This window comes from Pseudomonas sp. 22072, from assembly GCF_052046095.1.
GTDB lineage: Bacteria > Pseudomonadota > Gammaproteobacteria > Pseudomonadales > Pseudomonadaceae > Aquipseudomonas > Aquipseudomonas paracarnis.
Window position 1 is genome coordinate 57,672 of record NZ_JBQEQE010000015.1, and the last position, 56,415, is coordinate 114,086.

Sequence of the window (56,415 nt, forward strand, 5' to 3'; positions counted from 1 at the left end):
TGGAAGTGGTTGCGCACCAGGGCGGTATCGCCGTTGAGGGTGATGGTCTGGTTTTGCATCTCCAGGGTTTTGAATGCGCTGGTATGGGTTTCCAGGTCGGCAATGAATTGCGCCTTGTTTTGCACCTTGCCGCTGGAGTGGCCGTAGGTCAGCTTGTCGGACGTCAGTGCATGAAGCTGCTTGAGGTCCAGATGCAGCATGGCTTGGGTCAATTGATCGACTGCCTGGGCTACATCCTTCTCGGCGGCGCCGGGCGCGGCGGCGACGTAGCCGGAGAAGAGGCACAGAAATCCGATCAGCACTTTGAAGTTGGACATGGGTGTTTCCTTATTGTTGTTAAGAAATACGACGAAGTACGTCGTCGTACAACCATGCAATATTCTCAAGGCGGAAGGAAAGTGAAATTTTGCAGGAGCTTGAGGTGAGTAGGCGCTAGAGTGTTCATCACCATCCGCGCAGCCGAGGTACATCATGGATTTTGACTGGCACAGCGACTTCATCACCCGCGCTACACCCGTCACCCCTAGCTATAAAAACACCCAGAACGTGCGCCGCTTTATGCTTGAGCAGTGTGGCCCGGCGTTCAAGTTCAACCGTCCATTCATGGCGTGGATTCGTAACGGCGCACCCAAGACTTTGGGGGATGTGGTGGAGGAGTGGCAGCGTCGCAACGAGGTGCTTCGGTCCTCGCACCACGGTGTTTAAACTGAAATATGAACAAAAAGTGTGGGAGCGGGCTTGCTGTGGCGAGGGAGCTTGCTCTCGCTCGACAGCGCAGCTGGAGCCGGCTTTTTGGGGGCGCTACGCACCCCAGCGCAAGCAAGCTTGCTCGCCACAGCAAGCCCGCATTTGAGTGAGGAGCCCAGCTAGATAGCCGCCAGCGGTGGCGTACGCGGCGGGATCATCCGTTTGCTGCCGGTGGCTTCGAACGCCGAGGCAAAGCGCAACAGCGCCGAATCGTCATAGGCACGCCCGGCGAAGGTCAGCCCCACCGGCATGCCAATATCCGCCATCACGCCCATCGGCACGGTGACGGTGGGCACGCCCAGGTGGCGGATGGCGAGGTTGCCGTTGGCCACCCACACGCCGTTGCTCCAGGCAATGTCGGCAGACGCTTCGTTCACATCGGCATCCGCCGGGCCTACGTCGGCCACGGTGGGGAACAGCACGGCGTCGAGCCCGAGGGTGTCCATCCAGTCTTCCAGGTCCAGGCGCCGGGTTTGCTCCAGGCCGCACAGGCCATCGGGCACGGTGCTGATCTGGTCCCATGGCGTGATGCCGCGTTGGGCCATGCGCACGTATTCGTCCATGCCGGCGGCCAGGTCGTCTTCACGGTTGGGCAGGGTGCCGGGGTCGTGGGGGAAGATGCTCGGCCCGTCCACATCGGCCAGGCGGTTCAGGTGCGGGTCGCCGTTGGCGCGCAGGAAGTCATCGAAGGCCCATGCAGACAGTTCCCACAGTTCGTCGTGGAGGAACTCTTTAGAGACCAGGCCACGGGTAAACACCGTCGGCGCGCCGGGGCGGTCGCCTTCGCAGTTGGACACCAGCGGGAAATCCACTTCGATCACTTCGGCACCCGCCGCTTCCAATGCCTGGCGCGCGGCTTGCCACAGTTCGATCACCGTGGCGCGGGTGTGGATCTTTTGTCCGGTCGGGCCGCCGATACCCGGTTTTTCGCTGGTGCCAGCATCCGGGTCGGCGTTGATGTACATGCGCGGCACGCCAAAGCGCTTGCCGGCCAGGTTTTCGCTGTCGACTGCCAGCGCCGCGTAGGACACCGGGCGCACCGAGGTGACGCTGGGGATCGGCACCCAGGGTTGCAGGCGCCACAGGTCACCACGTGTGTCCGGGTCTTCGGCCACCACGACGTCGAGCACTTCCAGCAGGTCGGCCATGGTGCGTGCATAAGGCACCACCACGTCCATGGTCGGGGTCAGTGGCCAGTTGCCGCGCACCGAAATCACGCCACGGGACGGCGTGTAGGCACACAAGCCATTATTGGAGGCCGGGCCGCGACCGCTGGACCAGGTTTCTTCAGCTAGCCCGAACGCGGCAAAGCTGGCGGCGGTGGCGGTACCAGCGCCGTTGGAGGAACCCGACGCAAACGGCGCGGTGAGGTAGTCGGCATTGTAGGGGCTTTCGGCGCGACCGTACACGCCACGCTGCATACCGCCATTGGCCATCGGCGGCATGTTGGTCTTGCCCAGGCAGATAGCGCCACCGGCACGCAGACGCTCAATGGTGAAGGCATCGCGCTGGGCCACCAGCTTGGCAAACGCCGGGCTGCCGGATGCAGCCGTCAACCCCTTGACCAGGTAACTGTCCTTGGCGGTGTAAGGAATGCCATCCAGCGGCCCCAGGGTTTGCCCCTTGGCACGGCGCGCATCGGACGCCTGGGCTTCTTTGAGCGCATCGGGGTTGCGTACCACCACGGCGTTCAGTGCAGTGGCCGTCTGCGGGCCATCGTAGGCATCGATCCGCGCCAGGTACGCCTGCACCAGTTCAACTGCCGTGGTCTGGCCGGCTTCAAGCGCAGCGCGCAATTGGGCAATAGAGACTTCAGTAACTTGCATCACGTTTTTTTCGCCGCCTTCAAGTGGGGGTATGGCGGCAGTCTACGTACAGATATTTCACAAAACCAGCGCGGCATACTTCGTGTAGGCGGCGCGCAGGACATCTCGGGAAAGACGTCTGCAGGATTGCGAGCGGCAGCCTCTTGTCGCTAAGGTGGCCGCGCTGATTAACGTTGCACTTCAAGGAAGAGACCATGCACAGACCTCCCTGGCTGCCTTGCTCGGGTTTACCCTCAATACGGTGGCGACCATGCTCACGGCAGAGCGATCATTGCTGGCATTTGGATGGGAACTGATGTCCCGGCCCGATACGGCGCAGGTGGTGATTGACCTGTATCTGATGGCGGTGCTGGCGTGTGTGTGGATGTACCGGGATGCGCGTAGGCGAGGGCGGTCGATGGTCTCAGTGCTGCCGTATTTTTTACTGACGGCAGTGTTTGTGTCGGTAGGGCCTTTGCTCTATATCGTGGTTAATGGATTTTCTCGCCGGGCCATGAAGTGAGGCTTGTTGCTCCCGTGACGACCTGCCAGCGACGCTGATCTGACTGACACACGACGATCCAAAGTGGGAGCTGGCTTGCTCGCGAAGGCGGCCTGGCAGTCAACACAGTTGGATTGTGGACATATCCGTAGCAGATCAAGAGCGGCTCGCTTCGCATCGTGGTTACCGTTGAGCGCTAAGGAGTTGTGTCGATACCTATGGTTATCGCAGGCAAGCCACCCACCTCTGGATCGTGGGGGTGTCAGGTAGATAGGCTTCGGCTAGCAGGCCGTCACGGGAGCAAGCTCCCTCGCCACAGGTCCCGCGTCGCCCCAAAGTTGTAGATAACTACGGTTATGGGGCGACGTGATCGATCAAACGCCTTTGGTCGACGGCAACAGTACCGTGAGGATACCCACCAGCGGCAGGAACGAGCACAGCTTGTACACGTATTCGATGCCGTGATGGTCAGCGAGCATCCCGAGCAGCGCCGCGCCGATCCCGCTGAAGCCGAACATCAGGCCGAAGAATATCCCGGCGATCATGCCCACATTGCCCGGCACCAATTCCTGGGCAAACACCACGATGGCCGAGAACGCCGAGGCGATGATAAAGCCGATGACCACGCTGAGTACGGCGGTCCAGAACAGGTCGACGTAGGGCAGGGCCAGGGTGAACGGTGCGGCGCCGAGGATCGAGAACCAGATGACTTTCTTGCGGCCGATCTTGTCGCCGATCGGGCCGCCGGCGAAGGTGCCCACGGCCACTGCGCCGAGGAACAGGAACAGGTACATCTGCGAGCTGGCTACCGACAGCTGGAATTTCTCGATCAGGTAGAACGTGAAGTAACTGGTCAGGCTGGTCATGTACCAGTATTTGGAGAACACCAGCACAGCCAATACCACCAGGGCGAAGGTCACGCGGCCTTTGGACAAACCGTGGGTCGCCTGGCTGCCTTGCTTGAGCTTGAACAGGTTGAGGTGGTGGCGGTACCAGCGGCTCAAACCGTACAGCACCAGGATGGCGAACACCGCAAACAGGCCGAACCAGGCAATGTGGCTTTGGCCGTAGGGAATGATGATCGCCGCCGCCAGCAACGGGCCGAAAGCGCTGCCGGTGTTGCCGCCGACCTGGAAGGTCGATTGCGCCAAGCCGTAGCGCCCACCGGAAGCCAGGCGTGCGACGCGGGAGGTTTCCGGGTGGAAGGTCGATGAGCCCACACCCACCAGCGCCGCCGCGAGCAATATCGCCGGGAAGTTGCCGACAAAGGCCAGCATCAGGATGCCGATCAAGGTGCACACCATGCCCGCTGGTAATAACCAGGGTTTGGGGTGGCGGTCGGTGTGGTAGCCGATCCACGGTTGCAGCAGCGAGGCGGTCAACTGGAAGGTCAGGGTGATCAGGCCGACCTGGGTGAAGCTCAGGCCGTAGTTGGCCTTGAGCATCGGGTAGATCGATGGCAGCACAGCCTGGATCAAGTCATTGATCAGGTGCGCCAGGGCACAGGCGCCCAGGACGCGCATGACTAAGGGGCTTACTTGCGGGCTGGTCGAAGGTGCGGCGGGTGACGCTGTGACTGTGGACATGCGGGCATTCCGTACAAGGCAGCTGACAGGCGTGGAGGCGGGCGGCGGTGATGTGAACCGCCACTCCATCTGGACTCGGCGTTTATGCTAGATTCGGCGCCAATGCCTGTCTCGCGCAATTCGGGCAGAAACCATCGCAAAAAGGGCGAAATGATCAAATCACTGGATAAATTTCTGCGAGAGATCGATGAGGGCGACTGGGCCGTCATCAGTTCGGCCACCGATTACCCCGAAAACTGGGTGATCCCCGAACACAGCCACAACAAGCACCAACTGCTGTACGCCATTGGCGGTGTGATGGTGGTGTACTCGGCCCTGAGGCAATGGACGGTGCCGCCCAATCGTGGCTTCTGGATGCCTTGCGGTCAAGTTCACTCACTGCGTTGCGTGGGTACGCTGAAGATGCGCAGCGTGTTCGTGCGCCCGGACAGCTTCCCCAACCTGCCGGCCGAGCCCAAGACGGTGACCGTTTCGCCGCTGCTGAGTGAACTGATCAAGGCCTCGGTGAGCTTGAAGCCGCCGTATGCCGAGGATTCACGCGACGCGCGGATCATGCACCTGATTCTTGACGAACTGGCCATTCTCCCGGCCTTGCCGCTGTCGCTGCCCCAGCCTGCCGACCCGCGCCTGAGCCCGATCTGCCTGGCGTTGCAGGATGAACCGAGTGATGCCTCCACCGTGGCCGACTGGAGTGCGCGGTTGGGATTGGACCAGACCACCATCCAGCGCCTGTTCCGCAAGGAAACCGGCATGACCTTCGGCCAATGGCGCCAGCAGGCGCGGTTGCTGCTGGCGCTGGAGCGCATTGCGGTGGGGGAGAAGATCATCGATGTGGCGTTTGAATTGGGCTACGAAAGCCCCAGCGCTTTTACCAGCATGTTCAAGAAACAGTTTGGTAAAACGCCGAGTCATTTTTTCAAGTAGTGCCGCTTGCCATGGATGCGTGAGCAGGGCGCCGGGATGCCAGGTAAGCCAGCAGCGTGGCGACTACCAGCAAGGCGGCGCTCAACTCGAAGGTGGCCCGGTAGCCGCTCAAGTCGAATGCCACGCCACCGACGGTGGCACCGGCGGCAATCGCCAACTGGATGATGGCGACCATCAACCCCCCGCCGGCCTCAGCGTCGTCGGGCAAGGTGCGTGCCAGCCATGTCCACCAGCCAACCGGAGCAGCTGTCGCTACCAGGCCCCAGCAGCCCAACAGCAGGGTGGTGACAATCGCTGAACCGCCGAACCCCACCAGCGCAAGAGCAATGCCGGCCATGATCAACGGAATGGCAATCAGCGTCGGGTACAGGTGACGCTTGAGCAAATGCTCAATCAACACCGTACCCGCCAGGCCGGCCAGGCCGAGCACCAGCAGCATCAGCGACAGGGTGGACACCTCGACCCGGGTCACGCCGTCCAGGAATGGCCGCAAGTAAGTGAACAGCATGAACTGGCCCATGAAGAACAGGCTGACGGCGCACATGCCCAAGGCCACCTTGGAGTTTTTCAGCAGGCGCAGCGCATTGCCGGTGGCCGCCGTGCCGCTGTGCTTGAGCGCCGGCAAGCTCAGCCACAGCCAGGCCAGCGCAATCACGGCCACTGGCACCACGCAAAAGAATGCGCCGCGCCAGCCAATCAGGCCGCCAAGAAAGCTGCCCAGCGGCGCCGCGATCACCGTCGCCAGGGCGTTGCCACCGTTGACGATGGCCAAGGCCCGTGGCACTTGGGCGGGCTCGACCAGGCGCATTGCCGTGGCCGCCGACAGCGACCAGAAGCCGCCAATCGCCACCCCAATCAACGCACGCCCGAGCATGAACACCGCGTAATTCGGTGCGAACGCCACCACGCTGCCAGAGACGATCATCAGCAGGGTCAGGGCCATCAGCAGGCGCTTGCGATCCATCCTTGCGGCAACCGCCGCGATTACCAGGCTGGTGAGCAGGGCAAACACCCCGGACACGGAAATGCCTTGGCCGGCCTGGCCTTCAGTGATGTGCAAGTCAGCGGCCAGCGGTGTCAGCAGGCTGACCGGCATGAACTCGGAGGCGACCAAGGCAAACGCCGCGAGCGACATCGCCAGCACCGCGCCCCAGCGTTGCGATTGAGGGGTAACGGACCTCACTGCAAGTGGCTCTGGAAGAAGGTGGTGAGCGTGTCAAACGGGATCAGTTCGACGCGGTCGTACAGGTCTACATGGCCGGCGTTGGGAATGACCAGCAATTGCTTGGGCTCGGCGGCGCGTTGATAGGCGTCTTCACTGAATTCACGGGAGTGCGCGTTGGCCCCGGTAATCAGCAGCAGTGGGCGCGGCGAGATCGTCTCGATATCGTTGAAGGGGTAGAAGTTCATGAACTTGACGTTACTGGTCAGCGTCGGCCGGGTGGTGGTCTGCGATGAGGCGCCTGCCGGGGTGACTTCGCCGCGGGGGGTGCGGTAGAAGTCGTAGAACTCGTCGCCGACCGGATCGCCCGTGAGGCTCTGCGGCGTGCCACCGGTGTAGAGGGTCTCGCCGCCCTGGAACTCTACATAGCGCTGGTTGGCGGCCTGGCGCAGGATCTGCTGGCGCTGTTGCAAGGTCATGCCGTGCTTGAGGCCATTGCGGTTGGCCGCGCCCATGTCGTACATGCTGACGGTGGCGATTGCCTTGAGACGCGGATCGATCTTCGCAGCACTGATCACAAAACTGCCGCTGCCACAAATGCCGATGGCACCGATGCGTTCCCGGTCGACCTGTGGGCGAGTGCCGAGAAAGTCCACGGCGGCGCTGAAGTCTTCCACGTAGAGGTCGGGCAACACCGCGTTGCGTGGTGTGCCAGCGCTTTGGCCCCAGAACGACAGGTCCAGGGACAGGGTCACGAAGCCCTGTTCAGCCATTTTGGTGGCGTAGAGGTTGGCGCTTTGCTCTTTGACGGCGCCCATCGGGTGGCCGACGACCAGGGCTGCGTGCTTTGAGCCTGGGGCAAGGTGCCTGGGCACGAACAGCGTGCCTGCGACCTGCATGCCGTATTGATTGTTGAAGGTGACAGGTTCGGCCGTCACTGTGTCGCTGCTGTAGAAGTTATCCGCACCGTTAGACATATCGGCTCCAAATGAAGAAAGAGAAGTCACCAACAAACCCAGGGCGAGCAAGAGGCGTTTCATAGGGGTGTTCCTCGTGAAGTGTCAGCACATTTTCCGGGTGACGGCAGGGCTTCTGTAGTGCATTTGAGTGGATTACTTGCCTGATCCTCTGAGTTTCAGTGCCAGGTGACGACGCCCGTGACTTGCGCGGGTAAAGTGCAATGAAGCATTGAAAGGGTCTGTCATGACATCCACTCCCACCCCATTGAACGCGCTGATCCAGTCGATTGGTTCGCGCACGCCGTCGCCCGGCGACTACGCCATGCCGATCCCCGGCCTGGGCTTTTATCGGCGTGAGCAACCCGCTGCGCCGGTGGTGTGCATGGTTGAGCCGTGCATCGTGCTGGTGGCCCAGGGCGAGAAGCAGTTGTGGGTCGGTGGCGAGGGCTACCCCTACAACACTTCCCGGTTCCTGGTGACGTCGCTGGACATCCCGGCCAATTCCGAGGTGCTGGCGGCCAGCCCCGAGCAGCCGTGCCTGGGGCTGACGTTCAAGCTGGACCTGCGCATGCTCGCCGAGCTGATCGCCCAGGGTGGCTTGCCGCCGGTGCGTGAGCGTGCGGTCATGAAGGGCGTGGGGATCGGCACGGTCACCGACGGCATGCTGGCCGCATTCGCGCGCCTGGTGGCGTTGCTGGATGAACCCGAGGCTATCCCGGTACTTGCGCCATTGATCCAACGCGAGATTCATTACCGGCTATTGAAAAGCGACCAGGCCGGCCGACTGCGCCAGATCTGCTCGGTGGACGGGCAGGGCTATCGGATTGCCAAGGCCATCGACTGGCTGAAGTTGAATTTCGACGCAGCCCTGCGTGTGGAAGAGCTGGCAGCGCGGGTGCAAATGAGCGCGGCGACCTTTCACCATCACTTCCGGCAACTGACCGCGATGAGCCCGCTGCAATACCAGAAATGGCTGCGTCTGAATGAAGCACGACGATTGATGTTGAACGAGCACCAGGATGTCTCCAGTGCCGCGTTCAAAGTCGGGTATGAGAGCCCGTCGCAATTCAGCCGTGAGTACAGCCGGCTGTTCGGGGTGCCGCCCAAGCGTGATATGGCAACACTGCGGGGCCGGGCGGGTGTCAGTGATCCGCCGGGGTCAGATTAGCGTAGAAGATGCAGCCAATCAGCCGTGCGAACAGGCTCAGGGTTTCCGGCAGGTTCGGGTCGTCGAACAGCATGGCCCGTGAGTCCAGCGCACACAGCGCCCCGAACAGGCGGCCATCGGGCAGGAAGATCGGCGCGCCGGCGTAGCTTTCGATGGCGTATTGCTTGACCACCGGGCGTGACGCGAAACGGCCGTTCTGGCTGATCTGGGGGATGAACAGGGTGTGTGGGTTGATGCAGAACTCACTGCACAGGGTGGTTTCAAGGTCGAGTACGTCGTCGACGTTGATGCCCATTTGCAGCGGGTCGTAGGCCGAGCACACCACCCATTCCTGGTCGGTGAACTTGGCGATGCCGGCGAATCTCATCCCGGTCAGACGAGTGACCAGCTTGAGGATGTTGGTGGTTGCTTCAATTTCGGCAATGGCAGCGCGCTCGTCTGCGCTGAGTAACCTGTGTGCGGCGGTGACGCTTGAAACCATGCTGAACGCTCCAATGGCGTGGTCGCAGGCCGCGACCACGCACAGTCAGGTTATTAGTTGATGCGCGGGTGTTGCTGTACCAGGTTTTCCCGCTTGGTTTGCAGCGCGGCAATCTCGGCATCGATGTCTTCGATTTTCTGCTCGATATTGTCGTGATGCTCCTGCAGCAGCTCCTTGGCTTCTTCCATGTCGGAAGCCGCCGGGGCCGCGCCACGCAGGGGCTTGTTGGCGGTTTCCTTCATGGTCAGGCCCGTGATCAGGCCCACCACTGCAAACACCATCAGGTAATAGGCGGGCATGTACAGGTCGTTGGTGCTCTCCACCAGCCAGGCCACGGCGGTCGGCGTAACACCGGCGATCAGTACCGAGACGTTGAAGGCGCTGGCCAGGGCGCTGTAGCGCAGGTGGGTGGGGAACATTGCTGGCAAGGTCGACGCCATCACGCCGATAAAGAAGTTCAGCACCACCGCCAGAATCAACAGGCCGCCGAAAATCAGGCCGGTCTTGCCACTGGTAATCAGCATGAAGGCCGGGATCGACAGGAACAGCAAGCCAATGCTGCCGGCGATGATGAAAGGCTTGCGGCCGATCTTGTCGCTGACAAAACCAATGAACGGCTGCACGAACAACATACCGACCATGATCGCGATGATGATCAGCACGCCGCTGTTTTCGGCATAGTGCAGGTTGTGGGACAGGTAGCTCGGCATGTAGGTGAGCAGCATGTAGTAGGTCACGTTGGTGGCCGCGACGATACCGATGCAGGTCAGCAGGCTGCGCCAGTGCTTGGTGGCGATTTCCTTGAACGAGACTTTAGGGCCGTGGCTCAGGCCTTCGCGGTCACCCTGTTCGAGTTTGTCGACATGCTGTTGAAACGCCGGGGTTTCTTCCAGCGCGTGGCGCAGGTACAGGCCGATGATGCCCAGGGGCAGGGCGAGGAAGAACGGCAAGCGCCAGCCCCAGGCCTCGAATTCGGCTTCACCGAGCACGGTGGAGATCAACACCACCACACCCGCGCCGAGCACAAAACCGGCGATGGAGCCGAAGTCCAGCCAACTGCCAAGGAAGCCGCGCTTGCGGTCCGGGGCGTACTCAGCCACGAAAATCGACGCGCCGGTGTACTCGCCGCCCACCGAGAAACCTTGGGCCATTTTGCACAGCAGCAACAGGATCGGGGCCCAGATGCCAATGGAGGCATAGCCGGGGATCAAGCCGATGGCAAAGGTGCTCAAGGACATGATCACGATGGTGGCGGCCAGAACTTTTTGCCGCCCGTACTTATCGCCCAGTGCGCCGAAGAACAAGCCGCCCAGCGGGCGAATCAGGAAAGGTACGGAGAAGGTGGCCAGTGCTGCGATCATCTGCACGCTGGGGGAAGCGTCGGGGAAGAACACCTTGCCCAGCACATAGGCGACAAAGCCATAGACGCCAAAGTCGAACCATTCCATGGCATTGCCAAGTGCGGCGGCGGTGATCGCCTTGCGCATCTTGTTGTCGTCGACAATGGTGATGTCTTTCAATCCGATGGGTTTGACGCGTTTTTTACGTAGTTTCATGCGGGCCACTCAAAAGCTGAACAGGGGAGGTGCCATCGCTACGATGGCACCGCTCTGTCAGTTCAGATACAAGTGGACACGAAATAATTCACCGCTTTGTGTATTTTTTATCGCATGGGATGAAACGTCGGTTTTCGAGGCTTATGCATAACTAGCGGCAAAACAGATCAAATGTGGGAGCTGGCTTGCCTGCGAAAGCGGTGGTTCAGTCAAAAATTCAGTGCCTGGCACTCCGGCGAGGTGACGAGGGCGGCTGTACTGTTGGCATTTGTGTTGTCTGACCTATCGCCATCGCGGCCTCGCTACAGCTCGAGCACTCCCACAGGGGGGTTGTCATTGGCAATCAGGCAAAACAGGGAAGTCATTTTAAATGCCAAGCAGTCATTCACGCCTTACCTACCGCCAACCACGACCCGCAGACGTTCAGCGATTGTTCGCGATCTTCGGCGATCCACAGACCAACCTGTTCAATCCTGCCGGCCCGCTGCCCAACCTGGGGGCGGCACAACGGCTCTTGGATCACTGGCTGGAGCAATGGGCTTCCCAGGGCTACGGCTGGTGGGCGATTGCCCGCAAAGAGACCCCCGACCACATCATCGGGTTTGGCGGCATCGCGCCCCTTAATTACCTGACGCAGCGGCGCATCAACCTTGGCTATCGTCTGGCCGTGGAGGCCTGGGGGCAGGGGTATGCCACTGAGCTGGGTCGTGACGCCCTGGCGCTCGCGTTCGACACGCTATCGCTACCGGAAGTCTTCGGGTTAGTGCGGCCCGATCATGCTGCGTCGATCCGCGTATTGGAGAAGCTCGGCATGCAACGCTTTGGCCTGCTGGATGATGTCCCCGGTCAAGCGCCCAGCCTAGTGCTCAGGGTTTGTCGTCCTACAACTTCACAGCACTGACATTTTTCGAATTCACGTAAATACTGGATAAGCGGCAATCTTTGCGATTGACACTGCGCGGGCGTCTCGCTATAAAACTTGCAGTTGTACGACGACATATGACGTTACATATGTCCTACCTAACAAAAATAAAAAGTGATGCCATGAATCTGAACGAGCCCATCAGTGCCCTTCGTGTCGGCCAGGCGGTCGGCAGCTATCGCTGGACGATCTGCGCGATGTTGTTTTTCGCGACCACGGTCAATTACCTCGACCGCCAGGTGCTCAGCCTCTTGGCACCGCAACTGTCAACGCAGTTTGGCTGGAGCAACACCGATTACGCCAACATCGCGGCGGTGTTCCAGTTTGTCTACGCCATTTCCATGCTGTTTGCCGGGCGCTTCGTCGACAGGATCGGCACCAAGGCCGCCTATATGGTAGCCATTGGCATCTGGTCCACTGGCGCGATCATGCATGCGTTTTCGGTGCCGATGGGCGAGGGCATCGCGGCGGTCAGTGGTGCCATTGGCCTGGCCGTAATCCCGGTGTCCATTGCCGGTTTCATGCTCTCAAGGGCTGTGTTGGCGATTGGCGAAGCGGGTAACTTCCCGATCGCGATCAAGGCCACTGCCGAATATTTCCCCAAGAAAGAACGCTCCCTGGCCACCGGCATCTTCAATTCCGGGGCCAACGTCGGTGCGATCCTGGCGCCAATCTGTGTGCCACTGATTGCTGGTATGTGGGGCTGGGAGGCAGCGTTTATGGTCATTGGCATGCTGGGTTTTGTCTGGGTAGCCGTGTGGGCCGCTGTGTATGAAAAACCGGAACAGCAAAAACGCCTGTCACCTGAGGAACTGGCCTACATCCGTAGCGACCAGACCGTACAACCATTTACCCCGGCACCAACGGGCACCGCAGGGAAGAAAGTCTCCTGGTTCAAACTATTGACCTACCGCCAGACCTGGGCGTTTGCCTTCGGCAAGTTCATGACAGACGGCGTGTGGTGGTTTTTCCTGTTCTGGTTGCCCACCTACCTGTCTGCCCAATACGGCATGAAAGGCGCCGATATCGTGATGCCGCTGGCGGTGCTGTACAGCATGACCATGGTCGGCAGTATTGGCGGCGGCTGGTTCCCCAGCTACTTCATGGCGCGCGGCGATGCCCCCTATGACGGGCGCATGAAAGCCATGCTGGTGATTGCGCTGTTCCCGCTGGTGGTGTTGCTGGCGCAGCCGTTGGGTTACCTCAGCTTCTGGGTGCCGGTGCTGCTGATCGGTGTGGGCGCTTCGGCACACCAGGCGTGGTCATGCAACATTTTCACCACCGTATCCGATATGTTCCCGCAGAAAACCGTGGCCTCGGTGGTCGGCATTGGCGGCATGGCCGGTGGCCTGGGTGGCGTGCTCATGACCAAGATCGGTGGCTGGGTGTTCGACTATTACAAGTCCATCAACGACATCCATACCGGCTACATGATCATGTTTGCCATCTGCGCCCTGGCTTACCTGGTGGCCTGGAGCGTGATGAAGACGCTGGTGCCGCGCCACAAGGAAATCACTGACCTGTAACGCCACCTAGAAAGGTCATCAAGGCAGCGGTGATGACCTCAGGCGCGTCCTCTTGCACCAGATGCCCCGCACGCGGGACGCGCAGGTAGCGTGCACCTAATCTACCTGCGAGCGCGTCGCCCTGTGCCACGTTGATCCATTGGTCCTCCTCTCCCCAGAGCAATTGCACCGGGCAACGCAGCCCGGTGAGCCGGTCTTCAATCTGGTCGGTATAGCGCTGGTCCATTTGCGCAATCTGGCGATAGAAGGCGGGCTGGCCAATCTCGCCTGTCCAGGGCGTGACGTAGGCGAGCAGCACCTCGGCAGGTAGCGGCGTGAAGGCGGCGCCCTGTAGATAGGCACGCACAATCGCCTCATGGATATAGGCCGGCGCGTCGCTGAAGGCCTGTTCATGGCGGCGCACATGCTGCACCAGCGGCGAACCCCAGGGCGCCATGGCGACGGGGTCGATCAAGGTCAGGCTGGCATAGTCGCAGCCATCGAGCAGATGCGAGCGCAGTGCCGTGGCGCCGCCAAAATCATGGGCCAGCACATGGGGGCGTTTCAGGCCCCAATGGTGTAGCAGTGCGGCGAGCAACAGGTTTTGCACGCCCAGGGACACGTCCTGGCCCGGCGCCTGTTCAGACTGGCCATAGCCAAGCAGGTCGTAATAGAACACGCGGTACTGCTGGGCAAACAAGGGCGCGATACGCCGCCACACATGGGAGGAGAACGGCGTGCCATGCACCATCACCAGCGCCGGCCCCTGGGTACCCAGTTGGCCCCAGCGCACGGCTTGAGTGCGGAAGTCAAAGGTGTGGGGCAGTGCCAGTGCGTCGTTTGAATGGGTCATGGTTGAGTCTCCCCTAAGGTCTAATGAGTTGTGGCGGGTTTTGCCTGCGCCAGGAGGATACGAACCGCCATGACCACGCCGACGAGCACGGCAGCCAGGCCCACGGCTTCCATTGGCGTCGGCCAGCGCTGGTGAAAGCCTAGACCGAGCAGGCTGGCGAAGAGTGATTCCATGGCAATCAACTGACCGCTCAGTACCATGGGCAGGCGCCGCGTTGCCGCATTCCAGGCCCAGGCGCCGACCACCGTGGACATCACCGCGATGCCCAGGCTCCAGGCATACAGCGGCCATGCCTGGCTCCAAGCCGCGCCAAGGGTCGGCAACCGGAACAAGCCCAGCGCGTATAGCCATGGCAGCAGGCACAGCGCCGCGCCGCCTGCGCCTACCAGCATCAGGGCAGTCCACAGACCGGTTGCGCTGGCTGGCAGGCGCGCCAGTTGCTGTTGATTGATGACGCTGAACCCCAGCCACAAGGCCACTGCGCCCAGGGAGAAGCACAAAGCCGCCAGCCAGGAACCGGTGCCGGAGGCGGGCAGTTGGAGGCTGCTGACCGTGGCCAGCAACAGCCCCATGGTGAGGCAGGACAACGGCATCACCAACTGGCGCCATTGCAGGGTCTTGTGACTGGCGTTGCCTATCAACGCCAGTAGCACCGGGACCATGCCGACAAACGCTGGCGTCAGCACCGGGCCGCCGAACTTCACGCCGGCAGCAATGCACGCGCCATAACCGAGGCAACCCAGTGCGCCCAGTGCTGCCGCCAGTACGCACTGGCCGGTGCTGAGTACACTCAATTGCGCCCTGCACACCATGATCCAGACGAGACCCAGCCCACCGGCCATCAGAAACCGTACGGCCATCAAGTCGTAGAGGCTGTAGACGCCGGTGACGTAGGGCGCAATGAAGTTCAGCGCCCAGCCAAGGGTGGCGACAACGGCAAATATCACACCGGTAAAGAGTGAGGTGCGGGCGCTGGTCATCAGGCTGATCCATGAAGTGAGAGATTCATGGTGCCCAGCGCGGCGGGTGTGCTACAAACGAGTTTTCAGCCTTGGATGCATAACCACAGATTATGAATGCACTTGGCAAAACCTTACCGCCTCTGGCCAGCCTCCTGCCGTTTGAAGCGGCGGCGCGCCTGGAGAGTTTCTCCAAGGCGGCCGATGAATTGCACATCACCCAGGCAGCGGTCAGTCGGCAGATCCGCGGGCTGGAGGACAACCTGGGGGTCAAGCTGTTTTGTCGGCGCAACCGTGGGGTGTTCCTGACGCAAGAAGGGCGTGAGCTGGGGCGGGTGGTCAGCCTGGCCTTGCACAGCATCAGTGAGGGCGCGGTCAGCCTGAGAACATCGCCCCAGCGAAATCGCGTGGTACTGCTATGCCAGCTATGCGAGGCGTTCTATTGGTTGATGCCGCGTCTCGCGACCTTCCACCAGCAATACCCGCAGATCGAGATCCAGGTGGTGACCTGCACGCGGCCGATCACCCAGTTCGACGGGCATTTCGATGTGGCCCTGCAAAGTACCCGGCGCGCCAGTGGCAGCCATACGCTGATGTTCACCGCCTCCGACGAGGTGTTCCCGGTGTGCAGCCCCAGCTACCTCTGCCCGGAACAACCGTTATCACTGGCTGAATTAAAGCCCTGCACCTTTCTGCACCACAGCTCCGAGCCTCCGCATTTGATGGAGTGGAATGAGTGGCTGCAGATGTTCGGCCACACGCTGGCCAGGGATGCACGCAGTGCCACCTTCGACAGTTACCCGCTGATGTTGCAAGCCGCCGTGGAAGGGCACGGTATCGCCATGGGTTGGCGTCGTACCGCAAGCCGGCTGATAGAGAGTGGGGCGCTGGTGCGGCCCTGCGCAGAAAGCGTGTTTTTGCCCGAGGCTATTTCGGTCTACAGGCAGCAAGGGACGGGCAGTCGGGAGGAGATTACGGCGTTGTTGGCCTGGCTTGACGCACAATTGCAGAGTGACGGCTGACAGGGGCGTTGCAGCCCCTGTCATCTGCGGTTATTGGTTACGCGTGACGCGCCAGATCGTATTGGCCAAGTCGTCGGCAATGATCAGCGCGCCTTTGGGGTCCACCGTCACCCCCACTGGACGCCCACGGGTCTTGCCGTCGTCGCCGCGGAAGCCGGTGGCAAAGTCGATGGGCTCGCCCGCCGGTTTGCCGTTGCTGAACGGTACGAAGATCACCTTGTAGCCCACTGGGTTGTCACGGTTCCAACTGCCGTGCTCGCCGACAAACGCGCCGTCAGCGAATTTTTCACCCATGGCAGGGATGGAGAAATCCACGCCCAGCGCGGCCACATGGGAGCCCAGGCTGTAATCGGGTTTGATCGCCGCAGCCACCTTGGCCGGGTTTTGCGGTTGTGCGCGAGGGTCGACGTTCTGGCCCCAGTAGCTGTAGGGCCAGCCGTAGAAGGCACCTTCACGCACCGACGTCAGGTAGTCTGGCACCAAGTCGGGGCCGAGTTCATCGCGCTCGTTGACCACGGTCCACAGTTGCCCTGAGCCCGGTTGGATGGTCAGCGCCGTCGGATTGCGCAGGCCCGTAGCGTAGGGCTTATGCGCGCCGGTGGCGGCATCGATCTGCCAGACCATTGCGCGGTCGATCTCCACTTCCATGCCGCGTTCGGTGATGTTGCTGTTGGAACCGATGCCCACGTACAGCTGACGCCCGTCGTCACTGACGGCCAATGACTTGGTCCAGTGATGGTTGATCTGCGCCGGCAGGTCGGTGACTTTGACGGGCGGGGCGCTGGCCTTGGTTTGGCCGTCGGCGTAGTCAAAGCGCACCAGTGCGTCCTGGTTGGCCACGTACAGTTTGCCGTCGGCGAATGCCAGCCCGTAGGGAGCGTTGAGGTTGTCGGCGAATACCGTCTTGAGTTCATAGGTGCCGTCACCGTCGGCGTCACGCAGCAGCGTAATGCGGTTGCCGCCCTTGACCTTGGTGTTGCCCTGGGCCTTGATCACACTGGCGATCACGTCCTTGGGCTTGAGTTTGGCCGCACTGCCGCCACGGCCTTCGGCCACCAGGATATCGCCGTTGGGCAGCACCAGGGTCTGGCGCGGGATCGCAAGGTCGGTGGCGATGGCGGTGACGCTGTAGCCTTCGGGTACCTTGGGCTTTTGATCGCCCCACGGCGTGGGCTCGGCAATCTTCATGCTCGGCAACAGGCTGCTTTGTTGTTCGGGCAGCTTGGGGTCAGGGCCGCGCGCCTGGGTCTTGTCACCTTCGCCGCCACAGGCACTCAGCAACAGGGCGGCGCTGAGCAGGGTCAGTGTGTTGAGTGGTTTCATCGGGCAGCTCCTGAGCGCAGGTTGGTCAAGCCGATCCAGGTGGCGACAATCGCCAGCACGGTGACGATCGCCGACAGCACCAGGCCAGCAGGCATCATGGCGTAGGCATCCTTGGCATGTTGAAAGGCGTTCACCAGCCCCAGCACCCAAGTGCCCAGCAACAGCAGGAAGTACGCCACCGGGCGCCCGCCCTTGTGTTCGGCGCGCACCAGGTTGACCAGTGCAAACAGCAGGGCAAAACCACAGAACACCAGCGCCCCGGCGATCAGCCAGGACGCAAAATTGGCCCATTGGATCTGGTAGGTCTGGCCGTAGGCGATATCACTGAGCAAGGCCCCGAGAAACAACGGCACGGTGCCGGCAAGCAAAGTGCCATGCAACGGCCCAGGCCTGACGACGGGGTAAGTGGAGAGGGTAGTCATGTTGGTGGCGGCTCCTTATCGTTCTGCACCCTGGGCTCAGGGCGCGCTGACTTCGCATAGGAAAGGAGCATGGCACTTGTAAGAAAGTTCACTGGGATGGCGTGTCGAGGTGTTTCTCGAACCATGCCCAATAGGGCGTATTTTTGACCTGGCGGCGGTTGTAATCCGGGCTGCCATCGCCCCACCACACAGGGCCACGCTCGCCCAATGCCACCTTGGCACGCTGCACCCGTTGCCGGGCGGCGTTCAAGGCTTCGGGGTCGGCGCTGCCCTTGGCTGACTTGACCGCCCGGCGTGCATCCATCAATTCATTGACCCAGTATTGGCGCGTCGCTTCATCCAGCGCCGGATTGGTAGAGCGCCACAGCTGCCCCTTGACCACAAAGTAGCGACCGTCCCGGGTGCTAAGCATGGTGCCAGCGCAGCACTCGCAGCACACCCCATAGCATCGAAATCACAATCGCCATCCAACCGGCAAACAGACTGAAGAGTGTCATTGCAAGGTTCATCACCACCTCCAATTGCGTTGTCGTCTCCTGATAAGTGACCTCGCTCGGGAACGAGGATTCAACTGGATGTGTTTACGATAATACCTGCATGACTCATCCTGTTGGGCTCCTCCAAGGAATCGTTTTATGCCAACCCTGCACCTGTTATGCGGCAAGATCGCCTCCGGCAAGTCCACACTCGCCAAGACCCTCGCCACCGAGCACGCAGCCATTGTGCTCAGCGAAGACCAGTGGCTGGCCAGTCTCTACCCTGGTCAGATCCAGAGCATTGCCGACTACCTGCGCTGTGCCCAGCAGGTTCGTGGAGTACTTGAGCCGCTGGTGATCGATCTGTTGGCGTGCGGCGTCAATGTGGTGCTGGATTTTCCGGCCAATACCCTCGCCAATCGTCAATGGTTACTCGGCCTGGCCCAGGCAGCCAAGGTGCCGCACTGCCTGCATTACCTGGAGCTGGACGATGCCACCTGTCGTGCGCGCCTGCATGCGCGCAATGCCCGAGGTGACCATGATTTTGCCGCCACTGATGCCGAGTTTGACCTGATCACTCGCCATTTCAGTGTGCCGAGGGAAGAGGAAGGGTTGGTGATTGAGGTACATCGCCCGTGACTACCCAAAAACCTGCAGGCATCGATGCCGACGGCTATATCCTTACCGTCGCTGATGGGCCTATACAACCCGAGTTCCAGCCCCTGCTGACGGACATCTGCGCTACCTTGTCCCGGCCTGAGCTGGGGCTGCACGGGATCTACCTGTATGGCAGCATCGCACGGGGCGAAGGTGAGATCGGCATTTCTGATCTTGACCTTTCCCTGATACTGGTCGAACCACCGAATGCGCCGGTGCTTGAACAATTGGAGTCGGCCCGACTCGCTTTGGAGCAACGGCATCCGAGCGTCACCAAGATCGACTTCGACATCGGCCACCGCGCCCAAGTGTTGACGCCTGAAAACCTAAACAGTTGGGGCTTCTGGCTCAAACATCATTGCCGCTGTCTCTGGGGCGAAGACCTGTCACTGCACGTCGAACCGTTTCGCCCGTCCCGTGCCATCGCCCTGGCGGTCAACGGCGATTTTGAACAGGCGCTCACGGCGTACCTGTTGCGCATCGAACAGGCCAGTACTGAACGCACACGGCTTGACCTGCAGCGGGAAGCATCGCGGGCCTTGATCCGCGCTACCCACACCCTGCGAGCCGAGGATGCGCAAACCTGGCCGCAAACCCTGGAAGACTACGTCGGGCTGTTCGTTCAGCATTACCCGACCATGCGCGTGCAAATCGCCTACTTCCTGTTTGAGGCACGCAACCCGAGCGCCGAGGGCGAGGCATTTACGACACGCCTACGGGCATTTTTGAGTTGGATGGTTTCGGCTCTTATAGAAAGGAATCAATCAGATGCGTGAACGCAAAGCCGCACGATTACTGGTCATCAACCCTGCACAGCAAGTGTTGCTGTTTCGCTTCGTGCATAACGTCGGCGCCCTGGCCGGCCAGGATTACTGGGCCACGCCCGGCGGTGGCGTGGAGGCGGGGGAGAGCTTTCACAGCGCCGCGATTCGTGAGTTGCGCGAAGAGACGGGTATCACGGTCAGCAGCGTTGGGGAATCCGTGGCAGAGCGTAGTTTCCCGTTGATGTTACCCAGCGGTGAAACCGTGTTGGCAGTAGAGCGGTACTTCGTTGTGCATGCATCCAGCGACGCGCTTTCCAGGGCCGAATGGACAGTAGAGGAGACCCAGGTGATGGCGGATCATCATTGGTGGTCGGCAGAGGCGCTGCTCGCGACGAGCGATACGGTATGGCCGCAGGCGTTGCCGCAAATGCTGGAGGATGCCGGGGTGTTTTAGCCGTTTTCCATGAACGATGGGGGCAGGCGAATCGGGGCCACATTTAGGCACGCGGCGGCTTTAAGGCCGTCACGGGAGCAAGCTCCCTCGCCACAGGTGCAGCATTGCATCAAAAAGCGCATCGCGGGTTACATGGATCTAATATTTCCCCGGTATTGAACACCCTTGCATAGTCCATCGCCAGGTTACTGAGCGACAACGCATGCACATCCTCTGCGGCCCACAGCCGTCCCGACAAGTCGGTTTGATCGAAGGTAAAACAGGCATCCGCCGCCACGATCACGTCGAACCCCAGGTTGCCGCCCGAGCGTGCGGTGGATTCCACTGAATTGTTGGTGATGACCCCGACGATTACCAACTGCTGGATCGAGCGCAGGTGCAGCCAGCGCTCCAGGCCCGTGGCGCTGAATGCATCCGGTACGTTTTTTTCCACCACATGCTCATGGGCCAGAGGGTGCAGCGCATCCTGGAACTCACAGCCGGGCTGGCCTGGCCGGAACACCGAAGCGCCAGAGCGGGAGATATGCCGCACATGAATGATCGGGCGTTGCGCCTGGCGCCAGGCATTGAGCAATTGCTGTATGTGCTGCTCAGCGTCTGGGTTGTTGCGGCGGCCAAGGGTGGGATCGGCCATGCCTTTTTGCATATCGATGATCAACAGTGCGGCGTTCGGCGCTATCGGTTCCATGGCCTGTCCTGGCAGTGGTGAGCATTATCTAACTGGAGCAACGCGCTCCCACAGGGCGGACATTAGCACCGATCAGCAGCCCATACGCAAAACCCTGAGACTTCCCGGCGAAACGCTTCATAATGGCGGCCAATTTGTTTAGCTCGTTATTCTGGTGTGCCCGCATGGAAATTAAGGTCAACTTTCTCGACAACCTTCGGCTTGAAGCCAAGTTCGATGACTTCACGGTCATTGCCGACCAGCCCATCCGCTACAAGGGCGATGGTTCGGCACCGGGGCCATTCGACTACTTCCTGGCTTCGTCGGCGTTGTGTGCGGCGTACTTTGTGAAGTTGTACTGCCAGACGCGCAATATTCCCACCGAGAATATTCGCCTGTCGCAGAACAACATCGTCGACCCGGAAAACCGCTACAACCAGATTTTCAAGATCCAGGTCGAATTGCCCGCAGATATCTCCGACAAGGACCGCCAAGGCATCCTGCGTTCCATCGACCGCTGCACCGTGAAGAAAGTGGTGCAGGCCGGGCCGGAATTCGTGATTGAGGAAGTCGAGAACCTCGACGCCGATGCCCAGGCGCTGTTGATGCCCAACTCCACGTCCGCAGCAGGCACCTACATTGCCGGCAAGGACCTGCCGCTGGAGCAGACCATCGCCAACATGTCGGCGATTCTCGCGGGCCTGGGCATGAAGATCGAGATTGCCTCGTGGCGCAATATCGTGCCCAACGTGTGGTCGCTGCATATCCGCGACGCCCATTCGCCGATGTGCTTTACCAACGGCAAAGGCGCGACCAAAGAGGGCGCGCTGGCGTCGGCCCTGGGTGAGTTCATCGAGCGTCTGAACTGCAACTTCTTCTACAACGACCAGTTCTGGGGCGAGGACCTGGCCAACGCGCCGTTCGTGCATTACCCGGACGAGCGTTGGTTCCAGCCGGGACCCAACGATGAGCTGCCGAGTGAAATCCTCGATGCCTACTGCCTGAAAGTCTACAACCGCGAGGGCGAGCTGCGTGGTTCACACCTGTTCGACACCAACTCCGGCAACGAAGCCCGTGGCATTGTCTCCCTGCCGTTCGTGCGTCAGTCCGATGGCGAGGTGGTGTATTTTCCGTCCAACCTGATCGAAAACCTCTACCTGAGCAACGGCATGAGCGCCGGCAATACCTTGGCCGAAGCCCAGGTACAGTGCCTGTCGGAGATTTTCGAGCGGGCGGTGAAGCGCGAAATCATCGAAGGCGAATTTGCGCTGCCGGACGTCCCCGCCGAAGTGCTGGCCAAGTACCCGGGCATCCTGGCGGGTATCGAAGGCCTGGAAGCCCAGGGCTTTCCGGTGCTGGTCAAGGACGCGTCCCTGGGCGGTGAATTCCCGGTGATGTGCGTGACCTTGATGAACCCGCGTACCGGCGGCGTGTTCGCTTCGTTCGGCGCGCACCCCAGCCTGGAAGTGGCGCTGGAACGCAGCCTCACCGAGCTGCTGCAAGGCCGTAGCTTCGAAGGCTTGAACGACCTGCCGCAGCCGACCTTCGAAGGCCAGGCGGTCACCGAGCCGAACAACTTCGTCGAGCACTTTATCGATTCCAGCGGCGTAGTGTCGTGGCGCTTCTTCAGTGCCCAGTCGGATTATGAATTTGTCGAGTGGGACTTCTCCGGCCAGGGCGAAGACTCCAACGCCCAGGAAGCCGCCACGCTGTTCGGCATCCTCGAAGGCATGGGCAAAGAGTCGTACATGGCGGTGTATGAGCACCTGGGCGCTACTGCCTGCCGCATCCTGGTGCCGGACTACTCGGAAATCTACCCGGTGGATGACCTGATCTGGGACAACACCAACAAGGCGCTGTTTTTTCGCGAAGACATCCTCAACCTGCACCGCCTCAGCGAGGAGGAGCTGCAGGCGTTGGTCGAGCGTCTGATAGAAAGCGAACTGGACGACTACACCGATATCACTACGCTGATTGGCATTGAGTTCGATGACAACACCGCGTGGGGCCAGTTGACCATCCTGGAGCTGAAACTGCTGATATTCCTGGCGCTGAAGCAGTATGAAGAGGCCAAGGAATGCGTAGAGATGTTCCTGCAGTACAACGACAACACCGTTGAGCGCGGCCTGTTTTACCAGGCGATGAACGCGGTGCTGGAGATGGAACTGGATGAAGACCTGGAACTGGCTGACTACGAGGCCAACTTCCGGCGCATGTTCGGTAATGAGCGCATGGACGCGGTGATCGGCTCGGTCGACGGCAGTGTGCGCTTTTATGGGCTGACGCCGACCAGCATGAAGCTGGAAGGCCTGGACCGGCATTTGCGCTTGATCGATAGCTACAAGAAGCTGCATGCGGCACGGGCCAACATCACCCAGGGCTGATACACAATGATCGTTCCGACGCTCCGCGTGGGAATGCAGTCAGGGACGCTCTGCGTCCCCAAGCGTGACGCAGAGCGTCACCGGATGCGTTCCCACGCGGAGCGTGGGAACGATCAAATTGAGTTAGATGTGGGCCAAGGCTTGCGCCAGATCGGCGCGCAAATCCTCCACATCTTCAACCCCCACCGACAAGCGCACCAGCCCATCGCCAATCCCCAATTGCGCTCGCGTCGCCGCCGGGATGCTGGCATGGGTCATGATCGCCGGGTGCTCGATCAGGCTTTCCACGCCCCCCAGGCTCTCGGCCAGGGCGAAGATCTTCACGTTTTCCAGAAAGCGCGTCGCGCCGGCCAGGTCGCTGTTCAAGTCCACTGAAATCATCCCGCCAAAGCCGCGCATCTGCTGTTTCGCCAGGTCGTGCTGTGGGTGGGATTTGAGGCCCGGGTAGTGAACCCGTGACACTTGCGGCTGTTGCTCCAGCCAGGTGGCCAGGTCCAGGGCATTGCTGCAATGGCGCTCCATGCGCAGCGCCAGGGTTTTTACCCCGCGCAGGGTCAGGAAGGCATCGAACGGCCCGGCGATGGCGCCGATGGAGTTTTGCAGGAAGCCCAGGCGTTCGGCCAATTCAGTGTTATCACCGACAACAGCGATACCACCGATCACATCAGAATGCCCATTGAGGTATTTGGTGGTGGAGTGCACCACGATGTCGAAGCCCAACTCCAGCGGGCGCTGGATCCAGGGGCTGGCAAAGGTGTTGTCGGCCACGCAGATAATCCCGCGGGCACGGCAGATGCGGGCGACGGCGTGCAGGTCGGTCAGGCTCAGCAGCGGGTTGCTTGGGGTTTCGACCCAGACCATGCGCGTGTCGTCCTGCAATGACGCTTCAAACGCCGACAAGTCGCTGAGGTCGACATAGCTGAAGCGGTGCCCGGCACTGCGCTGGCGCACTTTGTCGAACAGCCGGAAAGTGCCGCCGTACAGGTCATTGCCCGAGACGATATGCGCGCCAGCATCCAGCAGTTCCAGCACGGTGGAGATCGCCGCCAGCCCCGAGGCAAACGCAAATGCCTGGCTGCCGCCTTCAAGGTCGGCCACGCAGCGTTCCAGGGCGAAACGCGTGGGGTTATGGGAGCGGCCATAGTCAAAACCCTTGTGTACGCCGGGGCTGTCTTGCAGGTAGGTGGAGTTGGCGTAGATCGGCGGCATCAGCGCGCCCGTGGTCGGGTCGGGTGACTGCCCGGCGTGGATCACACGGGTGGCAAACGCGCTTTTATCGGGCTGGCTCATGCAAGGGATCTCCGTAGGTGGTTAAGCAGATCGACGCGGGTGATCAGGCCGTGAAAGCCGGAGGCGTCGGCAATGATGGCGACCAGGCCGCGATCCAGTTCAGCCTGCAGTTCGGCCAGGCTGGCGTTGGGGGCCAGGGTGTGCAGGGTGTTGGTCATGGCGCTGGCGACGCTCATGGAAAAATCCGCGGCGTCGTGGTGCAGGCCCAGCAGGATGTCGGACTCGTCGATGACGCCCACCAGGGTCTGGCCATCGACCAGCACCGGCAGTTGCGACACATCCGCCAGGCGCATGCGCTGGAAGGCGGTGAGCAGGGTGTCGTCGGGGCTCACGCTGATCACGCGGCCGTCTTCGAAGCGGCGCGCGATCAGGTCGCGCAGGTCGCCGTAGTGCTTGTACTGCAACAGGCCCGCGTCATTCATCCACTGGTCGTTGTAAACCTTCGACAGGTAGCGCGTACCGGTATCGCAAACAAAGGTCACCACGCGCTTGGGCTCGGTTTGCTCGCGGCAGTAGCGCAAGGCCGCGGCGAGCAGTGTGCCGGTGGATGAGCCGCCGAGGATGCCTTCGGCCTTGAGCAATTGGCGGGCGTGGTCGAAGCTGTCTGCATCACTGATGGAGTAGGCGTGGCGCACGCTGGACAGGTCGGCAATCGAAGGGATGAAGTCTTCGCCGATGCCTTCAACGGCCCAGGAGCCGGGGGTTTCCAGCGTGCCGCTGCGGCTGTATTCGGCCATCACCGAACCGACCGGGTCGGCCAGCACCATGGCCAGTTCGGGTTGCACGCGCTTGAAGAACCGCGTCAAACCGGTGAGCGTGCCGGCCGAGCCGACGCCCACCACAATGGCGTCTACGTCGTGCTGGGTCTGCGCCCAGATCTCCGGCGCGGTGCTGGTCTCGTGGGCCAAGGGGTTGGCCGGGTTATTGAACTGGTCGGCGAAGAACGAGCCTGGAATATCTTTGGCCAAGCGTGCCGCCACGTCCTGGTAATACTCGGGATGGCCCTTGCCCACATCGGAGCGGGTGATATGCACCTCGGCGCCCATGGCCTTGAGGTGCAGCACCTTTTCCGTGGACATCTTGTCGGGCACCACCAACACCACCCGGTAACCCTTGGCCCGGCCCACCAGCGCCAGGCCCAGGCCGGTATTGCCGGCGGTGGCTTCAATGATGGTACCGCCAGGGCGCAAACGACCGTCGCGTTCAGCGGCGTCGATCATCGCCAGGCCGATGCGGTCCTTGATGGAACCGCCGGGATTTTGCGATTCAAGCTTGAGAAACAGCGTGCAGGGGCCGGTATCGAAGCGGCTGACCTTGACCAGCGGGGTGTTGCCGATCAGCTCAAGTACAGCAGGGCGTGAAGGGGTGGGCATGTCGTCTCCTGGTTACGGGATGGGCGCAGGGCGGGGGACAGCAAAAAAACAGCATGGCTTGGAACATAGGCCGGTATTGACGGTGTCGCAACCGGGCGTCCGTTGTATGACTTTTTTTGCCGCATGGGGGAGGGCGCGCAATCCAGATGTAGGAGCTGGCTTGCCTGCGATGGTCATAGGTATCTACACAAATTTGGTGCGACGCTGAACCTGTGGCGAGGGAGCTTGCTCCCGTGACGGCCTGACAGCCGGCGTCGATCTAACTAACGCGCCGCGATTCAAATGTGGGAGCTGGCTTGCCTGCGAAGGCGGTCTGCCAGCCGACCGGGATATTGGATCTGACCGAGTACATATCCATTATTAAGGTAACGGCCACCGATGGTTCCGCCCTGACGGCGGCTCACTTTGCAAAAGCCGGGATGCCGGCCCAGGCCAAAGTAAGCAAAACGCTCTTGCCCCACCACTCGGCACCTCGCCTAGGCTCGGTGTGCCCGTAATCCGCCAGCGCGGTTTAACGGGGCGCCTAAGATCAAGAGCGACTCGCTTCGCATCGTGGTTGCTGTCTGCTGTTACGCTGCCTGACCCACCGCCATCGCGGCCTCGCCAAGGCTCGAGCGCTCCCACCGTTCAGTTTCCGGCAATGGCGGCTTCGATGGCAGCGATGTCGATTTTGGTCATGGTCATCATCGCTTCAAATGCACGCTTGGCGACGGCAGGATCTTTACTGGTAACTGCATCGACCAACACCCGCGGCGAGATCTGCCACGACAGCCCCCACTTGTCCTTGCACCAACCGCAAGCGCTCGCCTGCCCACCGTTGTCGATGATGGCATGCCATAAACGGTCGGTTTCCTCCTGATCCTCGGTAGACACCTGAAAGGAAAACGCCTCACTGTGCTTGAACAGGGGGCCGCCATTGAGGCCCACGCAGGGGATACCCAGTACGGTGAATTCCACAGTCAACTCATCACCCTGCTTGCCGGATGGGTAGTCGCCAGGCGCACGGTGTACGGCCTTTACTTCGCTGTTGGGGAAGGTCTGCGCGTAGAAGGTCGCTGCCTCCAGGGCATCGCCGTTGTACCAGAGGCAAATCGTATTCTTGTTGTTCATCGCAAGGCTCCTCGGGTTGAAAGGTGCATGAAGTCTAGACGAACAACCTGCACGCTACTCAGGCTTGCACCGTCTCCTGACCAGCGCGTGAGTCGGCCCGCCGCGAACGCCAGCTCAGCCCCAATACCATCAGCAAGCCCAGGCCCGCCATCAGTGCGCCTGCCAGGGATATGGCCGGGTAGCCCAGCCCGGCATTGATCACCGCGCCACCCAATGCCGCACCAATCGCATTCCCAAAATTGAACGCACCGATGTTCATCGCCGAAGCCAGGTTAGGCGCATCTTTGGCGGCCTCCATCACCCGCATCTGCAGCGGCGGCACCAGAGCAAAGCTGGCAGCGCCCCACAGTAGGATCGACAGTGCAGCGGGCAACGGCCATTGCATGAGCACCGAAAAGGCCAACAGCACGGCAATCAACACCACCAGCGAGATGATCAAGGTGCGGTCCACCGAGCGGTCCGCAGACTTGCCACCCCACACATTGCCCAGGGTGAGGCCGATGCCGAACAGCACCAGCATCCCGGTGACGAAGTTGGTCGAAGCGTGGGTAACGTCCCGCAGAATCGGCGCGATGTAGGTAAATACCGTAAACATCGCACTCGAGCCCACTACTGTCAGCGCCAACGCCGCCAGCACCGGCCCGCGACCCAGCACACGGATTTCCGCCATCAGCCCGCCGCCTTTGGGCGCCGGCGCATTGGGCAAGGCCCACCACAGCGCCGCCATGACCACCGCGCCAAGCCCACTGATGCCCCAGAACGCGGTACGCCAACCAAAGTTTTCGCCAAACCAGGTCGCCAGAGGCACGCCGCCAATGGTTGCGAGGGTCAGCCCCATAAACATCGCCGCCACTGCCCCCGCGCGCTTCTCGGGCGCCACCAGGCTCGCGGCCACAATCGAGCCAATCCCAAAGAACGCTCCGTGATTGAGCGACGTCACCAGCCTGGCGATCATCAATGTCTGGTAGTTGCTGGCCAGTGCCGACAGCAAATTACCCAGGGTAAAAATCGCCATCAGCCCGATCAGCAGATACCGGCGGGGCACCCTGGCCGTCGCCAGGGTCATGATCGGCGCGCCGATCAACACGCCCATGGCGTAGGCGCTTACCAACAGCCCTGCAGCGGGAATGGAAACATCAAGATCAGCGGCGATACCGGGCAACATGCCCATAGGGGCAAACTCTGTGACCCCGATGCCAAAGGCACCGACGGACAATGCTACAAGGGGGGGATTGATACGCATGGGTGACTCCTCATCTGTGAGCCAAATGCTACAATCCTGCCTTTTGCAGCAGTAGCCCTTGGTTGGGAACTACAGCTTTGCGCAGGAGGCACAAATGGACATCGGCGGGCGTTCGGGAGAGATGGAAGTGTTCACCATGGTCGCCGAGCACGGCAGCCTGTCGGGCGCGGCCAGGGCCTTGGGGCTGACCCCATCGGCCATAAGCCGCATCATTACCCGCACCGAACAGCGCATCGGCACCCGTCTGCTACTGCGCACCACCCGCGCCATCACCTTCACCGCCGAAGGCGAAGCCTACCTGCGCGGCGCCCGACGCATCCTCGCCGACATGGCCGAAGTCGAAGATGCCATCACCGACCAGGGCGCCCCACGCGGACGCCTGCGCGTCAGCGCCGCACTAGCCCACGGCCGCATGACCATCGTCCCCCTGATCGCCGCCTTCAGCGTCCGCTATCCCGCCATCGTCGTCGACCTGATGCTCGGTGATGAAGTGGTGGATATTCTCGGCGGCCAGGCCGACGTCGCCATCCGCTTCGGCCCCCTCGCCGACAGCCCCCTGACTGCTCGCCTTATCGGCTCTACCGGGCAGGTTATCGTTGCTTCACCGGACTACCTGGCACGGCATGGCACCCCCGTGACGCCGCAGGATTTACTGCAACACAACTGCCTGCGCTTCAACTTCCGTAGGGCGGCGCCGGATTGGCCGTTTCGGGTGGAGGGGCGGGAGTTTTCGTTGAAAGTGGCGGGGACGATTGAGGGGAATAGTGGCGAGGCATTGGCGCAGTTGGCGAAGCTGGGGGCGGGGGTGGCGAGGATTGGGGCGTTTAGTGTGGTGGAGGAGGTGAGGCGGGGGGAGTTGGTGGTGTTGTTGGAGGAATTTAATCCTGGGGATGTGGAACCGATTCATGCGGTGTTTGTGGGGGGAGGGGCGATGCCGGCGCGGGTTAGGGCGTTTGTGGATTTTTTGGTGGAGAGGTGTGGGGGTTGAGGAGGTGTGGTTTTGGAACTGACGGAAGGAGGGTGTTTGATCGGCATATTTCGGCCAGAAGCCGCCATTTACAAGCTAACGCTCTCGATATCCTAAATAATTACGGGTACAAATCGTGCGGCGTTTTTGCGACCAAGCCAATGTGCACACTCATCAAAACAACGACGACGGATTGACCTGACACAAGCACGACAAATTATTCCAACTTGCAAAAGGTCACCTAAATGACCTTTTTCGATCTTATTAAATACTCACTCTTGGCGATGAACTATCTCGAACTGTTGAACATTTAAGAGGTTGTGACTAACAGCTCTAGCAACAAAATACCTGAGCGCAGACATACGAACCTGCCTGATAATTTGCTCAAACCCTTGGGCGACAATGTATTTATAAAGCCTTCTTAAATATTGCAACTCGGTCGCCACTTTACCAGTAAGACGCTGCAAAATTGAACTATGTCTAAATAGCTCTAGCAAACCCTCAACTTGATCGCCAGCCTCCATTAGCTCCCACAATGCGCCATGACTTTGTGTAAACATCTTCCTCTGTCGCTGGCTACAAGAGTAAGTATACGCGGAAACCAAAGTTTTCAGATGCTTATGATCAATATTGACCTTTAGCTCGACAGCGATTTCAAACCACCAAATGCGAGCTCGCATCATATTGAACTCATCATTATCTTTTTGTGCTTGATCTGCAAGCTTTCGATACTCATCTAACTGCTCGAAAGGGTCTTTTAGCTTCGCAATAACATCCAGCATAATCGTATTAGCCGCTTTGACTGATCCTTTAAGGCGAGCTTTATCAGCCAATTCAGAAAGCCTCTTATATTTATGCTCCTCTTCGGATAATCCTAACAAAATACTTTCGGCATGGAAGAGTGACGAGCCTCCGCGCTTAATATTCTTAGCACAAAGCGCCATATCTTTGGCTTTATCTATTTCATCTAAATTCTCATAAGCGTAAGCCATATTTATATATAGCGACCCTCTAACTCCTGCTGGATTCTGCTGCTCCAGAAGTTTTTCACATTCAGCAATTGACTCTTCGTATTCACCTAGCATTCTAAGAGCTCGAGCAAATTGTAGCCTGATGTTTTTTACAAAATGATGGTCATCATAGTCATTCAACTTTGGAAGAAGCGCTCGACATAAGCGAACGCTATGTAGGTACTTGTCCGTTAGCATCAGCCTTTGCAGATATTCATGAAAAACCATCATTCTATCAGAAACTTTTTTTGACTTAAGTTTGCTCTCTTTCTGAATAAGCACGTCCGACAATAGACGGGCCAATATCAGTGCCGCGTTCTGCTCAATAACTGAGTTGATCCTATGGGTTGAAAACCTAAACGAGCTATGAATTTTTGGTGGACGACCTATTCGCCAGTCTTTTCCAAAATAAATAGTTGCAGCTTCTTCATAAGCTACTGCGACCTTTGACTCGCCGAGGAGTTTATGAATATACTGTTGGACTGAAGGTTTTACAACAATTAACTTTTCATGTTCGCCTTGCGCCACTGAAAGCTCTGAAGTTTCGGCAGGTTCTGCTAGGCCCATACTGACTAAATAGTTAGCCATTCCCTGCCTTAGTCTCTGACACCCACCGAAGTACTTAATAGTTGATACCGACTCGCCATATCTGAAAAAAGTCAACGCGACCAATAAGTTATATGTCGTGCGCTCGTATTCACTGCCGCCTTTGAGACGATCAATTTCTTCCTGAAGGGACAAGGGAATGGTGGACTGGAAATCAATTGACTCATCAGAACTGCCATTAGCAATGGTATCAAAGTCTTCGAAGGTTAAAGCAGTGAGTAGATTATTGATCCGCCCCGGCCGGCCGGCCGTATGGAAGTAAATTGCCCCTGAGCTGACGTGATCTTTTCTAGCATTTCTGGCTAACGGATGCAATCCTATATAACTATTGCACTCTGGCTCGTCCAAGGCCTGCAAATTAGCTGTTTGTATCCCCGGCACTGAAAACGCGACCGAGCTTCTGATTATTATATTTAAGCCTTTACAAAAGTCTAGAATTAGCCTGGCTAGCTCTTCAGCTCCCCTAGTTATATCTCTAGCCTCATCAACGACACTTGGCACGTTGACGTTATCTAAGAGAAGATAGGCGTCTTCAGCCTCTAACTGCTCACAGAAGGCATTAATATTTCCACCGACAATAATCTCTTGAAGTGAATTCAGATCATCACTAATCCCCTTAAAGGATTGAAGATCCATACGATAAACTTTCTTTCTTTCACCGTTGTGTGCACGTAATAAGACAGCAAGGAAGTCATCTGCTCCCATATCTTGCTCAGCGATAACCCAAACCATCCTGCGCTGGCTCAAGGAATTTAGAGCCTCTCTGGTTTCCAAACGCCTGCAATCCATGTGCGGCGCGAAGGCAGGTAGCGAGTAAAGGTAACGATGCAAACTATTCGCTGCCGGCCAGGTGCGGAGGCCCCGCTCGCTTTCAAAAATACTAGCGACCGGGGCTAAACTTTTTTTAACTCTACATCCTTAACATTTCTGACTACCCAAGTTTGGCTAAAAAAATTTTCGTCGCGTTTTAAAAGTCCACCATCTCGCGAAGTTTGCCAGACACCACCAACTTTTTTCTCGAACTTTCTTGGCCAAAATTCACAAAAATCTACGTTCGCATCTAGTATGGCAAAGTAATAGCCGTGCCTCCTTTCCTCTTTGTTGTCAACCTTTTCTAATCCGAAAAGTGACGACACTTGAATAGTTCTTCTATCATGAGCACCTTCACTAATTAGCTTGGGACGATTGTCGTGCATATGACCAAAAAGATGAGCATCGAAATAGGCCGGATTAAATATTTCACCTTCAAATTCTTCCCGCGCCAATTGAGTGAACCACTCTGCGGGGTGATGTGTAATTAATAGGTTGACATGATTCGAAAGCGACCATTTTGGTAGGTCGCCACCGACCACAGAATTTAATTGACGCACCGATATATCAAGTTTCCCTAAAGCGTCCCCACCGTAGAGGTGAGTCCATGCAGAATTCAGCCCAACCAATCCTACCCTCAGACCATTCACGCTAAGTTGGGCAGAGGTATCTCCTGGAAACAAACCCTGACAATCCAGCGAAAAAGGTATAGCACTACCCGCTAGATCTTTAATAAATTTGCTGTAATTAGCGAAAGCTTGTTCCGCCTCATCTCGATAGCTTGACGGTTTACCACTTAAAATTTCATTTCGAATTTCTTCCGTGGTTCTAAGAATACTAGAGAAATTTCGAAGCGCAGAGGTTTTACCCGGACGAACAAGGTCATGATTTCCCGGTACACAAAATATATTTGGCTTGCTGCCGCTCTGCTCAAAAACCTCCCATAACCTCTCAAGCTCTAATTTTACACTCGAAAACTCATCAGCCTCGCCTTTAAAAGCCATGTCTCCAGAAAACACGACCAAATCAATAGGTCCGCGAGAATCAATTTGACGTTTCACGTCATCGTAAAGCTCTTGGCGAACTACAGACCAAACTTCTTCAGTACGGTCTTGCCCCCGATGAAGGTCACTAATATGCATCCAATGTAATTTATTCGATTTATCCATATCAATTTACACCGTTCTAAGCCAAATATAATTAGTTGTAGTATGGGGCAAGCTTCGATCTATAAGTACGCTGTTTTTTATGTTGCATTTTGCTCCGCCCCAATTAACGGGAGAGGAACGCTGCTGTTCCATTATGCCATCACGATGGGCCCTGAAGGCAACGGTGTCAAAAGCCGCTCAAATCCGGCTATTTCAGCCTTTGCCGGAGCCCGATAACCGAAGTGTGACCCTCAAAAAAGCTCAATCAGTCACCACAGTCATTCAGACTTATCCACGCGTTCCCGATGATATTTATCCTAAGCAATCCGCCCGGCATCAGCTGCTTCTTCTGTTGTCTAGGTGGCTCCTAAGCTAGGCTGGTGGGTTGCGAAAGGTAGCTATTGGCCGTTTTCTGTCCGTCGCTAGAGGCAGAAAATGGCCAAAAGCGGACGCTCACACACTCCGCTCACGTCCGAATGCCAATGTACTGGATCACCTGATCGTGCTCGACATCTATAACGTGGCGGGTATAAACACCGAGGCCGACAATGAGGTGAGATCCAGCGAGAAATCTAGGCATGCGAGGTCTCCAGAAGATGTGCTTTAGGGGAAGCAGCAGAGAGTTCGCCCCATTCAGCGATGGCGGTGCGCTATCATCGGTAAAATTTCTACGAACACGTACCTCAGTGACACTGGGTATTAAGTGAAGACTATTTTGGCGGTTCCCCCGAACAGCCTTCTAGCGGGATAGGAGACAGGAATGTTCCGTCGTATAGCTCAGGCGCTTACTTCGAAGTGCGAGTGCGTCAGCTCGCGAGTGAATCATGCGATGGGACAGTACAAACGCTACAGAAAAGCTGTTGAAAAAGCCGCTGCCGCCGCGCGCGAATACCTTGCTGTTCCCGATGGTAAAAATGTCTTCGAACCGCTAACGCCTGTACTTTTGGAGATGGATCGATCACAGCGTTACGAGAATGAGCTGCTGAGCGCGCTTAGCAATGATCAGATTCGCAATATCGCGATTACTGGTGAGTACGGCGCCGGCAAAAGTAGCGTCATACGTACGTTTGTCGAACGTCACCCTGAGCTTACCTACGCATTTGTATCGCTGGCCGCGTTCGGCAAAGATCTAAACAAAGGTGGGGCAGGAAAGTCGGCCTCAACTGATACTCCTGTCGCTCCCGCTGATTCCAACTCAAACACCGCCGACCTCAAAGGCGCTGAGAAAAAAAACGAGTCGGATATTTTGACGCGTATCGAGGAAACTATCGTTCAGCAACTGCTGTACGCGGTACCGTCAAATGAACTGCCGAAGAGCAGATTGAAGCGAATCATCCAGGCATCTACGTCGAGTATATGGGTGCGTACCATTTTCTACGTGCTGATAATAGTAAGCGTACTGAGGCTTTACGTCCCAACAGTCGAGAAACTGCCAAGAATTGACCCAGCGTGGTTGGTCGAATGGCTTCTATGGATCCCTGGGTGGATGGCCGTTTTGGTGTTCGGGGGCGGTGGCATCTACATGTTGTTCTCGGCTCTGAAGCTGTTGTCCCTGTTCAGCATTGACGGCTTTACGATCAAGGGCGGAAAACTGGAAACGACACACCACGGCTCAGTGTTGCACAAGAATGTTGACGAAATCGTCTACTGCTTTGAACGCAGTAACATCGATATCGTGGTCATCGAGGATCTCGACAGATTCGGAATTCACGACGTTTTCACGCGTCTGCGGGAAATCAATTTCATCATCAAGCAGTCCCCGCAGATCAAAAGACCGGTTTACTTCATCTATGCGCTTCGTGATGAGCTGTTCGCCGTCGGTGAGAAAACGAAATTTTTTGACCTGATCATCCCGATAATCCCCGTGGTCAACTCAGAGAACTCTCGCGAGCAAATGTTCAAGATGCTTCGTGAGCGACAGTTCAATGGGGTCGCGTTGGACGTTGGGCTTAATGAGACGTTGGTCGAAACCGTTTGTTATTTCATCGATGACATGCGGTTGATCAAGAATATCGTCAACGAATTCGACATGTTCTCCAGCATTCTCAGCGGCGGCTCCGGTCTAAAGCTTGATCCGAACAAGCTGTTTTCAATCATCGCGATTCGCAATCTGCATCCTGATGAATACGCACACTTGGTCAAACGACGTGGCGCCATTTACGAGACCATCCAAGGATTCAGTGAGTGGCGATTCCAGCAGTCCAAACAGGCTGAAGATGCCTACCAGGCGTTGCGGGAAAAACGTGAAAAGCGGGTACAGGAAATCGCTGGAAGTGTGGCTGAACTGCGGGCGTACGTATGGCTAGAACTTGTTAAAAAATCCGGCATTGCGGCTACCCATGTTTGGATGCCAAGTGGCAGTAAATTTTCGTTGACCGACTTTGTTAAGGATGATGTTTTTGAGTCGATTTTTTCTCTGAGCACTAATTTAACAATGGCCATCATCGATAGGTACGGGGATGCAGTCCAGAGGGCAGCACCTTTTGACTCTAAGCAACTACTGACATCGACGTCATATCCAAAAAGGTTTGATCTGCTCCAACGAACCCTTGTTGATATCGATGATGAAATGGCCGAACACCGAATTGAGGCAAGCCGAATTAATCACCAAACCTTCCGGGCAGCAGCCAAAAAAAACTACGGCGATGTCATCTCTCAAAAGCTGAACGGCTTGGACATTGTTGTGTACCTGATGCGCCACGGACACTTCGATACCGATTACACGGATTACTTCGGTTACTTCTACGCAGGATCCCTCACATCCGAAGACAAAAACCTGATCCTGGAATTGAGACGTGGTGTTTCCGTTGATGTCGCGACTGTAATCAATGCCCCGAAAAAGGCCGTGGAAAAGCTGGATATAGATGATCTGAGCGATGGCAGGGGCATCATTGTCGCCCTGATTGAGTACCTTTCTGGCTGTCCATACAACGATCCTGGCATGAGCCATGAGCGCAGTAAGCTCGCGACTATTCTCAAGAGTGGGCTGGAAGGGCACCTGGGCAGAATGGCGCAAGCGACCGAATTTTTGATATCAACCGCGACATCACCGAAGTTCATTCAATCTATTTTCGCTCTGGAGCCTGAATTGTTCCGCGCGTTATTGAACGTTGAGCGATTCGAATCAACTTTACTGAGGCAAACCCTGATCAGTGCACTCATGGATGGATTAGAGGTTGCACAGCTCCGAAGGCTTGATTCGGCGCCGGACATGAAAATCTGTGATGCTATTGCGAGTCTCCAAGACGTCTCGCGCTTGATGCCTGGACTTGAAGCGGGAGGTAAAGGCTGGCCTTGGCTTAGAGAGCTGCCGGTGCGTTTCTCAGCGTTAAATGATGGCATCGTCCTGGACGACCTCAAGAAGCTGATCGGATGGGGTTGTGTTGAGGTAAATCTGAAGCTGCTCACGCTGATTTGCCAAAAAGGCGAATCCGCTCATGCAAGTAAAGCCGATCTCAGTGAAAACATCATTTCCTATCGTCGACTGCAGGCCCTTCAGATTGAGGGGCTGAATGAACTCCTCCTTGAGTCTGCGGAGGAGTTTGCAATCACACTTTTAGCCCAAATTGGCACGCTGGATGAGTCGGCGGACTCCCTCATAGAACTGTTATGGTCCATCGTGGAAGAGACGGACGAGTCCGATGCCGTGGTTCAACTGTTTGATCGAACGACATGCACATTCGACCGGCTTGAAGACACGACCCCATCGTTGTGGGCGCAAATACTCCAGTCTGATCGGGTGAAAGTGAAGGTCGGCGCGGTGTGGACATTCTTCAAAGACATACTCGTACCCGCTTTGGAGCATAATGGTTGCGAAGCCTTGGATATGGAGGCTTTCGCAAGCTTTATCCAGCGTCATGGTAAGGAGCTAAAAGGGGAACTCTGGGGCCTCCATACCTCCCTGCATCAAGAGCTGCAGAGGTACTTAATCGCCCCAACAGGGTTATCTAACGAAACGCTTGAAGTGCTGTTCGCAGATATCGTCTTGAGCGATACATTGATCCTCAAAGGACTGGAATCGAGGGAGCGTTGGGAGATGCTCATAACCGCCGCCTTTCTGGCATACAGCCCTGAGATCCGTGAGCGCATCAGGACTTTCAGTGCAGATCTGGAAGTTCCTTATCTCGCGGCACATTGGGTTGAGGCACGCGACCATATTGATCTAACTCAACTGTCGCTCAGCATGGCAGTGCCACTCAGTAAAAGCGGTGCGCTTGATCTAAATGAAAAGATCCAAATGTGGACGGCGTTACCGATTGAAGTCATCGACACCGACAATGAGGCCGTCAAAGAGGTCGCTGAAACCTGCCGCCTCGCTAATCGACACTCGGTAAGCTTTCCTTCTGCGTTTATCCCTGCACTCAAGAAGTTTGCAAGTGCGGAGGGGCTTACCTCGGCTCAGCGCTCTGAAGTTCTGATCCAATGCTTGCCATCGTGCAGTTGGGCAGAGGCATCCCTGATTCTTGGTATGTTGACTGATGGCGGTTTCACAAAGCTTTCACCGAATGTCAAAAAAATCCAGGTGCCTAATACCGTTCTCAACGTGAGGCTGGTCAACGCTCTTAAAACGAAAGGCTTCGTTCAGACCGTAGTGGAAGAAGACGCTATCATCAGCGCTACCGCCAAGCCTAAAGGCATGATCTGACCTGCCGACTCACTGAATCGGCGCTGATTTTTTAGACTCCCTAGAGAGGCTGCTTCTGGCCGATGGCTGCCTTTACGAAGTGCAGCTCCCGGCCAATCGCATCCATTGGATAACGAATAAGCTTAGGAGCTGGTTACAGCCAGGCTCATTGAGCGAAGCAAGCGTCTTGTTACGCTTTTGCTAACGTATGAACAAACCAGTTTCTAAGCTTTACTTCTAAATCTTTTTCATTGTCGAATGCGAGGATTCTAGATGAGTTTATATCAAACGGAATATCTGAAAGTGATTCGGATACTATAATTACAGGTTTGCCTAGCGCATGAGCCAACCCTAACTCGTAGAATACATTAGGATTTCTACCGCTTATATTTGCGATTACAAGCCTGGACTTGGCGATCTGCTCTGTAATATGAGCGAGAATATTTGACGACAAATTCGAATCATCTCCTTTGTTGCATTTGAACCCTAGGCTTGTAACTAAATTCCTGATGACAGAATACTGTGAGGCGTATTTTTCGTTAAATGGTGTCAGGACAAATATCAAGTCATCATCAACTTCGCCCTCAATATTGGCGCCTATACCCTTAAAAAAGTCTATTTTTTTAGAAGTGGATTCGCTTGTGTATTTTGATTTGCCATTCCTAAAATAAATATTTTGAGCGTCATTAATTAGATGGTTAATGCTATTAAAGCGCTCTTTATTTACGGTAAGCTCTTTAGTAAGTTCTGCTATTTGCATTTCTACTGACTGCCTGAACTTATCATTTTTGTAGTCTTTAAATTTTTTCGACATTGACTGCATCTTAAGACTCATAGTAGTTACAATTACAACCACTAATGCCATAACAGGCAGCACATACCCTAAAAGATCTAGCGCGTTCATGCCACACCTCGCGTTACTAATGAGACGCTAAACACTAGCATCATACCTGTCAAGAAAAAATTAAAAATAACTAAGCCCGTTGACGCCCATAAACTACCACGAGTTGAGTGCGTAGGGGATAACTTCCAGATGGCGATCGATAGGACTAATAGAACAATGAATACAAGAGATGTTGTAAATACACCTCCTACAGCGTTAGGTTTTGAAATAATCAATGTGCATGCAAACGAGAGAGCAAGAAAACCCACGTCGACAGGGGACTGGAGAAGATTTTTCCATGTCTGATGCAATGACGCGGCTTCACCTATGAGCAACTTTAGAACAAATTGAAGCAGAACCAGCAAAAACGGCACTAACCAAATAGCACTTTCATTAAACCCATTTTCTACTGCTGTAGACCATGGTACATTAGTTATAGTTTCTGGTGCTTCAGCTATCTTGTGCGCGACTTTTTCACTCATTAAATATTCCAACCTCTGATCAAAGCCTGATTGTAAGTAGACGAAATAAATTATTTAATATTTTGTGCTGTTTGTGTTTTTTGGCGCTCCTTATTCATACGTAACTCCTTGATCAGTTTTAATGTTGTGCTAGCCAACGCTACATATAGCAGGTAAGTAAAAGAGACATTAATTGTGCGCACATTACGGAGTCACGGGCACGATGTCTACAACCAACCTACGGCTTTGAGCCCAGCTACTCGCCAACGGGAGTTCTGACTCGATTCGCTCCTACCGGGATCGTACGCTTTTGGCCGATTGCTGCCTGTCGTGAAGGACTGCAATCGACCCAAAGCGGCCTGACGATTCACAATTCGGACGCTTGCTAGACATGGCCTTCTTCCAGTTAGGCCTCAGGGAGTCAACTCTCAAAGCCAGATGAATCGCTATCGGCTTACCATCGCCTGTGCCATAACACCTATGTCCATACGTAATGGCTGCTTTTGTCCAAAACCCTCTGTGAGGCCCGGTACAGAACGCCTGAGTCGCAAAGGAGCTTTACACCGCCATGGAAATTCAGCAAATAAAGCAGCTCTTGGCCCGTCCCGCTGTAAAGTTCAGCGCCGGTGGCTTCCGCCCTGCCGGTACTGACGAGGAAAGCTGGCTAGGTCGCATCTTTCTGTTCCGTCCTGATGAAGATGTACCGACCAATCAAGCCGGGCAACCGATGCTTCCCTATGCACAGTTCTATCTGCCCAGCCTGCCCTTTACCAGCCCGTTACTGACAGGAATCAGTGTACTGACGGTGTTTATTTCAAACCCGTTTCCCGAGCATTTTGAGCCGATGGGACAAAACTGGGTCATCCGTGAATATGGACCAGATGATGTATTGGTACGCAAGGCATTGCCCGTGGAAGGGTCGTTCCTCAAACCCTTCCCACTAAACGCAGAGTTGGTGACAGAGGACTTTCCGCTGTGGGATGGCGGTGGTGTCCCGGCGGACCTTGAGCAAGAGATATTGAAGCTGGAAAGCACGGGCGCGATACAAAGCTATTACGATCTGATCACCCACACCTACGAACATAAAATCGGCGGCTACCCCTCGTTTTGCCAATCAGGGGTGGATCCCGGTGAAGGCTTCGAATTTGTGTTCCAGATTTCGTCGGATGCCAAGATCAACCTGAACGTAATCGACAGCGGCAGCCTGATGTTCTGGAAGCATGTCGAAACGGGGAAGTGGGCACTTTATTATGATTTTTACTAAAGGCAGGTAAGCAGTTCGCGTAGGTGATGAGGTCTGTGATGGCCGCTATTGGCCGCTATTGGCCGATTGCCGTCGATGAGACGACGCTCACTCTATCCCCACGCGCTGGCCTTTCGACTCCAGCGCGCGGAGCCATCCACTAGCTAACGGTCGCGGCAGACTCAACCTTTACCTCGGAACTTCCTTCTGTAACCGCCGCCCAATAACCTCCATCAAATCACACCCATCCCGCAACGGTATCGCAAGCAGCTTCGCAAAGTCTGAAAGCACAACGCAGTCAGCGTCTACCTCACCCCGAAAGGCAATGTTTTCCAACACTTGAGTTACGGTGCGAACGCGGTATTCAGCCATCGCTTGCAGCACATCAAGCGGTGCTTCCGAGTCAATAAGCAGGGATGCAGGAACCAGATCGATTCCGGTGAGGGGGATATATCTTTCCATCTTTGAATCTCCGATAAGTGCAGCGGTTAACCACCACCCAGTCGTCGCCAAACGATCGGGTGGCAGCTGTACGCAGGTTGGCGAACCGGTATCGGAGACCCGGCAGACCCGAAGGTCTCCCGCGCACAGCTACCATTGAGGCAGCTTTGCGAATGTGCAGCAGCATCTGCAAAAAAGCGCAGTGCTTTTGCATCCGATAGTCAGGTCGCCAAACCTGATCGCCATATGGGCGACGGGGCGGACTATAAGCGTCAATGCGTTGGAGGATCAACCTTGAGGTTATAAACGGCTTCGATATGCTGAAGCTGATGACGGCCCAGCAGGTAAAACAATCCATCCACTTTGTTGCCCATCGTGCGCGCAATCGCACCGTCTTAATCTCCCGAATACAACCTCAATCCTTTTTGACATTTCCATTCACGGCCGTGCTTTTTAAGCTTGCTGAAACGTTTCATCGAGTTTATAAAGCGCAAACAACTCCAATAAAGGCCACCGCCATGACCCCACTAAAACTCCTCGTTGCCCTCAGCGCATTCTCTGCCGCCTCTCAAGCCCTGGCCTGGGATTACGTGTTGCTCGACACGGACAAAGCCGCCCAGAACTGGCAGGTCACCAGCCAGCAGCTCGGCATCCAAACCGACAAACCCTTCAGCGTTACCCTGCGCACCTTGCACGGTGGTCGGCAGGAGGGCGTGAGCATCGTCGATATCGATAACGGCACGATGAAGCTCTCGGTAGTGCCGACTCGCGGCATGAACGTGTTGCAGGCGTCGGTCGGCGATGTGCGCATGGGGTGGGATTCGCCGGTCAAGGAAGTGGTGAATCCGTCCTTCATCGAGCTCAATGGCCGCGGTGGTCTGGGATGGTTGGAAGGTTTCAATGAGCTGGTTACTCGCTGCGGCTACGAATGGGTCGGGCACCCTGGCATCGACAACGGCGAGTTGCTGACCCTGCACGGGCGGGCGGCCAATATCCCTGCGAACAAAGTCACCCTGCATATCGATAAAAAACCGCCGTACGCCATCACCCTGCGCGGCGAGCTGAAAGAGCAGGCGTTCAAGAAGGTCGATTTCTCTGTTGCGACCGAACTGGTCACCGAGCCTGGCAGTGTGGTGTTCGCCCTCAACGACACGCTGACCAACAATGGCGATTATCCGAAGGAATACCAGGCGCTGTATCACAGTAATTTCAGCACGCCGTTCCTGGAGCAGGGCGCGCGGTTCGTTGCGCCGGTGAAGCAGGTGTCGCCGTTCAACGACAAGGCCAAGGGCGAACTGGCCGACTGGCAAACCTATCGCGCACCGACCAAGGACTATGACGAAACGGTTTACAACGTGGTGCCGTATGCCGATGCCAAGGGCGATACCTTGACCGTGCTGCATAACAAGGCCGGCAGCCTGGGGGTTTCGGTTGGCTTCAATACGCAGACACTGCCGGTGTTTTCGCTGTGGAAGAACACCGATACCCAGGGGCAGGGCTATGTCACGGGGTTGGAGCCGGGGACGAGTTTTTCGTACAACCGTCGTTATCAGCGGCCATTGAACCTGGTGCCTACGATCGGGGCGAAGGAACATAAGCAGTTCCGTATCAGCTACAGCTTGTTGGCGGATAAGGCGGCTGTTGAAAAGGCCTTGAAGCAGGTCAGCGAGATTCAGGGTGGGCGGGAGACTGAGGTGCGGCAGACGCCTTTGGTGGATCTGACCAAGGGGTGACATTGGCTGGAGCCTTCACGCGGGGCCCGGCGTTCTTCATCGACGCCGGAATCGCCCTGCAACTGTAGGAGCGAGCTTGCTCGCGAAAAAACCACAGGCGCCGCGTTCACTCAGGAAGCCCGCGTTATCGTTGAAGTTCTTCGCGAGCAAGCTCGCTCCTACATTGGGGTTGGCATTGATATTGGGCCCTGTTCAGCGCAGGGCTTTCTGTCATCGACGGGCATGCATACTGGAATAACCGTATTTCAGGAGCATCTCCATGATTCGCAGAGCATTACCCACCGACGCAAAAGCCATTGCCCAGGTGCATATCAGCAGTTGGCAAGACGCCTATCGTGACCTGATGCCTGCCCAGTTCTTGAGCGGATTGCAAGCAACGCTGGCTAGGCGCGAAGCCCATTGGGTACGCTCGATTGCCTCGGGTGAGTCAACGGTATGGGTCGCCGAGGTGGGCCAGCAGGTGGTTGGCTGGATAGCCGTCGGCGCCAGCCGTGACGAAGACGCCGTGCAGGCCATTGCAGGTGAGGTCATGGCCATCTACGTACTCGCCGAGTATTGGCACACCGGCGTCGGGCGGGCCTTGTGGAATGCCGGCCTGCAAGACCTGTTGTCGCAAGGCTATGAGCGTTTAACGCTGTGGGTCTTGACCGGTAATGAAAGGGCGATTCGATTTTATCGCCGGGCGGGGTGCGTCGAGGAGGCCGGGACAGAGCGCCATCTTGAGAGGGGCGGTGTGGCGCTGCTGGAGGTGAGGTATGGTTTGCCGTTGAGATAGCCTAGGTATTTACGCAACTTGGGCATCAGTGGGATCTTTGTCGGCTGCCAGGCCGTCATCGCAGGCAAGCCAGCTCCCACTTTGGATCGCGGGGCATCAGTTATGTCAGCGTCGGCTGCCAGGTCGTCACGGGAGCAAGCTCCCTCGCCACAGGTGCAGCGTCGTACTGAAGGTAGGTGGATACCGATGACGGCTATCTTCACAGGCGCATTCACACCTCACTCATGCCTTACGCGCAGTCAATAACACCGCCGCGGCCGCTGACAACAAACCCGCGCAGCAGCGATTGAACAGGCGCTTGCCCTTCGGCTCGGCAAACCAGCGGCGCATATGCAGGCCCATATAGGCGTAGGCGCTGATAGCCACCCATTCCAAGGCCAGGAACATCACACCCAGCAGGGCAAATTGCGCGGTGATGGGTTGGCCGGGCACCACGAATTGCGGGAGGAAGGCGGTGAAGATCAGGATCGCTTTGGGGTTGCCCGCCGCCACCAGAAACTCCTGCCGCGCCAAGGCCCACAGGCCTACCTTGCTCGTCGCGGTGTCCACCTGCTGCTGCGGGTCTGCGCGCCATAGCTGATATGCCAGGTAAAACAGATACGCCGCGCCGAGAATCTTGATCCCGTAGAACAACAACTCCGAGGTTTGCAGTACCACCGCCAAGCCAGCGGACGCGAGGGCGATCATGCCGGCGAAGGCCAGCAGACGGCCGAGACCGGCGAGGCAGGAGGTGCGGTAGCCATAGCGGGTAGCGTTGCTCACGGATAGCAGGTTATTGGGGCCGGGGGCCATGTTCAGGGCGAAGCAGGCGGGGAGGAAGAGGGCTAGGGTGGCGAGGTCCATGGCGGCTCCGGGTTGGCAGGTCGGGGAGTCTTGAGGATAAACGCATGAAGCGCGGTTTAACACTCCGTGGCTGGGCTTATGGCCCCGCGAGCGCTTCAGGTGCCGCGCCAAACAAACGATCGGCAATTTGCCTGCCCCGTTCCAAGCCTTCCTGCGTCAACCAAATGGATTTGTTTTTGTTCACCGGATTACTGATAAAACCTTGCTCGTGGAGTCGGTTCATTATTTGAAAGTCGTGGCCTTTCCATGAGTTGCCGTTATCAAAGCTGAAGGTGGTCAGCAGGGCAAGTACGGCTTCCTCAATCAGTTTTTCGTCGTATTCCATATTGGGTACTCCGCTTGAGTGACACAGACCCTGTTGAGTTTACGCTCAACATCACGCAGCACTCCACACCGCTAACTCATACCCATCCGGATCGGTGAAGTGGAACCGGCTGCCACCAGGAAACGAAAATGTCTGGCGGGTTATCACCGCTCCCAGCTGTTGAAGCCGCTGCTGCACACTGTCCAAGTCATCTGCGTACACGATAACCAAGGGGCCGCCCGGCTGCACAGGCTCGCCGGTGGTGAAACCACCCGTGAGCCGGCCATCGCTGAACTCGCTGTAGGTGGGGCCGTAGTCGACGAATGTCCAGCCGAATGCAGCGCCGTAGAAGGCTTTACTGCGGGCGATGTCGCTTACGTTGAATTCGATATTGTCGATCTGTCTGTCTTTACCGGCTCTGCTCATGGTGGCCTCCGTGGCTCGTATCTTAGGCCGCGAGTGTAGCGTATCCGGGCCTGCCCATTTCCCACGCGCTCAAGGATGAAACCTGCGCCCCAACGCATCCAGCCGTACCGCGATCGGTGGCAGGCGTTCGCTGCTGCGGGCTAGTGTCTCGACGTCGTCGGCGGTGTTCTGGGCGATGCTTTGTACCGACTGCAAGCGCTCGACGATCTCCAGGTTTGCCGAGGTCTGCTCGCGGGTGGTGGTGACGATGTGGCCGTTGAGTTGGTCGATGTGCGCGATGTCCTCGCCCACAGCCCGTAGCATGTCCACGGCCACTTGGCTGTCTGCCACGCAGCGCTCTACGCCTTCGCGGCTGGCGTGCATGGCTTCGACGGCTTGTCGGCTGCCGTGTTGCAGGCCCTCGATGATGCTCTTGATTTCCTGGGTGGAGAGGGCGGTGCGCTGGGCCAGGCTGCGCACTTCATCGGCAACCACGGCAAAGCCACGGCCTTGCTCGCCGGCGCGGGCAGCCTCGATGGCGGCGTTGAGGGCCAGCAGGTTGGTCTGGTTGGCGATGCTGCTGATCACTTCCAGCACCGAGCCGATTTGCTCTGCCTGCACCGCCAGGGATTCCACGGTCGACTCCGTGCCGTTGATGCGCGAGGCCAATTGGCTGATTTCATGTTGGGCGCGGCCGACGCTTTCCTGGCCGCGCACAATCTGCTGGCTGGCCTGGCCTGCATGTGCCACTGCCTGTTCGACCTGCACCGTAATGTGGCCCATGGCGTCTTCCATGCGCTGCATCGAACCGGTCATTTCGCCGATCTGGGCCAGTTGATGCCGTGCGCCTTTTTCCAGGGTGCCGCTCGCGCTGGCCAGTTCCTGGCCGAGCTGGCCCAGGCCATGGGAGTCGCGGGCGACGCCGTCGATCAGGTGGGTGAGTTGCTGCAGGAAGTGGTCGAACCGCTTGGCGAGGGATACGTGGGCCTTGCCTTCACCTTGGGCGGTTTCCACCGTGAACTGCGAGGTAACGGCGAGCATCTTCTCCAGCATTTCCTGGCTCTCCACCGCTTCGGCCTGGCTATGGAAGGCCAGGTAGAGCAGGGCGACGGTCTCCATCACCACATAGAAGGCGTGGACGAACACCATCGTCCAGCCGCCGTGATGCTCCATCACAAATACAGGAAAACCCTGGTGCTGCAAGGCATGGAACACCACGTGATGCACCGCGATGGTCAGTGCCGCCACCAAAATCGGCAGCCAGTCACGGTAGAAGGTCAGCACCGCCAACAGCGCGAAAATGCCGAAGTGGGATTCGATCACTCCGTGCGCCTGGTTGATGTGCAACGCCGCCATCACCATCAAGCCGGCGCCCAGTGCACAGCGCATCACGCGGGTGCCGCCGATGACGCGATACAGCGCCGTGAGCACCACGCCGGTGCCCCCACCGACGATCACGGCCTGCATGAGGGTATCGTGCCAGAACGCCAGGCCGAGGGAGAACAGGAACATCAGCCAGATCAATGCCAGCATGATGCGGTCGGCCTTGCGATAGTGCTCTTGAAAACGGACGGGCATTCACTCTTACTCCATGAGAGGGGGGCGTCGAGGTCAAGCAAGCACGCGGTGTGCCACACAGGCGCATCGCTGTGGAGTGAAGCAGATATTCAGGATTGTCGCCGGTTACCCACGCGTTATCGGCATGTGGGCGTGGGACTTGAAGAACGGCTGCCCGAGCGGGCAGCCGAGGTGGGCATCAGGCTCAGAAGCTGTACTTGGCGGTCAGCATCATATTGCGGGGGCTGCCATAGGAGTCGCCACCATAAGTCACTGAGTTGGAGATGGACTGGTAGTAGTGGCGATCGAAGATGTTGTTGGCATTGAGCTGCACGTCCAGGTGCTGATTGACCCGGTAGCCCGCCATCAAGTCGGTGACGGCGTAGCCGCCTTGCTGGAGCCGGTAGTTGCTGCCATCCGCTAGCTTGATGTCGTTGTACATGCGGCTCTGCCAGGAGATATTGCCGCCGACCCGGAGTTTTTCCAGCGGGCCCTGGAAGTTGTAGCGTGTGGTCACTTTGAACAGGTGCTCCGGGATGTCGGTATCGAACTGCTTGTTGACCTTCTGCGGGTTGGCGTCGTCCTTGATGGTGTGGGTGCGCGCATAGGTATAGCCGCCGCCGACCTGCCAGTTTTCGGTCAAGGCGCCTTGCAGTTCGAAGTCGATACCCTGGCTGCGGATTTCGCCCGAGGCTTCTGCACAGGACGCCTGCGGGCAGTTGGGCACCACCACGGCCACGGCGCGGTTTTCCTGGTCGACGCGGAACAGCGCCACGCTGGCATTCAGCGCGCCACCAAAATATTCGCCTTTGACGCCAACCTCATAATTTTTACCGACGATGGGCTTGAGTGGGGTGCCGGCTGTGCTCTTTTCTTTTTGCGGCGTGAAGATGTCGCTGTAGCTCACGTATACCGAATGCTGGTCGTCCAGGTCGTAGATCAGGCCGGCGTAGCGGGTGAGGTTGCGGGTGACCTTGTAGTCGCCGGCGGCATCACGGTTGTCGTAGTCGTACCAGTCCAGGCGAGCGCCGAGGATCAGCTTCAGCGGGTCGGCCAGGCTCAGGCGGCTGGTCAGGTAGAAACCGTCCTGGGTGGTGACTTCGCGAACGTTGTTGGTGCGGGTGAAGTTCGGCTTGCCCGCATTGATCGGCCAGTTGAGGTCGTAGGGGCTGTAGTTGTGGGTGGTCATGTCGTAGATGCGCTTGCTGGCGCCCACCACCAGTTCATGGGTACGGCCGAACGCCTCGAACGGGCCGCTGGCAAAGGCGTCGAGCCCGGCCTGGTTTTCATCGTAGCTGGCCTGGTACACCGTGCGGGCGAGGGTGTCGTTGGTCCAGCGCGATTGGTAGGAGCCGGAGAACAAGGCGTTCTGTTCGGCATAGTTGGCGTTGACCTGCAGGCTCCAGTCGTTGGCCAGGCGCTGGCGCAGCTCGGCGAAAACGGTGTTGATTTCCTGGTCCTTGTTTTCCCAGTCGGTGCCTGGGTTGTAAGAGCGCGACAGGCCCAGGTGGCGTCCATCCAGGCCGACCATCGAAGCGCCCCAGAAGTAGTTGGTCTTGTCCTTCTGGTTCGAGTAACCGAGGGTCAGGGTGGTGTCTTCGCTCAGGTCGGCTTCGGTGACGGCATAGAAAAGGCCATGATCCTGCTCGGCCTTGTCGATAAAACTGTTGGCATCGCGGTAAGAGGTGACGACACGGCCGCGCCAGGTGCCACTGTCATTGAGCGGGCTGGAGGCGTCGAGCTCGCCACGGTAGTCGTCCCAGCTGCCGACGGCGCCGGTGAGCGTGACTTTCTGCTCATCCAGTGGCCGCTTGCGGATCAGGTTGATGGCGGCCGAAGGGTTGCCTGCGCCGGTCACCAGGCCGGTAGCGCCGCGTACCACTTCGACGCGATCGAACATCGCCAGGTTCGGCTGGGCGCCTACCGACGCACCGTTGTAGCCGCTGGGGATACCGTCATACATGAGGTTGTCGATATCGAAACCGCGTGCGGTAAAGCCTTGTCGCCCAGGGCCGTTGGAGTAATTGAGGAACAGCCCCGGCGTGGCGTTGACCACGTCGTTGATGCTGGTCATGGCCTGGTCATCCATGCGCTGGCGCGTGATCACGGTGACGGCCTGCGGGGTTTCGCGCAAGGTCAGCGGCAGTTTGGTCGCGGTCTTCATCGAGCCGGTGGTGTACGACTCGCTGCCTTCGGTGGTTGCGCCAAGCTGTTGGCCCGAGACCTGGGTAGCGCCCAGCTCGATGGTGGCCGGTGCTTCGGCGTCGGCGGCAATGGCCGCATTGGAGGTTGCTAGCGCGATAGTGATTGCCATCAGACGGGGTGTAAAAACGTTGCCGCCGCGTTGTTGCACAGACATGAAAGTAGGGCTCCCCAAGTGCCTTCCGTGGCGAATAGTAAATCTGTTGATAATTATTCGCATCAGTCTGACAGATTGAGTCTGTAGGGAAAAGTCCAAAATCTGTAGGAGCGAGCTTGCTCGCGAAAGACTCATGGGCGCCGCGTTTCTCCAAGACGCACGCGTTATCGTAGAGATTTTTCGCGAGCAAGCTCGCTCCTACAGGGTGGTGTTCAGATGAACAGGATTTCGTAGGGCTCGCGCATGCGTTCCAGCAATATCTGCGCGAGCATCGGCGGTAAGCCAATTTGTGGGTCACCCACCAACTGGCTGGCGTAGGCATGGGCGGCGTGCAACTTGCGCGCGACGGTCCAGGTGTCCAGGCGGACCTTGCGTGCACGTTGCCAGGGCATTACCGCGCTTTCCCGGGCCGGCCAATGCCAGGCCCAGATCGGCAGTTCATACAGTTGCGCACCTACCAGGCTGCACGCCTTGGCACTCGCGCGGCCGACGGCGTCGTGGTCGTCATTGCCGTCGTTGCGCCAGGTGGTGAACACCACATCGCCAGGTTGCAGGTAGCGCGCGATGAATTGGCTCATGGGCTGTTCACGGGCGGCCAATGCATCATCACAAAACCCGCCACGAATCCATTTCAGGCTGTGCAAGGGCATACCCAATCGGCGCAGGGCCTCTGCACTTTCCTGAGGTCGCACCACACTCAAGCGGCTGGCCGGCCATACCTGAGAGCCGGGATGGCTGGCGCTGCCATCGGTGATGGAGATCAATTGCAGCGGATGCTCGCGGGTGCTGAGCAGTTGCAGCAAACCGCCGCATGCCAGCACTTCATCGCCAGGATGAGGTGCGATTACCACGACGCGAGCACCGGGTGGTACCAGGCTGTTCAGGGAGATGATGGGTGTTTGCGCCAACTGCGGCGCACTGTTCCAGATTTGCACGGGGCCGCGACGGCCTTCGCTTAAGGAGGCAGGCTTCATGGGTGTCACATCCTTGTCGGTTGATACCGGGTCGTGCTCCGTTGACGAGACGACGCTCTTGTCTTCACCGCAGGCTCCGCTGGGTGAGTGCGCAGCATGCCAATCAAGGAATGCCATGCGAGGCGTTAGGAGCATAGACAGGCATGGGTATCTGCACAACTTTGATGCGATGTTCGCTGGGCTGACGTCATCGCAGGCAAGCCAGCTCCCACAGAGATCTGTGCCAGGCGCTGATTTTGTGGGCAACATAGCCCCCTGTGGGAGCTGGCTTGCCTGCGATGACGGCGCCCCAATCGACGGGGATATTGGATCAGTCAGCTGTTTTACCCAGCCCGCATCAAGCTCTTCAAGTAATCACCAAACCCACCCTCAGCCCGGCAATCCAGTCGCGCACTGGTCACCACTTGCGGCGCATGGCTCCAGGCAATGGAGGCACCGCAACGCTCCAATTCACGTACCAGTTGTACATCCTCGTGGCATTCCAGTGGTTCAAACCCACCGGCCTCTACGTAGGCGCGGGCACTCACGCCCAGGTTGGCCCCATGAATATGCCGATGCCCATCGCGGGCCTGGTAGGCCTGCTGATAACGAATCTGCGCGGCCGGGTCGAAGCCGTCGCTCCAGGCGTCCACGGTGACTGTGCCGCACACTGCGTCGCAGCCTTGGGCCAGTTGGGCCACCAACCAGTCAGGGGCGACACGGCTGTCGGCGTCGGTGCAGGAAATCCACCGCGCGCCTTGCTCCAGCAAGTACCGTGCACCCACGCCGCGGGCGTGGCCGACATTGCGCGCCTGCACGTGCAGGCAATGCACCTGGTGGGCCTGGGCAATCGCCGCGCTGGCATCGCTGCAACTGTCGAGTACTACCAGAATCTGTACCGCTTCACCCAGCAAGCCCGGGTGGTCGGCGGCGATCCGCGCAGCCCGCAGGCAATCATCCAACAGGGCTTCTTCGTTATGTGCCGGGATCAGAATACCGATCATCGTAAACCCTCATGGCGAGCGACCGAGGTGCCATCCAGGCTCCACAGGTCGAGCAGGAAATCCGGGTCCTGGTACTGCACCAACGGTGCAACACCCAGACGCTGTTGCAGCACGGCGTGCACCTGTTCGGCGGTTTGCGGGCAACCGTCAATGGGCACTCGCCAATGGCAGGCCAGGATTTGCCCGTCAGCGGTCAAGGCGGCGAGTGCGCAATCGATCAGACGATTAAAATCACCTACATCGAGGTAATAACAAAGCTCACTCAATACGATCAGCTCGAATTGCCCGCCGGGCCATTGTTCCGGCAGGCGACGCTGCTCCACCCGGGCATGAGGAAAGCACTCCAGCCGCGCTTGTGCCAGCCGTACCGCCGCAGTCGCAGTGTCGCAACACAGCAGGCGTTCACAACGCGGGGCCAGCTCGGCACTCAGTTCACCGTTGGCACAACCCGGCTCGAATATCGACGCATAGCGCGGCCGCGTCAGCACGGCCAAGGTCAGGGCGCGCTTGCGTTGTTCGTACCAGCGCTGACGAAAAGCCCAAGGGTCGTCATTGCCGGCAAACAACTGGTCGAAGTAGGGGGTTGCCACACTCATACGAACACCATCTCAAAAGGTTGCAGCAAGCGCTCCACCACATAGGGCGCCAGCACCGCAGGCAAACCGATTTGCGGGTCGCCCTCCAACTGGCTGGCGAAGGCGTGGATCGCATGGCGTTTGCGTGCCACTTGCTCAGCGGTCAGCGGAATCTTGCGCGCCCGATGCCAGGGCACCTTGTGGTCTTCGGCGGTGGCCCAGTGCCAAGTCCACACCGGTAGTTCACACAGCACTGCACCGACGGCCTTGGCTGCCTTGGCGCTGGCGCGGCCCACGGCCTCATGGTCGCAATGCCCATCCTCGCACCACGTGGCGAACACCACATCGTTAGGCTTGAGGTGGCGCTGGATAAATTCGCAGAGCTGGGCTTCGCGCTCGGCCACATGGCTATCGGCAAACCCGCCGCGCAGCCATTTCAAACTGTGCAGCGGCAAGCCAAGGCGGTGCAGGGCCTGGGCCGATTCCTGCGGACGCACCACACTCAGACGCTCCACCGGCCAGCGCCGGGAGCCCGGGTGGCTGGCGCTGCCATCGGTGACGGAGATCAACTGGATAGGGCGATCCAGCGCAGCCAGCCCTTGCAGCAGGCCACCACTGCCCAGCACCTCGTCATCCGGATGCGGGGCGACTATCACCGCTCGATGCCCTGGCGGCACCAACTGCGCCACACTGATGTGCTGCAATTCGGCCAATCGTGCGCTGTTTTGCCAGTGACTCAACGGCGTGCCCTGGCCAACAATCGGATTGGGCCTCATAGCGCCCATCTCCCTGTGGGCTCGCCGGCGACCTGTTCACCGAGGGCGGCCAAGTCGCGTTCGGCATGACTTTGCCGCACATACACCGGTAAATCGGCCATCAACTGGGCAAAGTGCGGATCCTTGCAATACGGCCCGGCGCCGACCGCGCGGCCCACATGCTGGATCACCTGCTCGACTGTGTCCTCGATACACGCACGCGTCTGTTGCGCCAGTTGCCGCGCATCAGCGCGAGGCTCGCGGTCGATCTGCGCGGCGCTGGCGCGCAACACGCAGGCGGCGCTGTTCAGGGCGCTGTCGACCGCGCCGAGGTGGGCCAGCGCATGGGGCTCTGCACGTGTGGCGCACTGGGCGCGCAGTACTTCACCCAGGCGTTGCGCCGCGCCGTACCAGCACGCGGCAATGCCGATCCCACCGTGCCAGAAGCCCGGACGGGACAGATAGTCGCCCGGGCCGCCCACGGCAATTCCCCTGGCGGCGCTGAACAGGATGTCGACGCTACCGGTCGCCGCCATGCCCACCGCCTTCCAACCCTCATCCGTCACCGTGATGCCCGGTTGATCCATCGCCACGGCCACCAATTGCTGGCGGTCCTCTTCGTCCCAGGCCGTCAGCAAACCATGGCTGACCACCGCCGCACCGGAACACCAGGCCTTGCGCCCCTCGACGAGCAGCCGCTGTCCGTCGCGACGCACACGCACCTTGGCAGTCGGCGGCTCGGCCGCCCACATGCCCCAGGTGCTGCCCAGCGGCGGCAAGGGGCTGTCGAGTTCGGCAATGATCGCCAGGGCATCGGTATGGCCTTCGAACAACTTGCACAGGCGCAGGTCATGCCCGGCCACCTGGGCCAATTGGCTCAAGCGGGACAGAGTCTGGCCGCTGCCCGGTAACGGCAGTTGATCAAGGCCTTCTTCCTGAAGGGCCCTCAGGGCATTACCCAGGGCTTGCGTGTCGGCATAGCCCCGGTAGCCCTGAAGGAAACCGTGCAACGCCATTTCACACCTCGCCTTCGTGCTGCAGTTCAAACAGCAGCAGCGAGCGAGCGGTGACCGCGTACTCATGCTCGAAATCAAAGCGTTCCTGGCCACGCACAGCCGGGTCGTTGGTGTCGAGCAGGCACGTCCAGAACTCGCCCTCCGGCACCGGCGGCAGGCGGAAATTGACCAGGTCGTGATGGGCGTTGACCACCAGCAGCAACGTGGCGTCGGCCCCGGCACGACGAATCCCGGTTTCCTGGGCGCGGCCATCCATCAACATGCCCAGGCAGCGGCCCTGGCTGTCTTCCCATTGCTCGGTAGTCATTTCGTTGCCATCCGGCGCGAGCCAGGTGACGTCCTTCACGCCGATGTCTTCGTTGTAGTCGCCCACCAGGAAGCGCCCACGCCGCAGGATCGGGTACGCCAGACGCAGCTTGATCAGGCGCTTGACGAACTTGAGCAGGGCCTTGCCGTCATCGTCCAGATCCCAGTTGACCCAGCCGATCTCGCTGTCCTGGCAATAGGCGTTGTTGTTGCCGTGCTGAGTGCGAGCGAACTCGTCCCCGGCGACGATCATTGGCGTGCCCTGGGCCAGCAGCAAAGTGGCGAAGAAGTTGCGCATCTGGCGCAGGCGCAGCGCGTTGATCTCCGGGTCGTCGGTAGGGCCTTCGACGCCGTGGTTCCAGGACAGGTTGTTATTGCTGCCGTCCTGGTTGTTCTCGTCGTTGGCCTCGTTGTGTTTGTCGTTGTACGACACCAGGTCGTGCAGGGTGAAGCCGTCGTGGGCGGTGATGAAGTTCACCGAGCTGTACGGCCTGCGCCCGCGGTGATTGAACATCTCGCCCGAGGCGGTCATGCGCCCGGCGAAGTCTGCGAGTTGGCCGTCGTCGCCTTTCCAGAAAGCACGCACGGTGTCGCGGAAGCGGTCGTTCCATTCCACCCAGCCTGGTGGGAAGTTGCCCACTTGGTAGCCACCGGGGCCGCAGTCCCAGGGTTCGGCGATGAGTTTCAACTGGCGCAGTACCGGGTCCTGGCGGCACGCCACGAGGAAACTGTGGCGCTCATCGAACCCGTCGCGGTAGCGCCCGAGGATGGTCGCCAGGTCGAAGCGGAAGCCGTCCACGTGCATCTCGGTGGCCCAGTAACGCAGGGAGTCGGTGACCATTTGCAGCACGCACGGGTGGCTCAGATCCAGGGTGTTGCCGGTGCCGGAATCGTTGATGTAGAAGCGCTTGTCGTCGGGCATAAGGCGATAGTAGGAGGCGTTGTCGATGCCGCGCATCGACAGGGTCGGGCCGCGCTCGTTGCCTTCGGCGGTGTGGTTGTAGACCACGTCCAGAATCACTTCCAGCTTCTGCTCATGCAGGTGCGCGACCATCTCCTTGAATTCGGCGATCTTGCCGCTGGCCAGGTAGCGCGGGTCGGGGGCGAAGAACGCGATGCTGTTGTAGCCCCAGTAGTTGGTCATGCCTTTTTCCAGCAGATGCTGGTCGTTGACGAAGGCGTGCACGGGCAGCAGCTCGACCGAGGAAATGCCCAACTGGCGGATATGCTTGAGCACGTCATCTTCCATCAGGCCGGCGCAGGTGCCCCGCACCGACTCGCCAACCGAAGGATGGCGCATGCTGATGCCGCGCAGGTGGGTTTCGTAGATGATCGTGCGGTCCCACGGCACTCGTACCGGTTGGTCGTTGCCCCAGGTGTGCGCCGGGTCGATGACCTTGCACTTGGGCACGAAGGGCGCACTGTCGCGTTCATCGAAACTGAGGTCGTCGTCCGGGTGGCCGATGGTGTAGCCAAACAGCGCTTCGGACCATTTGAGTTCGCCCACCAGTTGCTTGGCGTAGGGGTCAATCAGCAGCTTGTTGTGGTTGAAGCGATGACCATTGGCCGGGTCATAGGGGCCGTAGACACGGTAGCCGTAAATCAGCCCGGGGTGGGCATCGGGCAGGTAACCATGAAAAATCTCGTCGGTGTATTCGGGCAGTTCGATGCGTTCCAGCTCGACCTCGCCGGTATCGTCAAACAGGCACAGCTCCACCTTGGTGGCGTTGGCGGAAAACAGCGCAAAATTCACACCCAGGCCATCCCAGGTGGCGCCGAGGGGGAAGGGCAAACCTTCACGGATCCGCGACGGCTCATGAACCGGCGTCGCTGTGGTGTTGTCGGGTTTGCTCATCGAGTTGCTCCTGCAAAAGGTCTTTTTTCGGGCCGAACGCCGCCGTACTGACGGTGCTTCAGCGCATGGCTTGGACGGAAAAGGGCCTGCAGCGCGCAATGCGTGCTGCAGGCCCGAGAAATCATGGGGCGGGCGGTTTGGGCTTCTTCGGGGCGGCGGGTTTCTTCGCCGCAGGTTTGGCGGCGGCAGGCGCAGCAGGTTTGGGCTTTGCCGCAGCCTTGGGCGCGGTTTTCGGCTTGGCGGCCGGTTTAGGCTTGCTCGGCGTCAGCGCCTCGGCTTCCGCCAGCTTGCGCGCCATCTCCCAGTGGCGATCGTGGGCGCCATCGGGCTTGCCTTCAGACTCCCAGATCTGATGCGCCAGTTCGCGAATGCGTTTGTCTTCTTTACTCATCACAAACTCCTCACAGAAAATTTTCAGCTTTCTTGATTATCAGGATTGATAAAGACATTGACCGGGAGATCCCCCAGGGCAGCGCTGATCAACAGCTCCTTGTTGGGTGTGACTACGGCCGTTTGAAAAAGTCCCTTCCAGTTTTGTGCAGGGGCGGCGAACGGTAATTTCACCCGAGTATCGCCCCAAACCTGCGCATTGATCTGGGGAAACATCCCGTTTTCAAGCAACGGATAAGACCAGCGCGGCACCACCACCAGTAACTGCTTGCCTTGATGTTCACGGTAGAACGCAACCACGCGCTCAGCGTGCTGGCCCACCACTTCCAAAGGCGTATAGCTGCCATGGCGCAGCAGCTCGGGGCAGGCTTTACGCAGGCCCAGTACCTGGGCGATCACTGCCTGTTTGATACGCCCGTCGCGCCAGTTGAACAACAGTTCGCCGATGTCCGGTGGTGCCTGCAATGCACGTTGCCGCGCAGCGAAGTCCACCGGGCGCCGGTTGTCGGGGTCGACCAGGCTGAAGTCCCAGAACTCATCGCCCTGGTAAATATCCGGCACACCCGGCACGGTCAGATGAAGCAAGGTTTGCGCCAGCCCATTCAGGGCGCCGGCGGGGGCGATGGCCTGCGCAGCACTGTCCAACGCACTGCGTAGCGGCGCACCGGCCTCACTGAGCAGCAAGCGCTTGAGGAACGCTTCCACCGCCTGTTCGTAAGCCTCGTTGGGCGCGCTCCAACTGCTCTGCAACTTGGCCTCGCGCAGGGCTTTTTGCTGCCACTGCCACAGGCGTTGCTGGTACGCCTCCAGATCGGGGTTGGGCTCCAGCGGCCAACTGCCCAGCAGCACTTGATAGAGAATCAGCTCATCACCCGCCGAGGGGCTATCGGCGCTCTCGCGCAAGGGCTCGGCCAGACGACGCCAGTGCTCGACCTGTTCGGCATACCAGGGGGCGCACTCGCTGAGCACCGCCAGGCGCGCACGGGTGTCTTCGCCGCGTTTGTGGTCGTGGGTGGCGGTGGCCAGCAGGTTGCCGGGAAAGGTCTTCAGGCGCTGTTGATTGGCCGCATGGAAATCT

51 protein-coding genes (2 of these 51 running past the window's edge) are annotated in these 56,415 nt (G+C 58.5%); 16 read left to right on the plus strand and 35 right to left on the minus strand.

Features of this window, described 5'->3' with window-relative positions; genetic code table 11:
* Positions 1–317 carry the 5' portion of a nuclear transport factor 2 family protein gene (locus ACTJLA_RS16780; protein WP_003190851.1) on the minus strand. The gene continues 115 nt to the left of window position 1, outside the view, so the window shows 317 of its 432 coding nt (coding positions 1–317); it begins with the start codon at positions 315–317; the stop codon falls past the left edge of the window.
* 154 nt (positions 318–471) lie between these two features.
* Here ACTJLA_RS16780 and ACTJLA_RS16785 point away from each other — a divergent pair, with 154 nt between their 5' ends.
* Positions 472–705 carry a DUF6434 domain-containing protein gene (locus tag ACTJLA_RS16785; RefSeq protein ID WP_314543197.1) on the plus strand — a complete coding sequence of 78 codons (234 nt, stop codon included), beginning with the start codon at positions 472–474 and terminating at the stop codon, positions 703–705.
* Positions 706–866: 161 nt separating this feature from the next.
* Here the strand turns inward: ACTJLA_RS16785 and ACTJLA_RS16790 are convergent, their stop codons facing one another.
* On the minus strand, positions 867–2,576 hold the full coding sequence (locus tag ACTJLA_RS16790; RefSeq protein ID WP_314543199.1) for an amidase: 1,710 nt from the start codon (positions 2,574–2,576) through the stop codon (positions 867–869).
* A 151-nt stretch (positions 2,577–2,727) separates the two neighbouring features.
* Between ACTJLA_RS16790 and ACTJLA_RS16795 the strand changes: the two genes are divergently transcribed.
* The gene (locus ACTJLA_RS16795) at positions 2,728–3,075 is read left to right on the plus strand and encodes a DUF2834 domain-containing protein (RefSeq protein WP_314543201.1); all 348 of its coding nucleotides are present in this window, start codon (positions 2,728–2,730) and stop codon (positions 3,073–3,075) included.
* Positions 3,076–3,428: 353 nt separating this feature from the next.
* Here the strand turns inward: ACTJLA_RS16795 and ACTJLA_RS16800 are convergent, their stop codons facing one another.
* Positions 3,429–4,640, minus strand: a complete 1,212-nt coding sequence (locus ACTJLA_RS16800; protein WP_003190861.1) for an MFS transporter — start codon at positions 4,638–4,640, stop codon at positions 3,429–3,431.
* A gap of 102 nt (positions 4,641–4,742) precedes the next feature.
* Here ACTJLA_RS16800 and ACTJLA_RS16805 point away from each other — a divergent pair, with 102 nt between their 5' ends.
* On the plus strand, positions 4,743–5,564 hold the full coding sequence (locus tag ACTJLA_RS16805) for an AraC family transcriptional regulator (RefSeq protein ID WP_014718649.1): 822 nt from the start codon (positions 4,743–4,745) through the stop codon (positions 5,562–5,564).
* On the opposite strand, the gene ACTJLA_RS16810 is transcribed toward ACTJLA_RS16805, so the two are convergent.
* Both ACTJLA_RS16810 and ACTJLA_RS16815 read right to left on the minus strand, forming a co-directional pair.
* Positions 5,557–6,747: an MFS transporter gene (locus tag ACTJLA_RS16810; protein WP_314543203.1), complete on the minus strand. Its 1,191-nt coding sequence runs from the start codon at positions 6,745–6,747 to the stop codon at positions 5,557–5,559. The genes ACTJLA_RS16805 and ACTJLA_RS16810 overlap by 8 nt on opposite strands.
* Positions 6,744–7,766: an alpha/beta hydrolase gene (locus tag ACTJLA_RS16815; protein ID WP_314543205.1), complete on the minus strand. Its 1,023-nt coding sequence runs from the start codon at positions 7,764–7,766 to the stop codon at positions 6,744–6,746. The genes ACTJLA_RS16810 and ACTJLA_RS16815 overlap by 4 nt, the downstream gene beginning before the upstream one ends.
* Before the next feature lie 163 nt (positions 7,767–7,929).
* Here ACTJLA_RS16815 and ACTJLA_RS16820 point away from each other — a divergent pair, with 163 nt between their 5' ends.
* Complete coding sequence (locus ACTJLA_RS16820; protein WP_314543207.1) at positions 7,930–8,853, plus strand: AraC family transcriptional regulator; 924 nt, start codon at positions 7,930–7,932, stop codon at positions 8,851–8,853.
* Here ACTJLA_RS16820 and ACTJLA_RS16825 read toward each other — a convergent pair.
* Together ACTJLA_RS16825 and proP are read right to left on the minus strand one after the other, a co-directional pair.
* Positions 8,828–9,334, minus strand: coding sequence for a GAF domain-containing protein (locus ACTJLA_RS16825; RefSeq protein ID WP_020302594.1), 507 nt, complete (start codon positions 9,332–9,334; stop codon positions 8,828–8,830). The two genes, ACTJLA_RS16820 and ACTJLA_RS16825, sit on opposite strands and share 26 nt — an antisense overlap.
* Before the next feature lie 53 nt (positions 9,335–9,387).
* Positions 9,388–10,890 (minus strand): glycine betaine/L-proline transporter ProP, encoded by a 1,503-nt coding sequence (proP, locus tag ACTJLA_RS16830; RefSeq protein WP_014718644.1) that lies wholly within the window; start codon positions 10,888–10,890, stop codon positions 9,388–9,390.
* A gap of 370 nt (positions 10,891–11,260) precedes the next feature.
* Here proP and ACTJLA_RS16835 point away from each other — a divergent pair, with 370 nt between their 5' ends.
* Positions 11,261–11,791 carry a GNAT family N-acetyltransferase gene (locus ACTJLA_RS16835; RefSeq protein WP_314543212.1) on the plus strand — a complete coding sequence of 177 codons (531 nt, stop codon included), beginning with the start codon at positions 11,261–11,263 and terminating at the stop codon, positions 11,789–11,791.
* Between the two features lie 143 nt (positions 11,792–11,934).
* Positions 11,935–13,338, plus strand: coding sequence for an MFS transporter (locus ACTJLA_RS16840; protein WP_060764253.1), 1,404 nt, complete (start codon positions 11,935–11,937; stop codon positions 13,336–13,338).
* Here the strand turns inward: ACTJLA_RS16840 and ACTJLA_RS16845 are convergent.
* Positions 13,325–14,170, minus strand: coding sequence for an alpha/beta hydrolase (locus ACTJLA_RS16845; RefSeq protein ID WP_314543216.1), 846 nt, complete (start codon positions 14,168–14,170; stop codon positions 13,325–13,327). The two genes, ACTJLA_RS16840 and ACTJLA_RS16845, sit on opposite strands and share 14 nt — an antisense overlap.
* A 20-nt stretch (positions 14,171–14,190) precedes the next feature.
* Positions 14,191–15,150, minus strand: coding sequence for a DMT family transporter (locus ACTJLA_RS16850; protein WP_314543218.1), 960 nt, complete (start codon positions 15,148–15,150; stop codon positions 14,191–14,193).
* Positions 15,151–15,242: 92 nt separating this feature from the next.
* On the opposite strand from ACTJLA_RS16850, the gene ACTJLA_RS16855 reads away from it, so the two are divergent.
* Positions 15,243–16,151, plus strand: a complete 909-nt coding sequence (locus ACTJLA_RS16855) for a LysR substrate-binding domain-containing protein (RefSeq protein WP_314543220.1) — start codon at positions 15,243–15,245, stop codon at positions 16,149–16,151.
* 30 nt (positions 16,152–16,181) lie between these two features.
* On the opposite strand, the gene ACTJLA_RS16860 is transcribed toward ACTJLA_RS16855, so the two are convergent.
* The 3 genes from ACTJLA_RS16860 to ACTJLA_RS16870 all read right to left on the minus strand — a co-directional run bounded on the left by ACTJLA_RS16860 (position 16,182) and on the right by ACTJLA_RS16870 (position 18,308).
* Positions 16,182–17,474, minus strand: a complete 1,293-nt coding sequence (locus ACTJLA_RS16860) for a PQQ-dependent sugar dehydrogenase (RefSeq protein ID WP_014718638.1) — start codon at positions 17,472–17,474, stop codon at positions 16,182–16,184.
* Complete coding sequence (locus ACTJLA_RS16865) at positions 17,471–17,896, minus strand: DUF2231 domain-containing protein (RefSeq protein ID WP_054921373.1); 426 nt, start codon at positions 17,894–17,896, stop codon at positions 17,471–17,473. The genes ACTJLA_RS16860 and ACTJLA_RS16865 overlap by 4 nt, the downstream gene beginning before the upstream one ends.
* Positions 17,897–17,984: 88 nt before the next feature.
* Positions 17,985–18,308, minus strand: coding sequence for a hypothetical protein (locus ACTJLA_RS16870; RefSeq protein WP_314543225.1), 324 nt, complete (start codon positions 18,306–18,308; stop codon positions 17,985–17,987).
* A gap of 223 nt (positions 18,309–18,531) precedes the next feature.
* Here ACTJLA_RS16870 and ACTJLA_RS16875 point away from each other — a divergent pair, with 223 nt between their 5' ends.
* The 3 genes from ACTJLA_RS16875 to ACTJLA_RS16885 are packed head-to-tail and all read left to right on the plus strand — an operon-like array spanning position 18,532 to position 20,247.
* Positions 18,532–19,011 carry an ATP-binding protein gene (locus tag ACTJLA_RS16875; protein WP_314543227.1) on the plus strand — a complete coding sequence of 160 codons (480 nt, stop codon included), beginning with the start codon at positions 18,532–18,534 and terminating at the stop codon, positions 19,009–19,011.
* Positions 19,008–19,805, plus strand: a complete 798-nt coding sequence (locus tag ACTJLA_RS16880; RefSeq protein WP_314543229.1) for a nucleotidyltransferase domain-containing protein — start codon at positions 19,008–19,010, stop codon at positions 19,803–19,805. Before ACTJLA_RS16875 ends, ACTJLA_RS16880 begins: the two co-directional genes overlap by 4 nt.
* Positions 19,798–20,247 carry an NUDIX hydrolase gene (locus tag ACTJLA_RS16885; RefSeq protein ID WP_314543232.1) on the plus strand — a complete coding sequence of 150 codons (450 nt, stop codon included), beginning with the start codon at positions 19,798–19,800 and terminating at the stop codon, positions 20,245–20,247. The genes ACTJLA_RS16880 and ACTJLA_RS16885 overlap by 8 nt, the downstream gene beginning before the upstream one ends.
* A gap of 109 nt (positions 20,248–20,356) precedes the next feature.
* Here ACTJLA_RS16885 and ACTJLA_RS16890 read toward each other — a convergent pair whose 3' ends face one another.
* Entirely contained in the window at positions 20,357–20,935 is a 579-nt protein-coding gene (locus ACTJLA_RS16890; RefSeq protein WP_057975776.1) for a cysteine hydrolase family protein, read from the minus strand.
* Between the two features lie 164 nt (positions 20,936–21,099).
* Between ACTJLA_RS16890 and ACTJLA_RS16895 the strand changes: the two genes are divergently transcribed.
* Positions 21,100–23,298 carry an OsmC domain/YcaO domain-containing protein gene (locus ACTJLA_RS16895; protein ID WP_314543236.1) on the plus strand — a complete coding sequence of 733 codons (2,199 nt, stop codon included), beginning with the start codon at positions 21,100–21,102 and terminating at the stop codon, positions 23,296–23,298.
* A gap of 123 nt (positions 23,299–23,421) precedes the next feature.
* Here ACTJLA_RS16895 and ACTJLA_RS16900 read toward each other — a convergent pair whose 3' ends face one another.
* From ACTJLA_RS16900 to ACTJLA_RS16915, 4 genes are all read right to left on the minus strand, one after another.
* Entirely contained in the window at positions 23,422–24,588 is a 1,167-nt protein-coding gene (locus ACTJLA_RS16900) for a cystathionine gamma-synthase (RefSeq protein WP_314543238.1), read from the minus strand.
* Positions 24,585–25,961: a cystathionine beta-synthase gene (locus tag ACTJLA_RS16905; RefSeq protein WP_314543240.1), complete on the minus strand. Its 1,377-nt coding sequence runs from the start codon at positions 25,959–25,961 to the stop codon at positions 24,585–24,587. Before ACTJLA_RS16905 ends, ACTJLA_RS16900 begins: the two co-directional genes overlap by 4 nt.
* Positions 25,962–26,588: 627 nt before the next feature.
* The gene (locus tag ACTJLA_RS16910; RefSeq protein WP_073452359.1) at positions 26,589–27,071 is read right to left on the minus strand and encodes a VOC family protein; all 483 of its coding nucleotides are present in this window, start codon (positions 27,069–27,071) and stop codon (positions 26,589–26,591) included.
* Between the two features lie 58 nt (positions 27,072–27,129).
* A complete protein-coding gene (locus ACTJLA_RS16915) occupies positions 27,130–28,314 on the minus strand; it encodes an MFS transporter (protein ID WP_314543244.1) in 1,185 nt (394 codons plus the stop codon).
* Between the two features lie 94 nt (positions 28,315–28,408).
* Here ACTJLA_RS16915 and ACTJLA_RS16920 point away from each other — a divergent pair, with 94 nt between their 5' ends.
* Entirely contained in the window at positions 28,409–29,302 is an 894-nt protein-coding gene (locus tag ACTJLA_RS16920; protein WP_314543246.1) for a LysR family transcriptional regulator, read from the plus strand.
* A gap of 251 nt (positions 29,303–29,553) precedes the next feature.
* Here the strand turns inward: ACTJLA_RS16920 and ACTJLA_RS16925 are convergent, their stop codons facing one another.
* Together ACTJLA_RS16925 and ACTJLA_RS16930 are read right to left on the minus strand one after the other, a co-directional pair.
* Positions 29,554–31,671 (minus strand): hypothetical protein, encoded by a 2,118-nt coding sequence (locus ACTJLA_RS16925; RefSeq protein WP_314543249.1) that lies wholly within the window; start codon positions 31,669–31,671, stop codon positions 29,554–29,556.
* A gap of 119 nt (positions 31,672–31,790) precedes the next feature.
* Complete coding sequence (locus ACTJLA_RS16930) at positions 31,791–32,876, minus strand: metallophosphoesterase (RefSeq protein WP_314543251.1); 1,086 nt, start codon at positions 32,874–32,876, stop codon at positions 31,791–31,793.
* Between the two features lie 739 nt (positions 32,877–33,615).
* On the opposite strand from ACTJLA_RS16930, the gene ACTJLA_RS16935 reads away from it, so the two are divergent.
* Positions 33,616–37,500, plus strand: a complete 3,885-nt coding sequence (locus ACTJLA_RS16935) for a YobI family P-loop NTPase (RefSeq protein ID WP_440841646.1) — start codon at positions 33,616–33,618, stop codon at positions 37,498–37,500.
* Between the two features lie 169 nt (positions 37,501–37,669).
* On the opposite strand, the gene ACTJLA_RS16940 is transcribed toward ACTJLA_RS16935, so the two are convergent.
* Positions 37,670–38,383, minus strand: a complete 714-nt coding sequence (locus tag ACTJLA_RS16940; protein ID WP_288855199.1) for a hypothetical protein — start codon at positions 38,381–38,383, stop codon at positions 37,670–37,672.
* The gene (locus tag ACTJLA_RS16945; RefSeq protein ID WP_288855198.1) at positions 38,380–38,844 is read right to left on the minus strand and encodes a hypothetical protein; all 465 of its coding nucleotides are present in this window, start codon (positions 38,842–38,844) and stop codon (positions 38,380–38,382) included. Before ACTJLA_RS16945 ends, ACTJLA_RS16940 begins: the two co-directional genes overlap by 4 nt.
* A 547-nt stretch (positions 38,845–39,391) precedes the next feature.
* On the opposite strand from ACTJLA_RS16945, the gene ACTJLA_RS16950 reads away from it, so the two are divergent.
* A complete protein-coding gene (locus ACTJLA_RS16950; protein ID WP_198833197.1) occupies positions 39,392–40,087 on the plus strand; it encodes a DUF1963 domain-containing protein in 696 nt (231 codons plus the stop codon).
* A gap of 168 nt (positions 40,088–40,255) precedes the next feature.
* Here ACTJLA_RS16950 and ACTJLA_RS16955 read toward each other — a convergent pair whose 3' ends face one another.
* On the minus strand, positions 40,256–40,528 hold the full coding sequence (locus ACTJLA_RS16955) for a hypothetical protein (RefSeq protein ID WP_288855197.1): 273 nt from the start codon (positions 40,526–40,528) through the stop codon (positions 40,256–40,258).
* Between the two features lie 497 nt (positions 40,529–41,025).
* On the opposite strand from ACTJLA_RS16955, the gene ACTJLA_RS16960 reads away from it, so the two are divergent.
* Together ACTJLA_RS16960 and ACTJLA_RS16965 are read left to right on the plus strand one after the other, a co-directional pair.
* Positions 41,026–42,240, plus strand: coding sequence for an aldose 1-epimerase family protein (locus tag ACTJLA_RS16960; RefSeq protein WP_314543259.1), 1,215 nt, complete (start codon positions 41,026–41,028; stop codon positions 42,238–42,240).
* A gap of 259 nt (positions 42,241–42,499) precedes the next feature.
* Positions 42,500–43,015: a GNAT family N-acetyltransferase gene (locus ACTJLA_RS16965; protein ID WP_314543261.1), complete on the plus strand. Its 516-nt coding sequence runs from the start codon at positions 42,500–42,502 to the stop codon at positions 43,013–43,015.
* 222 nt (positions 43,016–43,237) lie between these two features.
* Here the strand turns inward: ACTJLA_RS16965 and ACTJLA_RS16970 are convergent, their stop codons facing one another.
* The 13 genes from ACTJLA_RS16970 to ACTJLA_RS17030 form a co-directional block, all read right to left on the minus strand.
* Entirely contained in the window at positions 43,238–43,858 is a 621-nt protein-coding gene (locus tag ACTJLA_RS16970) for a LysE family translocator (RefSeq protein ID WP_034127571.1), read from the minus strand.
* Positions 43,859–43,934: 76 nt separating this feature from the next.
* On the minus strand, positions 43,935–44,183 hold the full coding sequence (locus tag ACTJLA_RS16975; RefSeq protein ID WP_003191615.1) for a DUF6429 family protein: 249 nt from the start codon (positions 44,181–44,183) through the stop codon (positions 43,935–43,937).
* A 51-nt stretch (positions 44,184–44,234) separates the two neighbouring features.
* A complete protein-coding gene (locus ACTJLA_RS16980) occupies positions 44,235–44,588 on the minus strand; it encodes a VOC family protein (RefSeq protein ID WP_314543266.1) in 354 nt (117 codons plus the stop codon).
* Between the two features lie 69 nt (positions 44,589–44,657).
* A complete protein-coding gene (locus ACTJLA_RS16985) occupies positions 44,658–46,145 on the minus strand; it encodes a methyl-accepting chemotaxis protein (RefSeq protein ID WP_440841651.1) in 1,488 nt (495 codons plus the stop codon).
* A gap of 184 nt (positions 46,146–46,329) precedes the next feature.
* Entirely contained in the window at positions 46,330–48,483 is a 2,154-nt protein-coding gene (locus ACTJLA_RS16990) for a TonB-dependent siderophore receptor (RefSeq protein ID WP_440841653.1), read from the minus strand.
* 212 nt (positions 48,484–48,695) lie between these two features.
* The gene (locus ACTJLA_RS16995) at positions 48,696–49,457 is read right to left on the minus strand and encodes a PIG-L deacetylase family protein (RefSeq protein ID WP_440841655.1); all 762 of its coding nucleotides are present in this window, start codon (positions 49,455–49,457) and stop codon (positions 48,696–48,698) included.
* 323 nt (positions 49,458–49,780) lie between these two features.
* Positions 49,781–50,440: a glycosyltransferase gene (locus ACTJLA_RS17000; RefSeq protein WP_054897372.1), complete on the minus strand. Its 660-nt coding sequence runs from the start codon at positions 50,438–50,440 to the stop codon at positions 49,781–49,783.
* Entirely contained in the window at positions 50,437–51,036 is a 600-nt protein-coding gene (locus tag ACTJLA_RS17005) for an SAM-dependent methyltransferase (RefSeq protein ID WP_202691871.1), read from the minus strand. The genes ACTJLA_RS17000 and ACTJLA_RS17005 overlap by 4 nt, the downstream gene beginning before the upstream one ends.
* Entirely contained in the window at positions 51,033–51,791 is a 759-nt protein-coding gene (locus ACTJLA_RS17010; RefSeq protein WP_054897374.1) for a PIG-L deacetylase family protein, read from the minus strand. Before ACTJLA_RS17010 ends, ACTJLA_RS17005 begins: the two co-directional genes overlap by 4 nt.
* Positions 51,788–52,786: an acyl-CoA dehydrogenase family protein gene (locus ACTJLA_RS17015; RefSeq protein ID WP_054897375.1), complete on the minus strand. Its 999-nt coding sequence runs from the start codon at positions 52,784–52,786 to the stop codon at positions 51,788–51,790. The genes ACTJLA_RS17010 and ACTJLA_RS17015 overlap by 4 nt, the downstream gene beginning before the upstream one ends.
* 1 nt (position 52,787) lies before the next feature.
* Positions 52,788–54,947, minus strand: a complete 2,160-nt coding sequence (gene glgX / locus ACTJLA_RS17020; RefSeq protein ID WP_034127560.1) for a glycogen debranching protein GlgX — start codon at positions 54,945–54,947, stop codon at positions 52,788–52,790.
* Between the two features lie 121 nt (positions 54,948–55,068).
* Positions 55,069–55,338 (minus strand): DUF2934 domain-containing protein, encoded by a 270-nt coding sequence (locus tag ACTJLA_RS17025; protein WP_003191595.1) that lies wholly within the window; start codon positions 55,336–55,338, stop codon positions 55,069–55,071.
* A gap of 23 nt (positions 55,339–55,361) precedes the next feature.
* Positions 55,362–56,415: the end of a malto-oligosyltrehalose synthase gene (locus ACTJLA_RS17030; protein ID WP_440841658.1), read on the minus strand. The gene runs 1,697 nt beyond the window's last position; the window shows 1,054 of its 2,751 coding nt (coding positions 1,698–2,751); its start codon lies beyond the right edge, outside the window — the gene reads right to left on this strand; the stop codon is at positions 55,362–55,364.

What these genes read in the sequence shown, in the direction of transcription:
- ACTJLA_RS16785 (WP_314543197.1), top strand. Translation starts at nt 472, where the DNA reads ATGGATTTTGACTGGCACAGCGACTTCATCACCCGCGCTACACCCGTC.
- ACTJLA_RS16800 (WP_003190861.1), bottom strand. Translation starts at nt 4,640, where the DNA reads ATGTCCACAGTCACAGCGTCACCCGCCGCACCTTCGACCAGCCCGCAA.
- ACTJLA_RS16805 (WP_014718649.1), top strand. Translation starts at nt 4,743, where the DNA reads ATGCCTGTCTCGCGCAATTCGGGCAGAAACCATCGCAAAAAGGGCGAA.
- ACTJLA_RS16815 (WP_314543205.1), bottom strand. Translation starts at nt 7,766, where the DNA reads ATGAAACGCCTCTTGCTCGCCCTGGGTTTGTTGGTGACTTCTCTTTCT.
- ACTJLA_RS16820 (WP_314543207.1), top strand. Translation starts at nt 7,930, where the DNA reads ATGACATCCACTCCCACCCCATTGAACGCGCTGATCCAGTCGATTGGT.
- ACTJLA_RS16825 (WP_020302594.1), bottom strand. Translation starts at nt 9,334, where the DNA reads ATGGTTTCAAGCGTCACCGCCGCACACAGGTTACTCAGCGCAGACGAG.
- proP (WP_014718644.1), bottom strand. Translation starts at nt 10,890, where the DNA reads ATGAAACTACGTAAAAAACGCGTCAAACCCATCGGATTGAAAGACATC.
- ACTJLA_RS16835 (WP_314543212.1), top strand. Translation starts at nt 11,261, where the DNA reads ATGCCAAGCAGTCATTCACGCCTTACCTACCGCCAACCACGACCCGCA.
- ACTJLA_RS16840 (WP_060764253.1), top strand. Translation starts at nt 11,935, where the DNA reads ATGAATCTGAACGAGCCCATCAGTGCCCTTCGTGTCGGCCAGGCGGTC.
- ACTJLA_RS16845 (WP_314543216.1), bottom strand. Translation starts at nt 14,170, where the DNA reads ATGACCCATTCAAACGACGCACTGGCACTGCCCCACACCTTTGACTTC.
- ACTJLA_RS16850 (WP_314543218.1), bottom strand. Translation starts at nt 15,150, where the DNA reads ATGACCAGCGCCCGCACCTCACTCTTTACCGGTGTGATATTTGCCGTT.
- ACTJLA_RS16855 (WP_314543220.1), top strand. Translation starts at nt 15,243, where the DNA reads ATGAATGCACTTGGCAAAACCTTACCGCCTCTGGCCAGCCTCCTGCCG.
- ACTJLA_RS16860 (WP_014718638.1), bottom strand. Translation starts at nt 17,474, where the DNA reads ATGAAACCACTCAACACACTGACCCTGCTCAGCGCCGCCCTGTTGCTG.
- ACTJLA_RS16865 (WP_054921373.1), bottom strand. Translation starts at nt 17,896, where the DNA reads ATGACTACCCTCTCCACTTACCCCGTCGTCAGGCCTGGGCCGTTGCAT.
- ACTJLA_RS16870 (WP_314543225.1), bottom strand. Translation starts at nt 18,308, where the DNA reads ATGCTTAGCACCCGGGACGGTCGCTACTTTGTGGTCAAGGGGCAGCTG.
- ACTJLA_RS16875 (WP_314543227.1), top strand. Translation starts at nt 18,532, where the DNA reads ATGCCAACCCTGCACCTGTTATGCGGCAAGATCGCCTCCGGCAAGTCC.
- ACTJLA_RS16885 (WP_314543232.1), top strand. Translation starts at nt 19,798, where the DNA reads ATGCGTGAACGCAAAGCCGCACGATTACTGGTCATCAACCCTGCACAG.
- ACTJLA_RS16890 (WP_057975776.1), bottom strand. Translation starts at nt 20,935, where the DNA reads ATGGAACCGATAGCGCCGAACGCCGCACTGTTGATCATCGATATGCAA.
- ACTJLA_RS16895 (WP_314543236.1), top strand. Translation starts at nt 21,100, where the DNA reads ATGGAAATTAAGGTCAACTTTCTCGACAACCTTCGGCTTGAAGCCAAG.
- ACTJLA_RS16900 (WP_314543238.1), bottom strand. Translation starts at nt 24,588, where the DNA reads ATGAGCCAGCCCGATAAAAGCGCGTTTGCCACCCGTGTGATCCACGCC.
- ACTJLA_RS16905 (WP_314543240.1), bottom strand. Translation starts at nt 25,961, where the DNA reads ATGCCCACCCCTTCACGCCCTGCTGTACTTGAGCTGATCGGCAACACC.
- ACTJLA_RS16910 (WP_073452359.1), bottom strand. Translation starts at nt 27,071, where the DNA reads ATGAACAACAAGAATACGATTTGCCTCTGGTACAACGGCGATGCCCTG.
- ACTJLA_RS16915 (WP_314543244.1), bottom strand. Translation starts at nt 28,314, where the DNA reads ATGCGTATCAATCCCCCCCTTGTAGCATTGTCCGTCGGTGCCTTTGGC.
- ACTJLA_RS16920 (WP_314543246.1), top strand. Translation starts at nt 28,409, where the DNA reads ATGGACATCGGCGGGCGTTCGGGAGAGATGGAAGTGTTCACCATGGTC.
- ACTJLA_RS16930 (WP_314543251.1), bottom strand. Translation starts at nt 32,876, where the DNA reads ATGGATAAATCGAATAAATTACATTGGATGCATATTAGTGACCTTCAT.
- ACTJLA_RS16935 (WP_440841646.1), top strand. Translation starts at nt 33,616, where the DNA reads ATGTTCCGTCGTATAGCTCAGGCGCTTACTTCGAAGTGCGAGTGCGTC.
- ACTJLA_RS16940 (WP_288855199.1), bottom strand. Translation starts at nt 38,383, where the DNA reads ATGAACGCGCTAGATCTTTTAGGGTATGTGCTGCCTGTTATGGCATTA.
- ACTJLA_RS16945 (WP_288855198.1), bottom strand. Translation starts at nt 38,844, where the DNA reads ATGAGTGAAAAAGTCGCGCACAAGATAGCTGAAGCACCAGAAACTATA.
- ACTJLA_RS16950 (WP_198833197.1), top strand. Translation starts at nt 39,392, where the DNA reads ATGGAAATTCAGCAAATAAAGCAGCTCTTGGCCCGTCCCGCTGTAAAG.
- ACTJLA_RS16955 (WP_288855197.1), bottom strand. Translation starts at nt 40,528, where the DNA reads ATGGAAAGATATATCCCCCTCACCGGAATCGATCTGGTTCCTGCATCC.
- ACTJLA_RS16960 (WP_314543259.1), top strand. Translation starts at nt 41,026, where the DNA reads ATGACCCCACTAAAACTCCTCGTTGCCCTCAGCGCATTCTCTGCCGCC.
- ACTJLA_RS16965 (WP_314543261.1), top strand. Translation starts at nt 42,500, where the DNA reads ATGATTCGCAGAGCATTACCCACCGACGCAAAAGCCATTGCCCAGGTG.
- ACTJLA_RS16970 (WP_034127571.1), bottom strand. Translation starts at nt 43,858, where the DNA reads ATGGACCTCGCCACCCTAGCCCTCTTCCTCCCCGCCTGCTTCGCCCTG.
- ACTJLA_RS16975 (WP_003191615.1), bottom strand. Translation starts at nt 44,183, where the DNA reads ATGGAATACGACGAAAAACTGATTGAGGAAGCCGTACTTGCCCTGCTG.
- ACTJLA_RS16980 (WP_314543266.1), bottom strand. Translation starts at nt 44,588, where the DNA reads ATGAGCAGAGCCGGTAAAGACAGACAGATCGACAATATCGAATTCAAC.
- ACTJLA_RS16985 (WP_440841651.1), bottom strand. Translation starts at nt 46,145, where the DNA reads ATGCCCGTCCGTTTTCAAGAGCACTATCGCAAGGCCGACCGCATCATG.
- ACTJLA_RS16990 (WP_440841653.1), bottom strand. Translation starts at nt 48,483, where the DNA reads ATGTCTGTGCAACAACGCGGCGGCAACGTTTTTACACCCCGTCTGATG.
- ACTJLA_RS16995 (WP_440841655.1), bottom strand. Translation starts at nt 49,457, where the DNA reads ATGAAGCCTGCCTCCTTAAGCGAAGGCCGTCGCGGCCCCGTGCAAATC.
- ACTJLA_RS17000 (WP_054897372.1), bottom strand. Translation starts at nt 50,440, where the DNA reads ATGATCGGTATTCTGATCCCGGCACATAACGAAGAAGCCCTGTTGGAT.
- ACTJLA_RS17005 (WP_202691871.1), bottom strand. Translation starts at nt 51,036, where the DNA reads ATGAGTGTGGCAACCCCCTACTTCGACCAGTTGTTTGCCGGCAATGAC.
- ACTJLA_RS17010 (WP_054897374.1), bottom strand. Translation starts at nt 51,791, where the DNA reads ATGAGGCCCAATCCGATTGTTGGCCAGGGCACGCCGTTGAGTCACTGG.
- ACTJLA_RS17015 (WP_054897375.1), bottom strand. Translation starts at nt 52,786, where the DNA reads ATGGCGTTGCACGGTTTCCTTCAGGGCTACCGGGGCTATGCCGACACG.
- glgX (WP_034127560.1), bottom strand. Translation starts at nt 54,947, where the DNA reads ATGAGCAAACCCGACAACACCACAGCGACGCCGGTTCATGAGCCGTCG.
- ACTJLA_RS17025 (WP_003191595.1), bottom strand. Translation starts at nt 55,338, where the DNA reads ATGAGTAAAGAAGACAAACGCATTCGCGAACTGGCGCATCAGATCTGG.